At 41.6% G+C, this 57,671-nt stretch carries 51 protein-coding genes (2 of these 51 running past the window's edge); 23 read left to right on the forward strand and 28 right to left on the reverse strand.

Annotated features, from left to right (window positions below; all coding sequences use genetic code 11):
- The 4 genes from BUA16_RS00515 to recA form a co-directional block, all read right to left on the reverse strand.
- A protein-coding gene (locus tag BUA16_RS00515; protein ID WP_072762685.1) for a hypothetical protein crosses the window boundary here: on the reverse strand, positions 1–1,322 show its 5' portion. Its footprint begins 142 nt before the window's first position; 1,322 of the gene's 1,464 nt are visible here — the first part of the coding sequence; its start codon is at positions 1,320–1,322; the stop codon falls past the left edge of the window.
- Positions 1,323–1,386: 64 nt separating this feature from the next.
- The gene (locus tag BUA16_RS00520; protein WP_245795491.1) at positions 1,387–1,932 is read right to left on the reverse strand and encodes an RNA polymerase sigma factor; all 546 of its coding nucleotides are present in this window, start codon (positions 1,930–1,932) and stop codon (positions 1,387–1,389) included.
- A gap of 33 nt (positions 1,933–1,965) precedes the next feature.
- Entirely contained in the window at positions 1,966–2,391 is a 426-nt protein-coding gene (locus BUA16_RS00525; RefSeq protein WP_072762686.1) for a hypothetical protein, read from the reverse strand.
- Between the two features lie 241 nt (positions 2,392–2,632).
- Complete coding sequence (recA, locus tag BUA16_RS00530; protein WP_072762687.1) at positions 2,633–3,640, reverse strand: recombinase RecA; 1,008 nt, start codon at positions 3,638–3,640, stop codon at positions 2,633–2,635.
- Between the two features lie 1,076 nt (positions 3,641–4,716).
- On the opposite strand from recA, the gene trhO reads away from it, so the two are divergent.
- From trhO to BUA16_RS00565, 7 genes are all read left to right on the forward strand, one after another.
- Complete coding sequence (trhO, locus tag BUA16_RS00535; protein ID WP_072762688.1) at positions 4,717–5,748, forward strand: oxygen-dependent tRNA uridine(34) hydroxylase TrhO; 1,032 nt, start codon at positions 4,717–4,719, stop codon at positions 5,746–5,748.
- Positions 5,749–5,878: 130 nt separating this feature from the next.
- The gene (locus BUA16_RS00540) at positions 5,879–7,072 is read left to right on the forward strand and encodes a PSP1 domain-containing protein (RefSeq protein ID WP_072762689.1); all 1,194 of its coding nucleotides are present in this window, start codon (positions 5,879–5,881) and stop codon (positions 7,070–7,072) included.
- Positions 7,065–7,550 carry a gliding motility lipoprotein GldH gene (locus BUA16_RS00545; RefSeq protein ID WP_072762690.1) on the forward strand — a complete coding sequence of 162 codons (486 nt, stop codon included), beginning with the start codon at positions 7,065–7,067 and terminating at the stop codon, positions 7,548–7,550. The genes BUA16_RS00540 and BUA16_RS00545 overlap by 8 nt, the downstream gene beginning before the upstream one ends.
- A gap of 5 nt (positions 7,551–7,555) precedes the next feature.
- Positions 7,556–9,892 (forward strand): transglycosylase domain-containing protein, encoded by a 2,337-nt coding sequence (locus BUA16_RS00550; protein ID WP_072762691.1) that lies wholly within the window; start codon positions 7,556–7,558, stop codon positions 9,890–9,892.
- A 205-nt stretch (positions 9,893–10,097) separates the two neighbouring features.
- Positions 10,098–10,799 carry a CoA transferase subunit A gene (locus tag BUA16_RS00555; protein WP_072762692.1) on the forward strand — a complete coding sequence of 234 codons (702 nt, stop codon included), beginning with the start codon at positions 10,098–10,100 and terminating at the stop codon, positions 10,797–10,799.
- A gap of 25 nt (positions 10,800–10,824) precedes the next feature.
- Positions 10,825–11,178 (forward strand): four helix bundle protein, encoded by a 354-nt coding sequence (locus tag BUA16_RS00560; protein WP_072762693.1) that lies wholly within the window; start codon positions 10,825–10,827, stop codon positions 11,176–11,178.
- A gap of 211 nt (positions 11,179–11,389) precedes the next feature.
- Entirely contained in the window at positions 11,390–12,043 is a 654-nt protein-coding gene (locus tag BUA16_RS00565) for a 3-oxoacid CoA-transferase subunit B (protein ID WP_072762694.1), read from the forward strand.
- 464 nt (positions 12,044–12,507) lie between these two features.
- Here BUA16_RS00565 and BUA16_RS00570 read toward each other — a convergent pair whose 3' ends face one another.
- Both BUA16_RS00570 and BUA16_RS00575 read right to left on the reverse strand, forming a co-directional pair.
- Positions 12,508–13,665 carry a methionine aminotransferase gene (locus tag BUA16_RS00570; protein ID WP_072762695.1) on the reverse strand — a complete coding sequence of 386 codons (1,158 nt, stop codon included), beginning with the start codon at positions 13,663–13,665 and terminating at the stop codon, positions 12,508–12,510.
- Between the two features lie 64 nt (positions 13,666–13,729).
- Positions 13,730–14,218, reverse strand: a complete 489-nt coding sequence (locus BUA16_RS00575; RefSeq protein WP_072762696.1) for a very short patch repair endonuclease — start codon at positions 14,216–14,218, stop codon at positions 13,730–13,732.
- A gap of 149 nt (positions 14,219–14,367) precedes the next feature.
- Between BUA16_RS00575 and BUA16_RS00580 the strand changes: the two genes are divergently transcribed.
- Positions 14,368–17,112, forward strand: a complete 2,745-nt coding sequence (locus BUA16_RS00580) for an outer membrane beta-barrel protein (RefSeq protein WP_143150421.1) — start codon at positions 14,368–14,370, stop codon at positions 17,110–17,112.
- A 159-nt stretch (positions 17,113–17,271) separates the two neighbouring features.
- On the opposite strand, the gene BUA16_RS00585 is transcribed toward BUA16_RS00580, so the two are convergent.
- The 3 genes from BUA16_RS00585 to BUA16_RS00595 form a co-directional block, all read right to left on the reverse strand.
- A complete protein-coding gene (locus tag BUA16_RS00585) occupies positions 17,272–18,018 on the reverse strand; it encodes a succinate dehydrogenase/fumarate reductase iron-sulfur subunit (RefSeq protein WP_072762698.1) in 747 nt (248 codons plus the stop codon).
- 73 nt (positions 18,019–18,091) lie between these two features.
- Positions 18,092–20,107: a fumarate reductase/succinate dehydrogenase flavoprotein subunit gene (locus tag BUA16_RS00590; RefSeq protein WP_072762699.1), complete on the reverse strand. Its 2,016-nt coding sequence runs from the start codon at positions 20,105–20,107 to the stop codon at positions 18,092–18,094.
- Between the two features lie 15 nt (positions 20,108–20,122).
- Entirely contained in the window at positions 20,123–20,800 is a 678-nt protein-coding gene (locus tag BUA16_RS00595; protein WP_072762700.1) for a succinate dehydrogenase cytochrome b subunit, read from the reverse strand.
- A 182-nt stretch (positions 20,801–20,982) separates the two neighbouring features.
- On the opposite strand from BUA16_RS00595, the gene BUA16_RS00600 reads away from it, so the two are divergent.
- Positions 20,983–21,960, forward strand: coding sequence for a succinylglutamate desuccinylase/aspartoacylase family protein (locus BUA16_RS00600; RefSeq protein ID WP_072762701.1), 978 nt, complete (start codon positions 20,983–20,985; stop codon positions 21,958–21,960).
- Positions 21,961–22,326: 366 nt separating this feature from the next.
- Here the strand turns inward: BUA16_RS00600 and BUA16_RS00605 are convergent, their stop codons facing one another.
- The 5 genes from BUA16_RS00605 to BUA16_RS00625 all read right to left on the reverse strand — a co-directional run bounded on the left by BUA16_RS00605 (position 22,327) and on the right by BUA16_RS00625 (position 28,583).
- Entirely contained in the window at positions 22,327–23,292 is a 966-nt protein-coding gene (locus BUA16_RS00605; protein WP_072762832.1) for a YeiH family protein, read from the reverse strand.
- 84 nt (positions 23,293–23,376) lie between these two features.
- Positions 23,377–24,270, reverse strand: coding sequence for a LysR family transcriptional regulator (locus BUA16_RS00610; protein ID WP_072762702.1), 894 nt, complete (start codon positions 24,268–24,270; stop codon positions 23,377–23,379).
- Positions 24,271–24,374: 104 nt separating this feature from the next.
- Entirely contained in the window at positions 24,375–25,382 is a 1,008-nt protein-coding gene (locus BUA16_RS00615; RefSeq protein ID WP_072762703.1) for a hypothetical protein, read from the reverse strand.
- A 419-nt stretch (positions 25,383–25,801) separates the two neighbouring features.
- Entirely contained in the window at positions 25,802–26,581 is a 780-nt protein-coding gene (locus tag BUA16_RS00620) for a DUF3050 domain-containing protein (RefSeq protein WP_072762704.1), read from the reverse strand.
- Positions 26,582–26,855: 274 nt separating this feature from the next.
- A complete protein-coding gene (locus BUA16_RS00625) occupies positions 26,856–28,583 on the reverse strand; it encodes a M28 family peptidase (RefSeq protein WP_072762705.1) in 1,728 nt (575 codons plus the stop codon).
- 465 nt (positions 28,584–29,048) lie between these two features.
- Here BUA16_RS00625 and BUA16_RS00630 point away from each other — a divergent pair, with 465 nt between their 5' ends.
- Positions 29,049–30,341, forward strand: a complete 1,293-nt coding sequence (locus tag BUA16_RS00630; RefSeq protein ID WP_072762706.1) for an aminopeptidase P family protein — start codon at positions 29,049–29,051, stop codon at positions 30,339–30,341.
- Positions 30,342–30,414: 73 nt separating this feature from the next.
- Here BUA16_RS00630 and brnQ read toward each other — a convergent pair whose 3' ends face one another.
- A complete protein-coding gene (brnQ, locus tag BUA16_RS00635) occupies positions 30,415–31,704 on the reverse strand; it encodes a branched-chain amino acid transport system II carrier protein (RefSeq protein ID WP_072762707.1) in 1,290 nt (429 codons plus the stop codon).
- A gap of 266 nt (positions 31,705–31,970) precedes the next feature.
- Between brnQ and BUA16_RS00640 the strand changes: the two genes are divergently transcribed.
- A complete protein-coding gene (locus BUA16_RS00640; RefSeq protein ID WP_072762708.1) occupies positions 31,971–32,222 on the forward strand; it encodes a hypothetical protein in 252 nt (83 codons plus the stop codon).
- Positions 32,223–32,229: 7 nt separating this feature from the next.
- On the opposite strand, the gene thiL is transcribed toward BUA16_RS00640, so the two are convergent.
- Positions 32,230–33,273, reverse strand: coding sequence for a thiamine-phosphate kinase (gene thiL, locus BUA16_RS00645; protein WP_072762709.1), 1,044 nt, complete (start codon positions 33,271–33,273; stop codon positions 32,230–32,232).
- A gap of 228 nt (positions 33,274–33,501) precedes the next feature.
- Between thiL and BUA16_RS00650 the strand changes: the two genes are divergently transcribed.
- The 10 genes from BUA16_RS00650 to BUA16_RS00695 all read left to right on the forward strand — a co-directional run bounded on the left by BUA16_RS00650 (position 33,502) and on the right by BUA16_RS00695 (position 43,606).
- Positions 33,502–34,722: a choice-of-anchor B family protein gene (locus BUA16_RS00650; RefSeq protein WP_072762710.1), complete on the forward strand. Its 1,221-nt coding sequence runs from the start codon at positions 33,502–33,504 to the stop codon at positions 34,720–34,722.
- A 469-nt stretch (positions 34,723–35,191) separates the two neighbouring features.
- Entirely contained in the window at positions 35,192–35,521 is a 330-nt protein-coding gene (locus BUA16_RS00655; RefSeq protein ID WP_072762711.1) for a HesB/IscA family protein, read from the forward strand.
- Positions 35,522–35,668: 147 nt separating this feature from the next.
- Positions 35,669–37,114, forward strand: a complete 1,446-nt coding sequence (sufB, locus tag BUA16_RS00660; RefSeq protein ID WP_072762712.1) for a Fe-S cluster assembly protein SufB — start codon at positions 35,669–35,671, stop codon at positions 37,112–37,114.
- Between the two features lie 213 nt (positions 37,115–37,327).
- Positions 37,328–38,083, forward strand: a complete 756-nt coding sequence (gene sufC, locus BUA16_RS00665) for a Fe-S cluster assembly ATPase SufC (RefSeq protein ID WP_072762713.1) — start codon at positions 37,328–37,330, stop codon at positions 38,081–38,083.
- Positions 38,084–38,210: 127 nt separating this feature from the next.
- Entirely contained in the window at positions 38,211–39,527 is a 1,317-nt protein-coding gene (gene sufD / locus BUA16_RS00670; RefSeq protein ID WP_072762714.1) for a Fe-S cluster assembly protein SufD, read from the forward strand.
- 42 nt (positions 39,528–39,569) lie between these two features.
- Positions 39,570–40,796: an aminotransferase class V-fold PLP-dependent enzyme gene (locus BUA16_RS00675; RefSeq protein WP_072762715.1), complete on the forward strand. Its 1,227-nt coding sequence runs from the start codon at positions 39,570–39,572 to the stop codon at positions 40,794–40,796.
- A 301-nt stretch (positions 40,797–41,097) separates the two neighbouring features.
- Entirely contained in the window at positions 41,098–41,520 is a 423-nt protein-coding gene (locus BUA16_RS00680) for a SufE family protein (RefSeq protein WP_072762716.1), read from the forward strand.
- Between the two features lie 88 nt (positions 41,521–41,608).
- The gene (locus tag BUA16_RS00685) at positions 41,609–41,941 is read left to right on the forward strand and encodes an SUF system Fe-S cluster assembly protein (protein WP_072762833.1); all 333 of its coding nucleotides are present in this window, start codon (positions 41,609–41,611) and stop codon (positions 41,939–41,941) included.
- A 131-nt stretch (positions 41,942–42,072) separates the two neighbouring features.
- On the forward strand, positions 42,073–42,600 hold the full coding sequence (locus BUA16_RS00690) for a DUF2480 family protein (protein ID WP_072762717.1): 528 nt from the start codon (positions 42,073–42,075) through the stop codon (positions 42,598–42,600).
- A gap of 73 nt (positions 42,601–42,673) precedes the next feature.
- Positions 42,674–43,606 carry a DUF3078 domain-containing protein gene (locus BUA16_RS00695; RefSeq protein WP_072762718.1) on the forward strand — a complete coding sequence of 311 codons (933 nt, stop codon included), beginning with the start codon at positions 42,674–42,676 and terminating at the stop codon, positions 43,604–43,606.
- Between the two features lie 925 nt (positions 43,607–44,531).
- Here the strand turns inward: BUA16_RS00695 and hflX are convergent.
- Positions 44,532–45,743, reverse strand: coding sequence for a GTPase HflX (gene hflX, locus BUA16_RS00705; protein WP_072762720.1), 1,212 nt, complete (start codon positions 45,741–45,743; stop codon positions 44,532–44,534).
- A gap of 78 nt (positions 45,744–45,821) precedes the next feature.
- On the opposite strand from hflX, the gene BUA16_RS00710 reads away from it, so the two are divergent.
- Positions 45,822–46,793, forward strand: a complete 972-nt coding sequence (locus BUA16_RS00710) for an endonuclease/exonuclease/phosphatase family protein (RefSeq protein WP_072762721.1) — start codon at positions 45,822–45,824, stop codon at positions 46,791–46,793.
- 176 nt (positions 46,794–46,969) lie between these two features.
- Positions 46,970–49,213, forward strand: coding sequence for a S8 family serine peptidase (locus BUA16_RS00715; RefSeq protein ID WP_072762722.1), 2,244 nt, complete (start codon positions 46,970–46,972; stop codon positions 49,211–49,213).
- A gap of 56 nt (positions 49,214–49,269) precedes the next feature.
- Here the strand turns inward: BUA16_RS00715 and BUA16_RS00720 are convergent, their stop codons facing one another.
- From BUA16_RS00720 to BUA16_RS00770, 11 genes are all read right to left on the reverse strand, one after another.
- The gene (locus BUA16_RS00720; RefSeq protein WP_072762723.1) at positions 49,270–49,983 is read right to left on the reverse strand and encodes a 3'-5' exonuclease; all 714 of its coding nucleotides are present in this window, start codon (positions 49,981–49,983) and stop codon (positions 49,270–49,272) included.
- A gap of 275 nt (positions 49,984–50,258) precedes the next feature.
- On the reverse strand, positions 50,259–50,732 hold the full coding sequence (locus BUA16_RS00725; protein ID WP_072762724.1) for a methylated-DNA--[protein]-cysteine S-methyltransferase: 474 nt from the start codon (positions 50,730–50,732) through the stop codon (positions 50,259–50,261).
- A 17-nt stretch (positions 50,733–50,749) separates the two neighbouring features.
- On the reverse strand, positions 50,750–51,853 hold the full coding sequence (locus BUA16_RS00730) for a CNNM domain-containing protein (RefSeq protein ID WP_072762725.1): 1,104 nt from the start codon (positions 51,851–51,853) through the stop codon (positions 50,750–50,752).
- Between the two features lie 196 nt (positions 51,854–52,049).
- Entirely contained in the window at positions 52,050–52,559 is a 510-nt protein-coding gene (locus BUA16_RS00735; protein WP_072762726.1) for a DinB family protein, read from the reverse strand.
- A gap of 115 nt (positions 52,560–52,674) precedes the next feature.
- Complete coding sequence (gene hemB, locus BUA16_RS00740; RefSeq protein WP_072762727.1) at positions 52,675–53,649, reverse strand: porphobilinogen synthase; 975 nt, start codon at positions 53,647–53,649, stop codon at positions 52,675–52,677.
- A gap of 106 nt (positions 53,650–53,755) precedes the next feature.
- Positions 53,756–54,142 carry a YchJ family protein gene (locus BUA16_RS00745; protein ID WP_072762728.1) on the reverse strand — a complete coding sequence of 129 codons (387 nt, stop codon included), beginning with the start codon at positions 54,140–54,142 and terminating at the stop codon, positions 53,756–53,758.
- 44 nt (positions 54,143–54,186) lie between these two features.
- Positions 54,187–54,366: a hypothetical protein gene (locus BUA16_RS00750; protein WP_072762729.1), complete on the reverse strand. Its 180-nt coding sequence runs from the start codon at positions 54,364–54,366 to the stop codon at positions 54,187–54,189.
- A 9-nt stretch (positions 54,367–54,375) separates the two neighbouring features.
- Complete coding sequence (gene hemF, locus BUA16_RS00755) at positions 54,376–55,287, reverse strand: oxygen-dependent coproporphyrinogen oxidase (protein WP_072762730.1); 912 nt, start codon at positions 55,285–55,287, stop codon at positions 54,376–54,378.
- An 87-nt stretch (positions 55,288–55,374) separates the two neighbouring features.
- On the reverse strand, positions 55,375–56,136 hold the full coding sequence (locus BUA16_RS00760) for an EI24 domain-containing protein (RefSeq protein ID WP_072762834.1): 762 nt from the start codon (positions 56,134–56,136) through the stop codon (positions 55,375–55,377).
- A 144-nt stretch (positions 56,137–56,280) separates the two neighbouring features.
- On the reverse strand, positions 56,281–57,309 hold the full coding sequence (hemE, locus tag BUA16_RS00765) for a uroporphyrinogen decarboxylase (RefSeq protein ID WP_072762731.1): 1,029 nt from the start codon (positions 57,307–57,309) through the stop codon (positions 56,281–56,283).
- A gap of 37 nt (positions 57,310–57,346) precedes the next feature.
- On the reverse strand, positions 57,347–57,671 hold the final stretch of the coding sequence (locus BUA16_RS00770) for a uroporphyrinogen-III synthase (protein WP_178338826.1). Its footprint extends 353 nt past the window's final position; only the last 325 of its 678 coding nucleotides appear in the window; its start codon lies beyond the right edge, outside the window; its stop codon occupies positions 57,347–57,349.

The raw sequence follows: 57,671 nt of genomic DNA on the forward strand, positions 1-57,671 counted from the left end.
CCAAACCCAATATTGGTACTGAAATTTAAGTCGTTAATATTGTTCGCTTCTCCAATCTCAGTAGTCTGTCCGCTCGACTCCAATACCACGGAATTGTCCGTTAAGACTAAAGAACTTACCCCTCCAATAAGGTTGATGCCGAATTTTTGATCCAACAGTACATAGTTCAATTCTAGGGGTATTTCTACATAGCCTAGTTGTTGTCCCATGGTTCCCTTCCTAGTAACATTTTTACCGATAACATCCATGGCCATAATGCCCTGTGGTTTAGGGATTACATTGGTGTTGGGATCATTAAAAATGATCGATTTCGCCGAATTGCTATAATTGATGTTTTTTAATTGTGATTTGGCCGATGCAGCGTTAAAAGACGAGGTATAGGAAACATCATTGGTATTGTAACCAAAATCTACCTTGTGAATTCCCGAACGAACGCTTAGTTTTTTAGAGACCTTATAGGCTACGGTAACACCATAGCTCATGGTAAGCTTACCTGTCTTGCTATTAGCATCTAGCATGGTGTTTATAGGCGAACCAGTCCCCATTCCGTTGAAATATACAGGGGCAATACTAGGTCCGGCAGACCACTTTCCCTTTTGGCCTTCTTCTAGGGCTATGGCTTCTTCGGCAGCATTGTTAATCTCATCAAAGATAGATTTTTTAGAATCCTCGTTTTCGGCCAGTTCCGAAGCTCTGGGAGCAGGGGGTACTCCCAACTTATCCGTAGCCGATGGTTTTTTATCCTCCTCGGCAAGTTGTATATCACTATCCAAGGGGCTGTCTGGTTCTATCGTTTGTTTGTTTTGATCTGTAGTCGCCAAAGTGTTCTCCATGTTTTTTGGGAGACGCGGATGGGAATTGTTTGTAGGCGTTAATGGTTGATCTTTATGGGCATTACCCGAAGGTGAAACAGTGGTTTTGTCAGCAGCAACAATAGTAGTCTCCGTTTCTTTAGTGGTAAAATTGTTTTCTTTTAAAGTCCGTGCCGGGCTATGGTCATTGGTGGACTCGTTTTGGGAGTCTACCATCACCGGGGGTATCGCAGAAGGAGAAGTTTCTGGCTGCTTTGTAGCAGGCTCCTTATGTTCTATATCGGTAATGACAGGAACAAGGGAGTCCGAATTAAAAAGAGGGCCTATAGCGAAAAAAAGCAGTGCGAACAAGGCTGCGATACCGCCCAGTTTCCACCACAGCGGAATTACTTTTCGGGAGGGGGTCTTTTTGTCCAAGGAGGCTTCAATCGCCTGCCAAACCTTATCGTCCGGAAGGGCTTGAAAGTCGCCTAGTTTATCTTTAAATATTTTGTCTAAATCGTTACTCATATGATGTTTTCATCGGACAAATAGTAAGTATTGCCCTAGCTTATTCGTTTTATCGGTGTGTTGTTTATTTTTCCAAACCTATTTTGGGCCTATCGGCCTCTATTTTTTCCTTTAATATTGTTCTGGCCCTAGAGAGGTTAGACTTAGAGGTTCCCAAGGAAGTGCCGAGCATTTCAGCAATTTCTTTATGGCTATAGCCGTCTAGAACGTACAAATTAAAAGTTATTCTATACTTGTTTGGCAATTCTTGAATATAGCTCAAAAGGGTGTTTAAATCCAAAGAACCGTACGCCAAATCTTCCGTAGTTTCTTCCTCTTCGAGGTTTTCGGGAATATCGGCATGGAATTGTTCTTGGCGGTATTTTTGAAGGACGGTATTAATGGTAATGCGTTTCATCCATCCTTCAAAAGAGCCCTTTTCCTTGTACTGGTCAATTTTGCTAAAAATAGTCATAAAACTATCGTGCAGGCTGTCCTCGGCCTCCGTTTTATTGCGCGAGTACTTGAGACAAATCCCGAACAGTACACGGGAGTACTTCCGGTACAATTCTTCTTGGGCTTGTCTGTTGCCTTTTTTGCAATTATTGATTAGCGCAATTTGGTTGCTCAAAATTTAACCTAGCTTATGCTTCTTATAATCGAATTAGTCCGTTGATGGGTCGTTTACAGGAACCGTTATTTCTAAATAGGTAGGTTCGCCGTTCTCGTCTTTTCCTGTTCTATATCGGAATAGGTAGGGGTCTTGGTATAAAACCTCAAATTTAAAAGTCGCTACTTGCTCCGTGTTTAACGCAACGCATTCCTCCTCCTTATCGAAAACAGCGGCCACCGCTACAATGTTCCTAGTGGTAACTTCTTCTCTAACAACGTCAAAACCTTCAAAATAAGTGCAGTTATCAGGTCTAAGATAAGTAACTTTTATCGTATAAATATCACCGCGGTTAAAAGACTCGGGCATTTCTACAGATTTTATTTCCAATGCTTCGTAATGAAAATTGATATCATTATCCGTATCGCAAGAGCTTAATAAGGCAATAGCAGTGAACATTAAAAACAACATTTTTTTCATGGGGTCCTTTTTTAATTTTTGTTACAAATGACTTTTATACTATGGTAAAACAACATCTTCTAAACCGTACTTCTATTGTACAATTATCGGCCGGCATTTTATAACAGTTGCTTTTTCTTTTTAGATGAAACTTATGCTTAAAGGTTGCGTGTAGGCAAAAAAAAAATCCCGAACGTATCGGGATTCATTTTTTGCTAGGAGGGGGCATAAAAAAAATCCCGAGCGTATCGGGATTTTGTTGTTATGCTTTCAGGGCTTTGATGGCCTCTTTAATTTTTAGTTCCAGTTCTTCAAATAGTTCCGGATTGTCTAGCAATAGGTTTTTTACGGCATCTCTACCTTGTCCTAGTTTGGTATCGCCATAGCTAAACCAAGAACCGCTTTTCTTAATAATTTCAAACTCAACCCCAAGGTCAATGATCTCCCCTACTTTAGAAACGCCTTCTCCGTACATAATGTCGAATTCTGCGGTTCTAAATGGCGGCGCCACTTTGTTTTTAACCACTTTTACACGGGTTTTGTTTCCTTGTACGTCTCCATCGGTATCTTTTATCTGCGAAGACCTGCGGATATCTAAACGTACCGAGGCGTAAAACTTAAGCGCATTACCACCGGTGGTCGTTTCTGGGTTTCCGAACATCACACCAATTTTCTCACGCAATTGGTTAATGAATATTACGGTACATTTCGTTTTGCTAATAGAGCTGGTTAATTTTCGCAAGGCTTGAGACATTAACCTGGCGTGAAGTCCCATTTTAGAGTCGCCCATTTCACCTTCAATTTCACTCTTAGGTGTCAAAGCGGCAACAGAATCGACTACCACAATATCAATAGCGCCAGAACGGATAAGATTGTCTGCAATTTCCAATGCCTGCTCTCCGTTATCGGGCTGAGAAATGATAAGGTTGTCTATATCTACTCCTAGTTTTTGTGCATAAAAACGATCAAAAGCGTGCTCTGCATCGATAAAAGCTGCAATACCGCCCTTTTTTTGAGCCTCCGCCATGGCGTGAAGGGTTAGGGTAGTTTTTCCCGAAGATTCAGGACCGTAAATTTCTATGACCCTGCCACGAGGATAACCGCCCACTCCTAAAGCGACATCTAAACCCAAGGAACCCGAAGAAATTACTTCGATATCTTGAGCCACGGAATCTCCCATTTTCATGACGGCACCTTTACCGTAAGTTTTATCCAACTTATCAAGGGTAAGCTTTAACGCTTTTAATTTTGCATCTTTCTCAGAACTCATTTCATAATGTATTAGAGTTGCAAAATAACCAATTCTTTTTGCATAATCCCTTCTATTAGGACTAAATTATTAGAAGATATCAAGACCTTTTTTATTTTGTAAAATGTCCCCCTTAAAAACAGCTAAAGACGAAGTGGATTTTAAGGAGATCTTGTATTATAACCTTAAAACAATGGATTTCAACGGTTTTTTGGATTTTTTTTATCACTGCAACGCATCCTTTTTAAAAATATGGCATCCAACAAATAACTAACTCAAGTATGCTTGCTTATTGTTTTGGTAGACAATAAGGTGGTGGGTCAATATTTTATTTTAAGGGGTAAGACCCCTAAAATGATACAAGAAATATTGACCATAAAAGGGCTTTGGATTTTCCAGGGCCCTTTTTATTTGGGCTTCCCGGACCTGGCTAGGAAGTATCCTTCCCTCAATCGATTAGATCATTATTGGTGCAGTGTTTTGGGCGTTCCCCTAGCGGGGCGGGCACTTCGCTATATCCCTTGCGCTGCTGCGGGGATGCCGCTGCGGTCCCTAACGCGGAATAGGGAACAATTGGCAATGAATTAACGTACTGCGTCCGCACCGGTACCGCGCATTGCTGGCATTTCACTAGTTAAGGTAATCAATTTAATGTAAACTACGAATACACCTCTAAGGTTCGTTGATAAATAAATATATCAGGACTAAACTGCGTATATAATCTCTTAGCTATATATAAGTGGCACGGTCTAGCAGTTTGCAAAAGGTGCTGCTAGCGTAAGAAGATGCTTAAAGCCTAGGCCTACAATCTGTCAATGCTGATCAAGGACATACATAATTACATTGACAATTGGTTTCTGCTAATTGTTCACTAAAATCCGCGTTAGGGATTGCAGCGGCATCCTTTTTTAGGGGGCGCAGGCGGCTAAAAAAGATACAGCGGAAAGAGCGACCCGATAGGGGAACGCCCAAGCACCGAGGATGGACAGAAAGGAGGGCCTTTCTATAAAAAGTGACAATATCCTTTTTATGCCGAGGGATAAGTTTTATTTTTGCAGCTGTAAAATTATTCTTTAACTTAAAAATATTAGTATAGCATGCAACTGTACAATACGCTAAGTGCTAAGGAGAGAGCGGCTCTTATTGAAGAGGCCGGGCAAGAACGCCTAACGATTTCTTTCTACAAATACGCACAAATCGGAAATCCGACCTTATTTCGCAACCACTTATTCATTCGCTGGAACGAGCTTGATGTTTTGGGCAGAATATATGTGGCCCACGAGGGAATTAATGCACAGTTGTCTGTTCCTGCAGAGAATTTTGAAGCCTTTAAAGAGCATCTGGACAGTATTAGTTTCTTGGAAAATGTGCGCTTAAACATCGCCATAGAACAAGATAATATGTCCTTCCTGAAATTAAAGGTGAAGGTGCGCGAAAAGATTGTTGCCGATGGGCTGCAGGACAATGCTTTTGACGTGACCAACAAAGGGATACACGTAGATGCGGAGAAGTTTAACGAGCTTATTGAAGACCCGGATACTGTTTTGGTAGATATGCGGAACCATTACGAGAGTGAGATCGGAAGGTTTAAAAACGCCATTACCCCCGACGTGGATACCTTTAGGGATTCCTTGGATATTATTGAAAAGGATTTGGCCCAACACAAGGAAGACAAAAAATTGGTGATGTATTGCACCGGAGGTATCCGTTGCGAAAAAGCCAGTGCCTACTACAAGCACAAAGGGTTTAAAAATGTGTACCAACTAGAAGGGGGTATTATTGAGTACACCCGCCAGGTAACCAATAAAAATTTAGAGAACAAATTTCTAGGGAAAAATTTCGTATTCGATCATCGTAGGGGAGAACGGATTACCGAAGATGTTATTGCCAATTGCCACCAGTGCGGAAGCCCCTGTGATACGCATGTAAATTGCGCCAATGAGGCCTGTCATTTACTGTTTATTCAGTGCGAATCCTGCGCCGAGGCCATGGAAAACTGCTGTTCTGTAGACTGTAAGGACATACATGCCCTGCCGTACGAAGAACAGAAAAAGCTTAGAAAAGGAAAGACCGTCAGCAATAAAATCTTTAAAAAAGGACGTTCGGAAGTGTTAAAGTTTAAGAAGTAACCTTCCCCATGGGGCTTCTCCCGATATACTTTTCCAAACTGGCACAATTTATACTATCTTTACGTCTAATAAATTTATGAATCAAATTTAGGAAGTACTTTTTGGTGCTTCCTAAATCAACATACTAAATATGGGTTGTAGCAGTTGTTCAACCGCTAAGGACGGACAGCCACGTGGATGCAAGAACAATGGTACTTGCGGCACTGATGGCTGTAATAAATTGACGGTTTTTGATTGGCTTTCCAATATGACACTCCCAAATGGCGAAAAACCATTTGACTGTGTGGAAGTCCGTTTTAAAAATAGTAGAAAAGAGTTCTTTAGGAACTCTGAGAACCTATCGCTTTCTATCGGGGATGTAGTAGCCACTCAGGCGGCTAGCGGGCACGATGTAGGAATGGTAACCTTGACCGGGGAACTGGTACGGGTACAGATGAAAAAGAAAAAAGAGGATTATACCAATCCGGAACTCCCCGTGCTTTATAGAAAAGCCTCGCAAAAGGATATCGATATCTGGCAAAAATGTCGGGATAGGGAAGACGAAATAAAAAAACGCGCCAGGGAAATAGCCATTGTGCTTAAACTACAGATGAAAATCTCCGATGTAGAATTCCAAGGCGATGGTTCCAAAGCTACTTTTTACTATACCGCAGAAGACAGGGTCGATTTCCGTCAGCTGATCAAGGATATGGCCAAGGCTTTTGGGATCCGTATAGAAATGCGCCAAATAGGCTACCGCCAAGAAGCCCAGCGATTGGGAGGTATTGGTTCTTGTGGCCGCGAATTGTGCTGCTCTACCTGGTTGACAGATTTTAGGTCTGTAAGTACTTCGGCAGCACGGTATCAGCAACTTTCCCTTAACCCTCAGAAATTGGCAGGGCAATGTGGGAAACTTAAATGTTGCTTAAACTACGAGCTCGATGTGTACTTAGATGCCCTAAAGGACTTTCCAGGACAGGATACCAGGTTGTTTACCGAAAAGGGAATGGCCTTTTGTCAGAAAGTGGATATTTTTAAAGCGACCCTTTGGTTTTCTTATAAAGACGAGCCCGCGAATTGGCATATGTTGTCCAAAGACCACGTAAACGAAATCTTGGAAAAGAACAAGAAAAGAGAAAAGGTGGTTAGTTTGGAAGAATACGCCTTGGAAAATGTTCAGGAAGAAGCAGAAAAAGTATTCGAAAATGTTGTGGGACAAGACAGCCTTACCCGTTTCGATAAGCCTAAAAAACGCAGGAACAATAACAACAAGAATAACAACAAGAACAGGAACAAAAATAAGAAAAGAACCAATTATAGAAAAAAACCGGCAAATAATGCTTAGGATGTTTTGGGCACTCATAGGGGCGGTAGTATTGGTTTCTTGTGTAGAATCCCCGTTGCGATCAGCCTTTAAAGCTATTGATGACAAAGGGTGGCACAAGGACAGTATTATGCAGTTTACTTTCAAGGATCTGGATACCCTGCAGCAATACAATATGTTCCTTGTCGTTAGAAATGATAATACCTATGCCTATAGCAACCTTTTTTTAATAGCGACCCTAACAATGCCCGATGGGAATATGGTTAGGGATACCTTGGAATACGAAATGGCCAAGCCCAGCGGAGAATGGCTGGGGAATGGCTACGGAAGTCTAAAGGAAAACAAACTGTGGTATAAAGAAAACCTCCAATTACCGTCATCGGGAGCGTATACCTTAGAAGTAATGCATGCCATGCGAAAAAATGGCAGCGTAGACGGCCTTATAGAATTAGAAGGTATTACCGATGTGGGATACCAAATAGAAAAAAGTAATCGATAGGTTTTATGGCAACCGAATCAAAGAAAAAAAAGAATACCAGTTTTTTTAAATTCATCAAATGGTTTTGGATCTTGTTCCTAACCGGTGTTTTATCTGTAGTTTTAATCTTTTTCTTAGCCTCAGAGGGATTTTTTGGAGAGATGCCCACCTTTGAGAGTTTAGAAAACCCACAAACAAATTTAGCCTCGGAAATCATTTCTTCGGACGGGGAAACCCTTGGGAAATATTACCTGTCTGACAACCGTACTCCGGTAGATTTTGAGGATCTTCCGGAAAACATCATTCAGGCTTTGGTGGCTACCGAAGATGCCCGGTATTACCAACATTCCGGGATAGATGCCAAAGGAACCCTTAGGGCCGTAGTTTTTATGGGTTCTAGAGGTGGGGCCAGTACCATTTCACAGCAGTTGGCAAGACTACTGTTTGTGGGGGTGCGTTCTAAAAATACCTTTGAGACGATTATCCAAAAAATTAAAGAATGGGTGATTGCGATACGCTTGGAAAGACAGTATACCAAGGAAGAAATCATCGCCATGTACCTCAATACCTATGATTTTAACTATAGTGCAGACGGTATTAGATCGGCGGCCAAGATATATTTTGGCAAGGAGCCACAAAAGTTAAAAATAGAGGAGTCCGCCGTGTTGGTAGGGATGCTAAAGAATTCTTCGTACTACAATCCAAGACGTAGGGAAGCCCTAGTGTTTAACCGTAGGAATACGGTCTTGGCACAGATGGCCAAATACGGCTATATCACCCAAGCAGAAAAAGATTCGCTTCAGGCCTTAAAAATGGAGATCAATTTTAATCCGGAATCGCATAGCGAAGGATTGGCGACCTATTTTAGGATGGAACTTAAAAAATTCATGAAAGATTGGATTGATAAGAACCCCAAACCAGCCCTAGAAGGAGAGCGAAACCGCTATAATATCAATTTAGACGGACTAAAGATCTATACGACCATAGACTCTCGTATGCAGCGCAATGCAGAAGAGGCAGTGGTGGCGCATATGAAGAGGTTACAAGCCGAATTCTTTCATCAAAATACGCCCGATAGAAACAAAACGGCCCCTTTTATTGAAGAAAATCCTGGGGAAGCCGACCGTATTATGGAAAGAGCCATAAAGAATTCGCCCAGATGGAGGATTATGAAAAGAGAGGGGAAACCTGAAAAGGAAATCCGCGAATCTTTTTATCAGCCTACCCCCATGACGGTATTCGATTGGAACAGCGATAGCAGAGAAAAGGATACGGTCATGAAACCTATAGATTCTATTCGCTATTACAAGTCTTTCCTTAGAACAGCCATGATGTCCATGGAACCGCAAACAGGCCATATAAAAGCTTGGGTGGGGGGAGTAGACTATAAGCACTTTCAGTACGACAACGTAAAACAAGGGGCCAGACAGGTAGGTTCTACCTTTAAACCATTTGTATATGCAGCGGCTATAGATCAGTTGCGTTTGTCTCCCTGCGATGTGCTGCCAGATATTCATTATTGTGTGGAAGCCAATAAATACGGGAATCCGGAACCTTGGTGCCCTAAAAACTCCAATGGCAAGTATAGTGGTGAAATGCTGACCTTAAAGCAGGCGTTGGCAAATTCGGTAAATACCATTACGGCCCAATTAACGGACAAGGTAGGGCCCACTGCGGTAGCTGCGATGTCTAAAAACCTAGGGCTTACCGGAAACCTTCCGGAAGTAGCCTCTATTGGGTTGGGGACCGCAGACCTTACCGTGTACGAGATGGTGGGGGCCTATGGTACCTTTGCCAACCAAGGGGTGTATGTAAAACCAGTGATGGTGACCAGAATAGAAGATAAAAATGGGACCGTTCTATATGAATATGTTCCAGAAACTAGAGATGTACTCAGCAGCGATGTGGCCTATGCCATGGTAGACCTGATGTCTGGGGTAACCCAAGGAGGATCGGGAACACGATTAAGAACTACCGGTGCCGAAAAGTATAATAGGATGTACGACGAAATTATTACCGGCTACCCTTATGCCTTTACAAACCCTATTGCCGGAAAGACAGGGACCACTCAAAACCAAAGTGATGGCTGGTTTATGGGAATGGTGCCCAATTTGGTGACCGGCGTATGGGTTGGTGGCGAAGACAGAGCTACGCACTTTAGAACTATTACCTACGGACAAGGAGCCTCGATGGCCCTGCCTATTTGGGGGTTGTATATGAAAAAGAATTATGCCAATGAGGAAATTGGGGTGTCCAAGGAAGAATTTGAAAGACCAGAGGAACTCTCCCTAAACGTAGACTGTTCGGATACCGAATCGGAAAGCGATGACCTTATTGATACCGATGACGATTTAGATTTTTAAAAATTACATACCAATAAAAATATCCCGTCCCAGACGGGATATTTTTTTATTAAAACCTCAGTTTGGTTCCTTGGACAATCTTCGGAACCTCAGGAATGAAGCCCTTACTTTTATCTAAAAGTTAAGGGCTTTTTTTGTTAAAAAATCTGTATTTTAGAGCATCGGCATACTGCTATATGCATAGAACTTTTAACAACTGATAAGGATGATACGGAAAACTGTTGCAAACGTAGAAGAAGCATTAAAGGGAATAAAGGACGGAATGACCTTTATGGTAGGTGGGTTTGGATTGTGTGGTATTCCGGAAAATATAATTGCGGAATTGGTAAAGATAGGGGTAAAGGACATTACCTGTATTTCCAACAATGCCGGGGTAGACGATTTTGGCCTTGGGCTATTGTTGCACAAACATCAGATCCGGAAAATGGTTTCTTCCTATGTGGGGGAAAACGATGAGTTTGAACGACAGATGCTCAGTGGCGAATTGGAGGTAGAATTGACCCCGCAAGGTACCTTGGCAGAAAAATGTAGGGCCGCTCAGGCCGGTTTCCCTGCCTTTTATACTCCCGCAGGATACGGTACCGAGGTGGCCCAAGGGAAAGAAACCAGAGAGTTTAATGGTAAAATGTACGTCTTGGAAGAGGCCTTCAAGGCCGATTTTTCCTTTGTAAAGGCTTGGAAAGGCGATGAGGCCGGCAACCTGATTTTTAAGGGAACGGCACGGAACTTTAATCCGGCCATGTGCGGGGCGGCAACAATTACGGTGGCAGAAGTAGAGGAACTCTTGCCGGCGGGATCCTTGGACCCCAATGAAATTCACGTACCAGGAATATTTGTTCAACGTATTTTTCAAGGAAAAGACTATGAGAAAAGAATAGAACAGTTGACGGTGAGGACGTTAAAGTAATTTGAAAATTCCCTAATTTGAAAATATGAGGAATGACAAAGAAAATATAATCGTAAAAAGAACCTTCGATTTCTCCTTGGGAATTATTGAATACTGTGAAAAACTGAGATCTTTAAATAAGTATGAAATGGCTTCTCAATTGTTTAGAAGTGGAACATCTATAGGTGCAAATACCTGGGAAGCTCAAAATGGGGAGAGTAGGGCCGACTTTATACATAAATTTAAGACCGCATCTAAAGAGGCTGATGAAACTTTATATTGGATAGAACTTTGTAAAGCATCGAAACACTATCCAAGTTCACATGAAATCCTTTTTTCGGAATTAGATTCGATTAGTCGAATCATTTCTAAAATTATTGGGACTAGTAAACGTGGCTAATTTTCAAATTAAAAGATATGAGTAATCCTGAAGGCGATGAAATTCTTTATAGGATAGTACTTTGAAAAGCTTTAATATACTATCCAAGTCTCGAGGCATTCGTTTTTTAGAATCAGATTCAATTAGTCGTATCATTTCTATAATTATGTTGACTAGTAAACATGGCTAATTTTCAAATTAGCTAATTATCAAATTTTCAAATTGAAACATTATGTTAGATAAAAACGGAATCGCAAAGCGCATTGCAAAGGAAGTAAGAGACGGGTATTACGTCAACCTGGGGATAGGGATTCCTACCTTGGTGGCCAATTTTGTCCGTGATGATATTAGTGTAGAATTCCAAAGTGAAAATGGGGTGTTGGGAATGGGGCCCTTTCCTTTTGAAGGGGAAGAGGATGCCGACATTATCAATGCGGGAAAACAAACCATTACCACCTTGCCAGGGGCCTCTTTCTTCGATTCTGTGACCAGTTTTGGGATGATCCGTGGGCAACATGTAGACTTGACTATTTTAGGGGCTATGGAAGTTTCCGAGACCGGTGATATTGCCAATTGGAAAATTCCAGGAAAAATGGTGAAAGGAATGGGCGGGGCAATGGACTTAGTGGCCTCGGCAGAAAATATTATTGTCGCCATGATGCATACCAATAGGGCAGGGGAGTCTAAGTTGTTAAAAAAATGCTCCTTGCCATTGACTGGCGTGGGATGCGTAAAAAAAATAGTCACAAACCTTGCCGTCATAGAAGTGACTCCAAAGGGATTTAAACTCCTAGAACGGGCTCCGGGAATAAGTGTAGAAGAAATAGTCAAGGCTACCGAAGGGACCCTGATCGTTGAAGGCGAGATTCCCGAAATGGAACTGTAACAAGACTTTTTAACCGTTATTAGCGGCCAACATTTAGCAGGATGGAAGGGGTGAATTATTTTTTGGTTTCATTACAACAAATTTTAAAAAGAGGCGTTATTTTTTAAATTCACCACCAAATGGTGGATCCCAAATCTAATAACGATAAAAAAATAATGTATGGAAGTCCAGCTTAACCACTCCCCTAAACAAGAAGAGATTCAAGTGTATCCGAACGATTTTTTTCGAGGGATCATCAATCTGATTAAAAAGTTATTTATGTTGTAACGCTCTAGCCGTTATTTAAAATCCGACCAGCGTATGCTATGACATATGAAGGGTTTAAAAAGAGCGATACCTGCGGGCATCGCTCTTTTTAGTTTGTCTGCTTTTGCATAGTGTTCCGCTAAAACCCAATTTCTATACACCTATCCGGTTCTTTTACAGTAAACCTTCAACTAAAAAAAAGCTTTATTGGTAATCCTTTAAATAGTTCTCAGAACTGCGGTGGCCTTCTCTAGGGTTTCGGTGGTTTTAGCAAAACAAAATCGCACTAATTTTTGGGTTTTGTCTTCGGTATTAAAGCCAGAAAGGGGAATACTGGCAATTTTGTGCTCCTTTACCAAGCGCTCTGCAAACTCCATGTCGTTTTCCTCGCTTATGGCCGAATAGTCTAACAATTGAAAATAACTGCCGCTACACGGTCTAACGGTAAACCTAGAACCACTAAGGCCAGATACAAACAGATTGCGTTTCTGCTCGTAGAATTTGGGCAGGTCTAAATAGTGTTGAGGTGTCTTTAAATAATCGGCCATCGCTTTTTGTGCCGCATGGTCGACACTAAAAACGTTAAACTGGTGCGTTTTTCTAAACTCCCTCATTAATTCGGCGGGGGCCACACAATAGCCTAATTTCCATCCCGTAATATGAAAGGTCTTTCCAAAGGAGGAACAAACAAAAGTCCGTTGCGCCAAGTCGTGATAGCGAGAGGCGCTTTCATGTTGCTGGCCATCAAAAATTATATGTTCGTACACTTCATCGCTAATGACTATAATTCCGGTGTCCTTTAAGGACTCTTGTAGCTGTATCATATCGGCCTTTGATAGTATGGTGCCACTAGGATTGTGTGGGGTGTTAATGATCACCATTTTTGTTCTTGGTGTAATCTTGGCGCGGAATTCGTCCCAATCTACGGTACAATCGTCCTTCTTTAGTTGTACCCCAACCAGAATACCGCCATTAAGCCTTATGGCAGGCTCATAGCAATCGTAGGCGGGCTTAAAGAGTATTACTTCATCCATTGGGGAAATAAAGGCCGTAATGATCGTAAAAATGGCCTGAGTTGCGCCAACGGTTACCGTTATCTCGGTTTCAGGATCGTAGGATTGGCCATGTAAGGCCTCTATTTTTTTGGCTATTATTTCGCGAAGGGCAAGTAGCCCGGCCATAGGAGCGTATTGGTTATAGCCCTGGTTCATGGCCTTGGTGACCAAGGCAATCAATTCAGGGTCGGGTTCAAAATTGGGAAATCCCTGAGAAAGATTAATCGCTTGGTGCTTTTGGGCTAATTGCCCCATCCTTGTAAAAATGGTGGTCTTTACAAGAGGCAGTTTAGAGGCGATTGCAGATCTAAAAGTTGGCATGATTTTTAAAAGTTGACGTTAGTGCTGCTTATAAAGGTATACAAATGGAGGAATAGTCTTGTTGCTAAGTGGCACCATTATAGGAACTGTGCCCTTCCAAATGCAGTACGACCTTTTGCAAACAGCCCTCCAAATCTTTTTTGATTTCCTGTGCCCAAAATCGGAATACGGTATATCCCAGGTTTTTTAAGGCCATGGAAACCTCTAGGTCACGCTGCATATTTCGTTCTATTTTTGGGATCCAAAACGCTGCATTGGTTTTTATACTTGCTTTCCGATCGGCCCAATTATATCCGTGCCAATATTCGCCGTCAATGAATATTGCCGTCTTGTATTTTTTAAGGACTATATCTGGTTTGCCTATCAGTTTTTTGTAATCGATACGATAGCGGTACCCCAATTTCCACAGTGCTTTTCTAAAGGCTAATTCGGGCTTGGTATTCTTGCCTCTTATTTTAGCCATCATTTTGGAGCGTTCGGGAGTGGTGTAAAATCCGGAAGCCTCGTTAAAACGAGGGACGATGATTCTATCTATGGAGTACTTCTTGGCCACTCTTAAAGATACTTCATTTTTAAGTTTCCTTTTGGATATGGGCTAGGGCTGTTAAGATTTTAACATTTTAGCAACTGTTCTTTAAACCTTTATTCTTTAAGAGAGTCAAAGTGTTAATCTGGCGTTCCTTAGCCAAAAAAACATATAGTTTGAAAACACTGGTATCTTTTGTATTTATTTTGGCGTCCTTTAGTGCGATGAGCCAAAAATTCGCCCTAGAGGGCTTGGTAATCGATAAGGAGGCAACTAGCTTGGAAGGGGCTACCGTTTATGTACAAAGTATAAAAGACTCCACTACCATGGCCTATGCCATTACCGATAAAAAAGGGGAATTTTCTATTCGCGTCAATGCCGAAAGCGAGTCTAAACTCCTTTTTAAAGTAGCTTATTTGGGATACAAAACCTATAGCCGAGATATAAAGGTGCCCCAGGAAGACAGATTGCACCTAGGGGATATAACAATAGAGGAGCAGTTAGAAGAGCTAACAGAAGTGTTCCTAGTAGGGAAAGCGCCCCCGGTGTTGATGAAGAAGGATACCGTAGAGTACAATGCCGATAGTTTTAAGACCCTTCCCAATGATAAGGTAGAAGATTTGCTGAAAAAACTTCCGGGGATCGAAATAGATCTGGACGGGATGATTACTCATAACGGAGTAGAAGTAGAGGCCGTGAATGTAGACGGGATGCGTTTTTTTGGGGAAAAGAACGGGAATATCGCCATTAAAAATTTACCGAGTGTGGTGATCGATAAGGTTCAAGTAACCGATTTTAAGACGGACCTGCAAAAGTTTACCGGGGAAGCGTCGGATTCTGGGACTAAGGAGCTGAACCTAAAAATTAAAAAAGGAAAAAATAAGGGCTATTTTGGGGATGTTGCCGGTGGCTATGGTACGGACGATAAATACCAGGCCAATGCCAACCTTTTTCAATTGATAGAAGGAAAACAATTGGGGGTGATTTCCGGGACCAACAACATTAACATGTCCAAGGGCTTTAATAGTTTGCCCGATACGGATACCAGTAATGGGTATTTGGAATCTAGTTTTGTGGGGAGTAATTTTTCTAAGGGAAAATGGAATGAAACACGGATTAATGGCAATTATAGGTACAGTACTCAAAATAGGGAAACCGAACAAAAAACAAGGCGGGAAAACTTTTTGCCGGATCTAAATTATATCACTAATTCAAAGAAAAACAGCAGTGGGGATTCTGATAGCCATACGGCCAATCTAGATCTAAAGTTTTTAGTGGAGCCCAAAAATAAATCGGCCAACAATAGCGTTCAAATTGCCAATAGAACCGATTTTAAAATGTCAAATTCGGACTCTTTTAATCAAGAAACCACACAATCTACGGAAACGAACGGTGATTTGGTCAGCGATTATAATGCTAGAAATCAAGGGGTGTCAGACTCCTATAATTTTAGCAATAATTTTAGTGTAACCCCTAGGTTGGGGGGAAGGCGCGACTATTTTCATATCGGATTGTCTACCAACATCAGCAAGGACCAGTCTAGTGGTAAAAGATATTCTGAAAATATACTGTACAAAAAGAATACTACCAAAATTCAGGATCAAATTAACGAATCTGAAAACCTAAGTTCTAACATATCGCTCAACGCCAGTTGGAACAAGGAATTGTTTACAGATTTCAGGATCATTCCAAGATATTGGGTTCAAGTCGGCAATAGTACCAATGAAAAGTATGTGTTCGATTATAATACTGAGGAAGGGAGTTATGACGGATTTAACCAAAGGCTGAGTACCGAAAACAACTATTTGACCACTACGGTACGACCAGCCTTAGGGTTTCGGTACGACTATAAAGAATTTCGATTTGAAGCCTCGGGGAACTACACCAGTACCTTTAGAAAATACGAAGATGAAATTAATGTAGCTCGTAATTTTAAGACTGATTTTGAATATTTGACCTATTCGGGAAGAATTCAGTATAGGGATGCCAACGGTTATAAGAACATCAACCTACATTACGATCAAAATGTAGATGTGCCTTCTATCGGTCAGTTACAACCGGTGCCCGATGTCAACAACCAATTGCATATACGTACGGGGAACCCATTTTTGGAGCCTGCGGTGAACCATGACCTGCGTTTTCAATACCAGAATAATCTGGCCTTTCACAATATTAATATCACCGGAGATGCAGCGGCCGGATTTGTACAAGACAAGATTATCAATACTACTATAACCGACGAGGATCTTATAAAATACACTACCTATACCAATATACAGGGCGATTATTCTTTAAGAGGCAATACGGCGATCACCAAAACCTACTTTAGTCAGCATGCGAATATGAATTTCAACCTAAGGCTTCATGGAAGTTTTAGGAACAACCTCTCTATACAGAACGGTGTAAAGTTTACGGCCGAATCCTCTGTGATTAGACCTTCCATATCGTTTAGGTACGCTTATGACAAAAAATTAGATTTTAATGCCTCCTACAGCTACGCGCTAAACAAGACTATTTACGATACCGATATTTATGATGACAATGCCTATTTCGTTCAAAACCTACAGTTGAATTCTTCTATTTATTTCTTTAAAGATGCCTTTTTGACCAATAAGGTTTCGTATCGCTATAACAGTAGGGTGGGAGATGCTTTTGATGGGGACGCTGTTTTTTGGAATGCTGGCCTAGGGGTGCAGTTATGGGAAGGAAAAGGAACACTGACATTGGTTGGGTATGATATCCTTGGCAAGAACAATGGGTATGTAAGGACGATTTCAGAGGACTTTATCCAAGACTCCCAAAGCACGATATTGGAGCAGTATTTCATGCTTACTTTCAGCTATAAATTTGGACGGTTTGCGGGGCAAAATATGAATATAAATAGTCGCCCTGGGTCTGGGATGCGGCGCATACGATCGTAAGGAAGGGAAAGTGATAGTACGGCTAAGAGTATTTTGTGCTTTATCTAGGTTTTAGAACCCTTGGACATTCGCCACAATAATGTCTGGGAGTAAGGCATTAAAAAACCCCAAACCGACAGGTTTGGGGTTTTTGTATTTAAATTTAAACAGTTGTCAGAACTAGCCTTTTATATTCGCGCTTAAAAATTCTCTGTTCATACGCGCGATGTTTTCCAGAGAAATACCTTTTGGACATTCTACTTCACAAGCCCCGGTATTGGTACAGTTTCCAAAACCTTCCAGGTCCATTTGAGCGACCATGTTTTTTACACGATCTACGGCTTCTACCTGTCCTTGTGGCAACAAGGCGTACTGTGATACCTTGGCCCCAACGAACAACATTGCAGAAGAGTTTTTACAGCTGGCCACACAAGCGCCACAACCAATACAGGTAGCGGCATCCATAGCCGTATCGGCATCGTGCTTGTCTATCAGGATGGCATTGGCGTCTTGAGTATTTCCAGAGGTGTTCACAGATATAAATCCGCCCGCATGCTGTATACGGTCAAAAGAACTTCTATCGACTACCAAATCTTTTATTACAGGAAATGCCTTGGCTCTAAAAGGTTCTATGGTAATCGTATCCCCATCCTTAAACATACGCATATGTAATTGGCAGGTAGTTACCCCTCTGTCCGGACCATGGGCTTCTCCATTGATGTACATAGAGCACATTCCGCAGATTCCCTCACGACAGTCATGGTCAAAGGCTACAGGTTCTTCGCCTTTGTTTATAAGCTGCTCGTTCAAAACATCCATCATTTCTAAAAAAGACATATGTTCCGAAATATCGCTCACCTTATAATCGACCATTTTACCTTTGTCCTGTGGTCCTTGTTGTCTCCAAATTTTTAATGTCAGGTTCATATCTTATGTATTGAGTAATGAGTGCTAAGTAGTGTATACTCTCAAGGCACACCACCTATAGCTCATGACAATATTATTTGTAACTTCTTTGTTTTAGCTCTATATCCTTAAATTCCAATTGCTCTTTGTGCAAGACGGCATCAGCGGGCTCCCCTTTGTATTCCCAGGCAGCTACGTAGGCAAAATCGTCATCATTACGTTTCGCTTCTCCTTTTTGTTCGCCATCTAGTTCTACAGATTCTTCCCTGAAGTGTCCTCCACAAGATTCTTCTCTCATAAGGGCATCCTTGGCGAATAATTCCCCAAGCTCCAAGAAATCGGCCACACGACCTGCTTTCTCTAATTCTGGGTTCATTTCATTGGCAGCACCAGGAACATTTACCTCTTTATAGAATTCTTCGCGAACAGCTTTAATTTCGGCCATGGCCTCTTTTAAATCTGCTGCATTTCTGGACATACCACATTTGTCCCACATGATCTTTCCAAGTTTTTTATGGAAATAGTCTACGGAGTGCGAACCTTTGTTATTGATAAAGAAGTTGATCTTTTCGGTAACTTCCTTTTCTGCTTCTTCAAATTCCGGACTGTCCGTTGGGATTTTGCCGGTACGGATTTCTTTGGACAAGTAATCGCCAATAGTGTATGGCAATACAAAATATCCGTCGGCCAATCCTTGCATTAGGGCCGAAGCTCCCAATCTGTTGGCACCGTGGTCAGAGAAGTTTGCTTCTCCAATACAATACAAGCCTTCTACGGTCGTCATAAGGTTATAGTCTACCCAAACACCTCCCATGGTATAATGGGTCGCTGGGTAAATCATCATAGGGGTTTTATACGGGTCCTGATCTACGATTTTCTCGTACATCTGGAAAAGGTTTCCGTATTTGGCCTTAACGATAGCCGCTCCCAATTCAGTGATCTTTTCTTTGCTAGGGTTGTTTAAACCCTGTAGTTTGGCCTGCTCGTTTCCGTAACGTTCTATAGCCGATTTAAAGTCGAGGTAAACGGCTTCCCCAGTAGCGTTGACACCGTAGCCGGCATCACATCTTTCTTTGGCCGCCCTAGAAGCAACATCTCTAGGAACTAAATTTCCAAAAGCAGGATATCTTCTTTCCAAATAGTAGTCCCTGTCTTCTTCTTTTATTTGTGTAGGTTGTAATTTGCCTTCTCTAATAGCCAAAACATCCTCCATTTTCTTAGGAACCCAGATACGCCCATCATTACGCAGGGATTCTGACATCAATGTCAATTTAGACTGATAGTCTCCTGAACGTGGGATACAGGTAGGGTGAATTTGGGTATAGCAAGGGTTGGCAAAAAACGCCCCTTTTTTATGTATTTTCCAAGCTGCAGTAGCATTAGATCCCATGGCATTGGTAGAAAGGAAATAAACGTTTCCGTATCCTCCAGAAGCTATAACTACGGCATGGGCAGAATGGCGCTCTATTTCTCCAGTAACCAAGTTACGTGCGATGATACCACGTGCTTTTCCGTCAACCTTTACCACGTCTAACATTTCGTGGCGGTTAAACATCTCTATCTTACCACGGGCAATTTGCCTGTTCATGGCAGAATAAGCCCCTAGTAACAATTGCTGACCAGTTTGCCCCTTGGCATAAAAGGTACGGGAAACCAACACCCCACCAAAAGAACGGTTGTCCAATTGTCCACCGTAATCACGGGCAAAAGGAACCCCTTGGGCCACACATTGGTCAATGATATTGGCCGATACCTCTGCCAAACGATATACGTTGGCTTCTCTGGAACGGTAATCTCCTCCTTTAATGGTATCATAAAACAAACGATAGGTAGAATCCCCATCGCCTTGGTAATTTTTTGCAGCGTTAATTCCCCCTTGGGCAGCAATAGAGTGCGCTCTACGAGGAGAATCCTGGTAACAGAATGCTTTTACGTTATATCCTAGTTCGGCTAAAGTAGCCGCTGCTGATCCCCCAGCCAAACCAGTACCAACGATGATAACATCTATATTACGTTTGTTGGCAGGGTTTACTAAATCGATATGATTTTTATAGTCGGTCCATTTATCCTTTAACGGACCTTTAGGTACTTTAGAATCTAATACAGACATAAGTAAATAGTATTATTAATGGTTAAAATGGTGAAAAAGCGCAATAAAGATAAATCCTAACGGAATTAAAATGGCATATGCCTTTCCAAATCCTTTTAACCCTTTTATGTATTTGTTGTTGGCTCCTACAGACTGAAAGGCCGAATTAAAGCCATGGAGTAAGTGTAATGAAAGAAATACAAAGCCTATACAATATAGGGCAACCCTCCAAACAGGAACAAACTTATGGGTCAGTTCCTCGTAGTAACGGTAACCTTCTCCATCGGCCAGAAGACCAGACATGTCTCCCTGAATGAATTTGGTGTTGATTTCTGGAAACCAAAAGTCGATAAAGTGGATCACAAGGAATACCAGGATAAACCCTCCACTCCAAATCATGTTTCTACTCATCCAAGTAGAATTTGCAGCACCGTTGTTTTTGTAATACTTTACGGTACGGGCATTTCTGTTCTTTATCTCTAGGATGAACCCCATTACAAAATGGTAGATTACTCCAAATAGCAAGACCGGTTGTAATGCAAACTGTACCAATGGGTTTGTACCCATAAAGTGCGAGATTTCATTAAAGCTGTCCGGACTAAAAACGGATAAAATGTTGATGGCGAAATGTTGTAAGATAAATAACATTAAGAAAAGGGCTGAAAGGGCCATGGTAAACTTTCTGCCGATCGAAGAGTTTAAAAATCCACTCATTGGTTATTATTTTTAAGGACAAATCTACAGTTCTGGCGACTTATTCACAAACTTTGTTTAAATTATGTATGGTATTTAGAACCAATTTAAAGAAATTGCCGCTGCTGTCATTTGTAGAAGCCTCAATGAGTTGGGGAAAAATGGTATAAATCGAGGGTAAAACAGTAAATAGTAGGTGATTTATGGAAAGTTTTTTGGAAAATAAGGACATCGTTATCGGCGGTGACAAGGTAGCTCCGGGGCAAGAAAAATGGCTTCATATTAATATAGACCGTTTGCCAACGGGGACCATCATAGATATCCCTATTTATGTGGTAAATGCCGCGGAACCGGGGCCGGTTATTTTAATCCAGGCTGGTTTGCACGGCGATGAGATCAATGGGATAGAAATTGTGCGCCGTATGTTGCAAAAAAAGAAATTTAAAATTCAGCGAGGCGCCGTTATTGTTGTGCCGTTGCTGAATGTATTTGGGTTTTTGCACTTTTCTAGGGACGTCCCCGACGGAAAGGATGTCAATCGCAGCTTTCCGGGCTCTAAAAGCGGCTCCTTGGCCAGCAGAATAGCCTATTATTATACCACCCAAATATTTCCCTTGATAAATTTTGGGATCGATTTGCATACCGGAGGTGCACGCTTGGCCAATTACCCGCAAACAAGGTTCACTAAAGATGACAAGGACAGCAAGCTATTGGCAGAAATCTTTAATGCTCCATTTAACTTTCCTTCTGGGCTCATAGCCAATTCTTTTAGAAAAGTAGCCTATACCAAAGGCATTGCAACCATTGTTTACGAGGCAGGCGAAAGCATGCGTTTTGACCATTCTGCCATAGTAGAGGGAATCCAAGGGATACAAAATATCCTTGCATATTTTAAAATGGCACCTCAAAGCAGTTCCGGAAAAGATAAAAGACCCCCGTCGATTCATTTAACCCAAAGAAGATGGCTTAGGGCACCCACGGCCGGCATGTTCGTGCCCAAGGTTATAAACGGGACCCCCATTAAAAAAAATCAGGTACTGGGAATTGTGTCCGATACCTTTGCCAAGTACGTCAAAGAAATAAAAGCGCCCTATGATGGCTATGTGTTTTGTATAAACCATCAAGGGGTGGTAAACCAGGGGGATGCTTTGTTGCACGTGGGCACAGAAGATTTGGCTTAATATCTCGGAGCATGGGGTAGGTAGTCCTGGTTTTTCCTTTTATGGAGTTCATCGACTAATATACCAAGCGGTTGGTTTATAGGTGGAAATTTGGGCTTCCTATATTTTAAAGAGGTATTTCAACGATCGTTTAAGCTACTAGAAGAGAAAACAAGACGTTATGACCTGTTAAACACCACGTTGCCAACTGACTAGTCTGGTTGTCGACAAAAAAAACATACTACAAAAAAGAACCACAACATGTTTTTTTGCTGTTTTTATGGTTAGATTCATGGGGTTCAGTTTTCCTAAGCCAAGGTTTTTTTCACTCTTGGAAAAGCAAGGTCGACTTAAATTTATAGGATGTTATATTAAGGGGTGGTGGTGCTATGTGCTAAAACTCATGATGGCCCAAAGGGCGCCGGCTGCAATGAGCACCCATAGGACTATTCCTTGTAAAAGCGGTTTATAGCCAACAGCGCTAAGGACATTTCTATTTAAACCGCAGCCAATAAGGAATAGGGTAAGGGTTAAACCGGCCTTGGCAATACTGGTGAGGTAGTGGCTGTATTCCTGAACAAAAGGGATATAGGTATTGGCCATCATAGCCAAAACAAACAAGCCAATAAAGTAAGGGATTTTAATGTTGCCACCTTTATTTTTAAACACATAGGTAGATAAGAAGGCTAAGGGAATAATCCACAAGGCTCTGGCTAATTTTACGGTAGTGGCAATCTCCAGGGCCTTGTCCCCGTATTTACTGGCTGCACCAACTACGGAGCTGGTGTCGTGTATAGCGATGGCACACCACATTCCAAATTGGGTCTGGGATAGATCTAAGGCCGAACCGATGGCAGGAAAAGCAAACAAGGCCACGGAATTAAGGATGAAAATTGTTCCAATGGCTATGGAGATTTGGTTTTCCTTGGCTTTTATTACTGGAGAGATAGCGGCAATGGCACTGCCCCCACAGATGGCTGTCCCCACAGAGATTAAATAAGAAGTTTTTTTGTCTAGTTTTAAGACCTTGCCCATAAAAAAACCAATTACTAATATACTGACAATGGAAACTATGGTGAAAAGAACACCTTCTTTTCCAGCCTTTAGTGCGCTGTTCATATTCATGCCAAATCCTAAGCCCACTACAGATACTTGTAGCAATAAATGAGTAGCCTTATGGTTGAGGTGTAAATAGGGGTGTCCTATCCATTGGGCAACAATTAAACCCAATAAAAGGGCCATTGGAGGCGATATAAAAGGTGTTAAGCACAAGACCACCATGATTAAAAACAGCAGTTCTCTTGTAGTAATGCTTTTCTGAAGCCAATTGCCCAAAACTATTTTCTTATGCATTTCCATTTTCAAAGTTGGTATAAACTATAGGACAAAGGTCTTCTATAATACCTCCTTATGGAAATCACCATCTGTAATGCACCATTACTTAAAGTTATAATGAAGGGCAAATTTTTTAAATAATTCTGATAAGGGGTCTGTCTGTCCTTGGGGTTGTATAAAATAAAAGTGGCGGCCGATGTTCAGTTCCGCTACATCTAGGATGCTAAAGTCGTTGTTTTTGAGTTCTTTAAAAATGGAATGGATGGATAGGAAAGCGACAGAATTGCTGTGGTATAGATAATTTTTAATACTTTCCGTGCTGCCCAATTCCATTTCTAGGGATAGGTCAGAGGTTTTTAATGTTGTCTTTTTAAGGTGGTGATCTATGACCTCTAAGGTACCGGAGCCTTGCTCTCGTAATAGTACGGGTACCGTTTTCAGCGTCTCAAGGGATATAGGCTGCTTTTTTACCAAGGGATGCTGACTATTGGCTACCAAAACAATTTCGTCTTTTATGAATTCCTCATATTTGAAATTGGATTTCTTGGTCCTGCCTTCTATAATGCCGAGGTCTATGGTATTGGCCTGTAGTTCTGCCTCTATTTTTTCCGTATTTCCACTGATTAAGGAAACTTTAATATGACCGAATTTTTGATGGAAACCAGCTAGCAATTGTGGCAATATGTATTGGGCAATGGTGGTACTAGCCCCAATTCTAAGCCTACCGTTATAATTCTTGGTTATAGTATTCAGTTCAAATTCTAATTCTCGGTATAAGGAAAACAAGGCTTCGGTATGTTCCAATAAAATTTTTCCGGCAGGGGTTAACACAATTTGAGACCTCTTTCTTTCAAAAACTTTAATGTTGAGGTAGTTTTCTATCTCCTTGATATGTTTGGTAACTGCCGGTTGGGTGATAAATAGTTCCTTAGAAGCTTTTGTGAAACTGAGTCGTTTGGCAACGGTATGGAAAACTTTTAGACGAAAATCGAACATAATAAAAGTGGTCTATGGGGAGGATCCCTTATTTTGATTAAAAAATTGAAGATAGGGAATCCTGCAAAAAGGACAAGACTATTAAAGAATAAGGTGCAACCTAATTATTTTTGAGGAAAGGGGGTGTTTTTAGCTTCTTGAGTCGGTTCTGGGACTGTAAAAACATGAAACATTTTTTTGCTTCGTGCATTAGGGACTTCTGCAATAAAGGCGTAATGCCCTGGTGCTAAGTTGGCGTTAAAATAACCCGTTTTTCCCTTAGGTAGATCGTTGACCCCTCCTAAAAAGGTAACTCCTTCTGGAGCCGGGTTCATCAATCCCTCGGGAGCTGCCCAATTCATCCATTTTTCTAGGTGATTGACGTCAGCATTTTTATCTAAACGAACCAAATTTACATCGTGGCCAACGAAATTTTCATGGGAGATTTGATCTTTAAAAAACACGGAAAAAACTTGATGCCCGTTCTGAATGGGGGTGTTGTATGAAATGCCCTCGGTACTCGAAATGGTCAACTTTACATCGGGGACTAAAGGTTTGCCGTTCGAAAGTTCTTGGGTTACTATGAGTTCTTTGGTCATTCCCATAGTAGAATGAAACATTCCGTTAGACATTTTTACATAGCATTCCATCACGTAATATCCGGGTTCCAAAAATAGGGTGGTTACACTTTGTTCTCCGGGAGACACCAAGGCGGAACCTCCAGAAAATACGACCTTAAAAAACCAATTTGGTAAGCTGTTCAGTGTAGCAAAACCTTCGGCTGGTTTTCCCTCATTGATCAGATCCATGCCTTGTTGAAAAATAGGCATTACTTCTCTTTCTGCATCCTTAATGGTTTTGTCCTCGGGGTATTTGTCCAATAAAAAGAAATGAGGTTCTTTAGATTTGTTGGTATACCGGAACGTATGCCAGCCCGATGGAATAGTATCTACCGCCTGGAAATCCATATTCTGGGTAACCACTTCTATAATATCTTTGTTATGAAGCCTCATTTGGGCGTTGCTTACTTGATTCTTGTTTTTTTTACAAGCAGATAAGGAATAAAACAGAATGGGAAGGAGGATTAAAGAAAGGATAGGGCGTATACGAAGGGAGAATGAATGAGGACTCATAAGTTATATATTAGTTAAGAAGCAATATGTTTTGATTAGGGCGATAAGGTAGCCATCCTAGTTAGACAAAATTTACATTTTGTAGATGCCGTAAGCTTGCTTTCTATTTGGGGAGTGCTAAAGCGCCAACTTTTAAAGAATTCAGGTGCTTTGTAAGAAGCTGGTATGCTTGCGGTTAGGTGTTTTAAGGTACTGAAATAATTTTAAATGCACAAGCGAAAGAATGGCAACGGGATAGGAGGGTAGCAGGGCGAATTAATGTTCTTGTTTTTCTAGCAACTATAGTTTTGGGTACTGATTACAGCCAATAGAGGTAAGCAGAAAATAGCCTTGGGAAGTAGTCCTATGGTTTTTATCCCAGCAAGGATTGCAACTGCTGGGATAAAAACGACTAGGAAGCTATTTTATGGAGGTAGCGGCTATAGTAAAACGTTCTTCTTTTCAATACAATCGGCTATGGCATCCCATAGGTAGATCCTTTGACGCAGCGATTCTTTGGCTACTTCTAGGGTTTCTTCCCATTTTTTAGGGTCTGTGCCGCATAGTTCAGAAATCATTTTAAGGGATAAAGGACCGTGTTCGTCCCCGTCTAATTCAATATGACGGTCTAAGTAATACTTTAATTTGTTGTAGCGCTTGTTTTCGGCATCGGTCTGTTTTAGAATTTCCATAAACATATCCGGAATTACATCTTCTCTTCCAAAAGTAAAGGCCGCCGCTATTAAATGGGCCTTTTCGGTAGCGATAATCGCAAAGGTATAGCGAACAAAATCCTTCACAGCCGGGGCTATGGCAATTTGATCTAAACTCTGCCTTGGCTCGTTTCCAGATTCTATCAATGCTATTAAAGAAGTAGCTTCTTTTGTAGAGGCGCCAATTTGTTCCATGGCTTCCAGGTACATTTCGTAATGACTTTTTGGGACACCCAGTTCGTTAATATCACTTTCTTCCCCGTGAACAATTTCATTGATAAACCTAGCCAAGGTGGGGTTTTTTGGGGGCGTCCATGGAATAGAAACATTGGTAAGTTGTATTTGTAAGGCTTTTAAAAGCGACATAAAATCCCATACCGCAAAAACATGGTTTTCCATAAAAACCTGAATGTCTTCTATAGTCGATAACTGGGTGTATACTCTATGGCTCTTTAGGGCTTGACGTATTTCTTTAAGCTCGTTTTCTATATGTTGAAGGTGCTGCATTTGAAATGATTGTATGTTTTCTATTGAATATGGTTTGCCGATATATAAATAGCCGGGCAAAATTAATCTATTCAGAGATGTTTTGCCATCTTTAGCCAAAAGAGTGCCTTGTTTTTTTTGATCTTTCCGGGCTATGAATACGACTTTAACCGGAAGGTTTCTTGTCTATAAAATGATGCGTTAGGGACCGCGGCGGCATCCCCGCAGCAGCGCAAGGGATATAGCCAAGGGCCCGCCCGACGAAGGAGGGAACGCCCAAAAGACACTGTTTTGGCTACTTCTTCTTTTCCAGTTCGGATTTAAAAAGCTTGGCCTGCATTTCTATAACGGACTGCGCCATTAGTATAGATTTCTCTACATAGGCCGTGTTTTCTGGGGACGCCATATCCATGGTAGCGGCAATGGCTTTAAGGTACCAGTCTTCCCAAGCTTCTAAAATTTCAATTTCATTTTTGGGGCTATTGCCTGCTTTAATGGCCTTTTCACTACTAATAAATTCATTTGACAAACGGTCTAGTGCTGCTTTTTTGACCATCTCAATGATATCGACAGCGGTATAGGTGTCGCCATGTAACAAGGTATAGGCACTGGCCAGGGCGGCCGTTCCCACATTTTTTAGCGTTTCTTGCGACACCTTGTCCATACGGTCGTTATCGGTATGGTAAAATTGATCGGTAAAATGCCAAAGCAATAATCCAGGAATGTCGGCTTGTAAAAATGGGGTGTGGTCACTACCGCCTTCATAAGGGTTTGTGTTCACTACCCATTGGGCGAATCTTGCTTGCTCCTTAAAATTATACAGTATAAAATCGTTGAGGTAGTGTGGTTTCATATCCTCTAGGGCGAGTTTCTTTCCGCCCCATTCCGAGTGTTTGTCATTGCCTCTGGTCCAAATGGCCGAGGGATCGGGCATTTTTTCTATCAAGAAAGTACCGCCGGTCAATGCTGTATTTTCTCCTACCATATCTAAACTGATGCCCCATTTAATACCGGCAGCCCTATTTGGGTCTTCTTGAATGTATCTCCTGGTCGATATAATTTCATCGCCCCAAAGGAAAGTAAGGGTCCGTTGCGGGTCTATAGCTTCCTTGGCCATTAATTTGGCGGTGATGGCTGCCATTTCTAATTGTGCTCCTACCCCGGAAGCATTGTCATTGGCACCGGGCTCTTGTACATGTGCACTAAAAACAAGGCGTTGGCCGGGGTATTCTGCACCCAACACTTCGGCGATAACCGTTAGCTCCTGGGAAGGATAAATTTTAGTGTCTATAGCCACCGTGGCGCTAACAGGACCATTGGCCAACTTTGCTTTTAATTGTTCTTTGGCCTTATAAGAAAGGGCAATTCCCCAACTGTTTTTAGGGTGATGGGGGAGAGATCTAAATTGTATGGAGGTGCTGTTCTTTTCGGGTTGCAGGTAAGAGGGGTTGTCATAACTTAATATTCCGACGGCCCCTTTATGGAGCACCCCTTCCAGATAAATATCCCTAGCTTGTTGTTCCGTAAAGATTATTTTTCCCTTAACATTTGCAGTTTGTAGGTCTTCCTTGTCCTTTATATATACTACCTCGGCAGTGATCCCTGTTTTTGGGGTGGATACGGAGTTGATATAAACCATATTGCGGTTGCTGTTAAAAGAAAGTAGCGGGGCATCGTCGCCGAGAAGGCGAAGGGTTGCAGCTATAGGTTCCCAAGTTGACCTTTGTAGAGCTCTTTTTTCTATGCGGTACCGCAACCGATCATTTTTATCGGCCTTATCTTCCAAAACATACCCCGCAGCTTCTAGTTCTGCCGCTATTTTATAGATGCTCTTATTAAAACCCTCGTTGCCTACCACTCGCCAATATTGCGATACATAGGCGGTAGTTTCTAAAGCCTTTTCTCCGGTATAGTGGTCGCGGACAAGGGCAAAATAATCATCGACCTTTCCCCTAGCTTCTTTTTGTTGGGCACATCCCAGGGTTGTAGTAGCAAGTAAAAGGAGCAGAATATAATGACGCATGGTTTACAGTTTTGAAAGAGTGTGACTAATGCTTGAAATTTTCTTCAAAGATAGCATTCAAAATGCACCTTCGGGAAGTATTTGGTGGCTCTTTTTATAGATTGAGGGTTTATGGGTTCGAGCAGTTTCTAGGACAGGGTTTTTAGGTTTTATGAAATGAACATGGTCGTAAATACGAATTCAGCTATGCGAATTATATATGACCATTAAAAAACAATAAATAAGGTGGTTGGTAGAGCGTTGTTTGAACCTTAGGAAAGAAGGGGTAAAATACTTAAGGGGGAAATCTTAGCAAATGATTATGAGTTAAAATGTGTGAAGCACTTTTGATTTCTTAAATTTGCTAGGACAAAAATAAAAGCTGCAATTGGCTCAGTAGGTATTCTTTATGAGAATTGCTGCGGGCGACTGCGAAAAGGCAGCATGCAGTCTCTTTTTAATCTTAAAAACAACTAAAATATAGCTATGAAGTACGAGCAAATAGATCAGAATTTGTTTATAAAAAATCGCAAAAAGTTTATGGCCCGGATGAAGCCGAACAGTATTGCGGTCTTTAATTCTAACGATATTTATCCTATCGGGGCAGATAGTACCATGCCTTTTGAACAGAACAGGGATCTTTTTTACTTATCAGGAGCCGATCAGGAAGAAACTATTCTGTTGTTGTTCCCGGATGCCCATGATAAAAAGCACCGCGAAGTTCTTTTCGTGCGCGAAACAAACGCCCATATCGCTGTTTGGGAAGGAGCTAAATTAACCAAGGAGAAAGCCACCGAAGTATCGGGGATCGCTTCTATTTACTGGTTGACCGATTTTGATAAGATCTTTTTTGATCTTATGACCGAGGCCGAGACGGTATACTTTAATACCAATGAGCACTACCGTCAGGCGGTAGAGACCCAAACAAGGGAAGACCGCTTTATTATAAAGTGTAAGCAAGATTATCCTGCCCACAAATGGGAGAAGAGCAGCCCGATCTTACAAGATATCAGAGGGGTAAAAGAGCCTGAAGAAATTGCCTTGATGCAAACTGCCTGTAACATTACGGAAAAAGGGTTTAGACGTTTACTGAGCTTTGTAAAACCAGGGGTATGGGAGCATGAAATTGAGGCGGAATTGTTGCATGAGTTTATCCGTAACAGGTCTAAAGGGTTTGCTTATACGCCAATCATAGCATCAGGAAACAACGCCAATGTGTTACATTATATAGAGAACAACCGCGAGTGTAAGGATGGGGATATGTTATTGATGGATGTTGCGGCAGAATACGCCAACTACTCTAGTGATTTAACCCGTACCATTCCTGTAAACGGTAGGTTTACCCCTCGTCAAAAAGAGGTGTACAATGCTGTTCTTAGGGTAAAGGACGAGGCTACTAAAATGTTGGTTCCGGGAACCATGTGGGCAGCCTATCACGAGGAAGTAGGTAAATTAATGACCTCTGAGCTTTTAGGACTGGGATTGTTGGACAAGGCCGATGTGCAGAACGAAGATAAAAACTGGCCAGCGTATAAAAAATACTTTATGCACGGTACCAGTCACCATATAGGATTGAATACCCACGATTACGGCGCCTTAAAAACGCCAATGAAGGCCAATATGGTCTTTACCGTAGAACCGGGAATCTATATTCCTGAGGAGAATATGGGAATCCGTTTAGAAGATGATGTAGTGATTCAGGAAAATGGAGAGCCCTTTAACCTAATGGGAAGTATTCCTATTACCGTAGAGGAAATTGAAGCATTGATGAACGCCTAGGTATTCTTGCCTTACGGCAGCAACATATATTAAAAGAGCTGGTCTGTACCAGCTCTTTTTTTGTGATTGTTTTTTAATGAGTATTCGTTCTGCGGCTGTGAAAATAGTTCGCTGCCACAAAACTTATAAGGGCCGGTAATACCCAGCCTAAGCTGTATTCGCTAAATGGAATCAGGCTAAGAACAGCATTGCCTTCTGTCGCCATCGGAACTCCGATGCTTGCCAAAAAGTCGGGAATACTAAAAAGGATGCAGACTAAGACTACCGTCCTAAAAACAAGGGAAGAACCATATTTTTCGGGAACTACATTCAGTAGGATAAGCACTATGGTAATGGGGTAAATAAACATTAAAGCGGGTAGGGCAATCCTTATAATATACGCCACATTAAATTGTCCTATGACTATCCCTAAAAGACAGCCTGCCATTGCGGTGATGATATAAGCTTTTTGGGAATTTTGAAACCTGTCCTTGATAAAGTCCGACGTCCCCGTGACAATACCTACTGCGGTAGTAAAACAGGCAAGGCTTACCAAAAGACTGAGTAAGAGGTTGGCAGTACTGCCTAGGCTTATCTGGCTAATGCCTTTCAATAGTTCGGTTCTGGTGGCATCATCATCAAAGTGGTGGTGCAATACCGATCCGGAAAAAATGAGTCCAGTATAGATTAAAAACAAAGCTAAACCAGCCAACCAGCCTGCCGTAGCAATGAGTTTTTTCTTGTCGTGATAACTGGCATGGTTGTTTTTTTGATTGATGGAAATGATGATTACACCACCAACCACAATAGCAGCTATGGCGTCAAAGGTTTGGTACCCTTCTAAAATACCGGCACTGAGCGGACTGGGGAATGAGGCGTTGCCAAAGCTAAAATCGAGTCCAAATAAGGTGATGCCGATGATTAATAGTAAAATGATAATGATGGCCGGAGTCAGAATCTTGCCTAGGATATCCAAGATTTTGGACCTGTTGATGGCAAAGAGAAAGACTAGGGAAAAATATAAGATACTGGTGAGTAGGGAAGAGGTGGTAAAATATGGCTGTATGGCTATTTCATGGGTTACCGAGGCTGTCCTTGGCGAGGGAAGGGCTATGGCAATACCATATATAAGTAAGGAATACACTAAGCTAAAACCAGGAGATACCTTCTTTCCAAAGTCATAGATAGTACCTTGCAATTTGGCATGGGCCAATATCCCTAAAATGGGCACCAATACAGCAGAAAGACAAAAACCAATGGCTACCAACCACCAAGTATGGCCAGATTGGAATCCTAAAAAAGGGGGTAATATTAAGTTTCCTGCCCCAAAAAACAGGGAAAATAGGGCAAAGGTGGTGACCAGGGTTTCTTTCGATTTTAGCATGTATATTGCTTTTTGGGCCTAAGACTGCCTATAAAACACCGCAAAGAATTTATGCTTGTTGACGTTAAAATTAGTTTTTTTATCGAAAAAACCGATTTTTAACATTAAAAATCCCATAAAAAACAGTTGGTGTTCAATAAATGACGCTCGTAGGCGTTAGAGTATTGAAAGTATTAATGAATTAATGCTTTTTAGTTTTTAATTTTAAAGTTAATTTTTGCATATTAGAGACCCAAACTAATTTTTGTATTTATAAATCTTGACCTATGAAAAATCTATTGTCAAATTTCGGATCAAAATTCAATGCGCTCTGCTGCGGTATTCTAGGACACCATTTTGCTGTTTCTAAGAGAGTAACCGATCATATTAAAGAATATCAATGTGTGCATTGCAAAAAGCAAGTTACCACCGATGTCAGTGGTAACCTATCTGCCCTAACTCCAGAAAAGCAGGATATCAATAACACCTTGGAAGATCTTTATCAAAGAAGGCATAAGGAATCCCAGCAAGTAGCCTAACGGATTCTTAGGAAAAGGAATTCCACCCCTGTGCTGTGATCGGGATTTTAGAATTGTTACGGGCCACTAAATGTGCTCCTTCATTCTTATCGGTCATATGTCCTATCACGGTCAAATTTGGATTGCCTTTAATTTTTAAGAAATCTTTTTGATCTATGGTGAAGAGCAGCTCGTAATCTTCTCCCCCGCTTAGTGCCACCAAGGTGCTGTCTATATTAAACTCCTCACAAGCAGCTATCACGGTAGGATCTAAGGGTATTTTATCCTCGTACAAATTACAGCCCACCTGACTTTCTTCGCATAGGTGTAAAATTTCCGAAGAAAGCCCGTCGCTAATATCGATCATAGAAGTAGGTTGTACCTCCAAGGATTTCAACAGCTCTTTAATATCCCTTCTCGCTTCCGGTTTTAATTGTCGTTCTACCACATAGGTGTATTCCGATAAATCTGGTTGACTGTTTGGGTTGACTTTAAAAACTTCCTTTTCTCTTTCTAAGACTTGCAGGCCGCAATAAGCAGCGCCCAAATCGCCGGTTACTACCAATAGGTCGTTTGGCTTGGCACCGTTTCTGTAGGCGAGCTCCTCGTCTTTGGCCTCGCCAATGGCGGTAATGCTAATGAGCATGCCTTTGGTAGAGGTGGTGGTGTCTCCGCCAACCAAATCTACTTTGTATATTTCTGCTGCCAAGGCCACCCCGCTATAAAACTCCTCTATGGCCTCGAGCGGAAACCTATTGGAAACGGCTATGGAGACCGTTATTTGGGTAGCCGTAGCATTCATCGCATAAATATCCGATAAATTTACCATAACGGCTTTGTAGCCTAAGTGCTTTAGCGGCATGTAGCTGAGGTCAAAATGTACCCCTTCTATCAATAGATCCGTAGAAACTACTGCCTTGTTATCTTTAAAATCTAGTACTGCAGCATCATCACCGATACCTTTGATAGTGGATTTTTGTTGTAGGGCGAAATCTTTGGTAAGATGTTTTATCAATCCAAATTCTCCCAACTGCTCCAGCTTTGTCTTTTGTGGGTTTTTATCTTCTAACATGCGGCAAATTTAAGTAGGATATTTTTATGTTGTATCTTTATAAACCGTTAAACCTTAAATTGTCGACTGACATTTTCTTGTTTTTTTAAAATTCCCCTCCTAATCCCTGGATGTTATCCAGCTATTAAACATTTAACCTGCCAGTAAACCAAGGTCAAGGCATGCTTCAATTTTAAGATTCATGAATCTTGTCTTTAATGTGTTTGTTTCATTTTAAATAAGTAGGTTATGAAAAAGCTATGGAGTGTTACAATTTTAATGCTTTTGGCATTGGGGTGTTCGAAGGATTCGGGTACCGATTCCCTGATAGCCAATCCGCAGCCAGAAAATGTTGTTCCATGTCAAAATGGGATGGCGGATATTTATCCATGCAAGGGCTATGATTTGTTGGGCAAATTGTCTTTGAGGGAAATGGACGCTACTTCGGCGAACGATATTTGGGGGTGGACCGATAGTGAGCGCAATAGAGAGTATGCGCTGGTTGGGTTAAACAACGGGGTGGCCTTTGTAGATATTACCCAGGCCGATAAGTTAGTGTATTTAGGGAAATTACCCGCTGCCACAGGAGCCAGTTCGGCCCGCGATATCAAGGTCTATAAAAATCATGCTTTTGTAGTGGCCGAAACCTCGGACCATGGGATGCAGGTTTTTGACCTGACGCAATTGGGCAAGCTTGGTACTGCACCGCAGGTTTTTTCGGCCGTTGCACGGTATACGGGCTTTGGAAACAGTCACAATTTACACATAAACGAAACTACAGGCTATGCCTATGCCGTAGGAACAGCCAGGGACGATGCCTTTAATGGCGGAGTACATTTTATAAACATCCAAGATCCTAAAAACCCTGTCGGCCTTGGCGGGTATGGGGAAGGGGGCTATTGTCACGACGCGCAAGTGGTCATATACAATGGTCCCGATACGGATTATAGCGGCAGGGAAATATTGTTTGGGGCAAATGAAGATAAGGTGGTGATAGTAGATGTAACCGACAAAGGAAATCCGCTTGGTATAGCTTCGTTCACTTATGCAGATTTGGGGTACACTCACCAAGGGTGGTTAAGCGAGGATCACCGTTATTTTTTATTGGGTGATGAAGCAGACGAGTCAAGATTTGGATATAACACCCGAAGCTTGATCTTTGATTTTTCGGATCTCGATGCCCCCGTGCTACACCATGCCTACTTGGGAAAAACTAGGGCGGTAGACCATAACGGGTATGTCTTGGGGAACGAGTTTTTTTTGGCCAATTATGCAGCCGGCATGCGAGTGCTGAACATCGCAGGAATAGGGCAGAAAGAAATCATCGAACAAGGGTATTTTGACACCTATGCGGCAGACAATTCACCGGGAGGTAAGGGGGCATGGACCGTATATCCATATTTTAAAAGTAAGAAGATCATTGTCAACGATATTAATTCTGGCCTCTTTATCGTTAAAAAATCGGAATAGATCCGTTAGGGAACCGCGGGCTCAACACCTTTTTTGTTACAAAAAAGTGCGTCTTAGGTTGTTGTATTATCCCATTACATTGCTTTTTAGTTACTTAAGGAGGTCGTCCTTGCGTTTTTGTGAAAAAAATAAACCCTTGAAACATAGACGGGAGGAAGGATGTTTTGAAAGGAAAAAATATAGAGGGAGAGGCGGTAAAGACTGATTTGATCAAATGGGGAGGTAGTAGGAAAAGGCAGCGGACAAGGAGTGTTGGGAGTGGCTGAACGGACTTTTAAAAGGCCGTTTCCCTTTGAGGGAAACCGATAAAAAAACGGCTGAAAATTGGCCCTGGAAAAGCGGTCCTTCCCTTTTATTTTTGTGATAGAAAAGCCTGATAGTGCTATGCGTTAGAATAATGTTAGGAAGTATGGTAAAACCCTATATAAGTACTATCTTTGTAATCTATTTAGATTAAATCCAATTAAGTATGATTAAAGTATCTGATATAGCCAAGCAAAAGGTCATATCTCTTATGGCAGAGGGAGGCTTCGATGCTAGCAAGGATTATGTGCGAGTAGGGGTAAAAAGCGGCGGTTGTAGCGGCTTGTCCTATGAGCTCGATTTTGACAACAAAGCATTGGAGACCGATAAAATATTTGAAGATAATGCGGTACGGATCGTAGTCGATAAAAAGAGCTTTCTGTATTTAGTAGGTACTGTCTTGGAGTATTCTGGCGGACTTAATGGCAAGGGGTTTGTGTTTAACAACCCAAATGCACAGAGAACCTGCGGCTGTGGGGAAAGTTTTTCATTATAGGCCAAACTGCCTTTTTTAGAAAGGAGCAAGGTTTGTAAAGAATAAGATCCCAAGGGGTCTACGAGTAAAGTAAGAAAAAGAGTAAAATAAACATATCTCCTTACCCTAAAACAGTAAAGGGGACAGGAGTTAAAAGGGGGCTGATTTATGGCATACACAGAGGAAGAATTAAAGAAAGAACTAGAGACCAAAGAGTATGAGTATGGTTTTTATACTGATATTGAGTCGGATACGTTTCCCAATGGTTTGAACGAAGAGATTGTGGTTGCAATTTCTAAAAAGAAAGAAGAACCAGAATGGATGACGGAATGGCGTTTGGAAGCTTTTCGTATATGGAAAGAAATGGAAGAGCCGGAATGGGCAAATGTAACTTACGACAAACCCGATTTTCAGGCTATCTCCTACTATTCCGCACCGAACAAAAAACCAAAATACGATAGTCTTGACGAGGTAGATCCGGAATTGTTGGACACCTTTAAAAGGCTGGGGATTTCCTTGGACGAACAAAAGAAGTTGGCCGGTGTGGCCGTAGATATCGTAATGGATTCTGTGTCCGTAGCCACCACTTTTAAAAAGACCTTGGGAGAAAAAGGAATTATTTTCTGCTCTATCTCCGAAGCGATCAGAGAATATCCGGAATTGGTAAGGAAACACCTAGGGACCGTAGTGCCACAGAAAGATAACTTTTATGCGGCCTTGAACTCTGCGGTATTCTCCGACGGGTCGTTCTGTTATATCCCAAAAGGAGTACGTTGCCCTATGGAGCTGTCTACTTATTTTAGGATTAACCAAGCAGGAACCGGACAGTTCGAAAGAACCCTTGTCGTTGCCGATGAAGGTAGTTATGTGAGTTACTTGGAAGGTTGTACCGCGCCCTCTAGAGATGAAAATCAATTGCATGCCGCAGTAGTAGAATTGATCGCCTTGGATGATGCTGAAATAAAATACTCTACCGTTCAAAACTGGTTCCCAGGGAATAAAGAAGGTAAAGGTGGGGTGTTTAATTTTGTGACCAAAAGAGGAATTTGTGAGAAGAACGCAAAAATTTCTTGGACACAAGTAGAGACCGGTTCAGCAGTGACATGGAAGTACCCTTCTTGTATCTTGAAAGGAGACAATTCTATTGGAGAGTTTTATTCTATCGCCGTAACAAATAACTTTCAACAAGCAGATACGGGCACTAAAATGATCCACCTAGGGAAGAATACAAGAAGTACCATTATTTCTAAAGGTATTTCTGCAGGAAAATCCCAAAACAGTTATAGAGGTTTGGTGCAGGTAGGGAGTAGGGCAACGAATGCCAGAAACTTTTCACAGTGCGATTCCCTTTTAATGGGGAACGAATGCGGAGCACATACTTTTCCATACATCGAAGCAAAGAACAGTACGGCACAAATAGAACACGAGGCCACTACCAGTAAGATTGGAGAAGACCAGATTTTCTATTGTAACCAAAGAGGAATCGATACCGAAAAGGCTATTGCGTTAATTGTAAACGGTTTTAGCAAGGAAGTATTGAACAAATTGCCAATGGAATTTGCCGTAGAAGCGCAAAAATTATTGGAGATCAGTTTGGAAGGTTCCGTTGGATAATATAAAGTAATGATCGGGGACATTCCTCGATAAAAACACTTGGCCAATACAGCCGTTGTTTTTAATTACCATGTAGTGAAGACTTGTCCCAAAGGAAAACCCAAAAGGTTATGTCTGGGGAATGAAACAAAGAGTTCTTCGCTACACCAGAAAGAAGATTTTAAAAAATTGCCGAAGGCACCCAATTATTAGAATAAACAGAATTTAGAAAAGATGCTGAAAATTAACAACTTACACGCAAGGGTAGAAGATAAGGAAATTTTAAAGGGTATAAACCTAACGGTAAATGCAGGAGAGGTACATGCTATAATGGGGCCAAACGGTTCAGGAAAAAGTACTTTAGCTTCTGTAATTGCTGGTAAAGAAGATTTTGAGGTTACAGAAGGAGAAGTGATATTGGACAAGGAGAACCTAGAAGATGTTTCTCCTGAAGATAGAGCTCATAAAGGTGTTTTCCTTTCCTTTCAATACCCAGTAGAGATTCCTGGAGTATCGGTGACCAATTTTATGAAAACCGCTATCAACGAATCTAGAAAAGCTAAGGGATTGGAAGATATGCCGGCAAAAGATATGTTGAAATTGATCCGTGAAAAATCGGAATTGCTAGAAATCGATAGAAAATTCTTGTCCCGTTCTTTAAATGAAGGGTTTTCAGGAGGAGAGAAAAAACGTAACGAGATATTCCAAATGGCTATGTTAGAGCCTAAATTGGCTATTTTGGACGAAACCGATTCTGGTTTGGATATCGATGCCTTGCGCGTAGTAGCCAACGGGGTCAACAAACTAAAAACAAAGGATAATGCGGTAATCGTAATTACCCACTACCAACGTTTGTTGGAATATATCGTTCCAGATTTTATCCACGTATTGCACGATGGGAAAATCGTAAAGTCAGGCACCAAGGAATTGGCTCTGGAATTGGAAGAAAAAGGATATGATTGGTTAAAAAATGAGGCCGTAGTTAAGTAAGTAACAAGCCGTCTTGTGTTGTGCTAAATTTTCAAAATTTTGTCATGGCGCAGGAATCATTTAGGAACAATTATATTCAAAATAAATAAGGTTCCCAATTTAGTAAGGGGACGACAATAAGTGAACAATGGATTTAAAAGAAAAATTAGTTTCCTCTTTCTTGGCTTTTGAGAATAATGTCGATGTAGACAATCCGGTACATGACATTAGAACAGCAGCTATAAAGAATTTTGAAGCAAAAGGGTTCCCTTCTAAAAAAGAGGAGGCCTGGAAATATACGTCCTTAAACAGCCTTCAAAAAATAGATTTTAGCATTTTCCCGAAAATGGAAAGCAACCTTGAATTTAAGGATGTTAAAAAATATTTCTTGAATGAAATAGATACCTACAAAATTGTGTTTGTAGATGGGGTTTACAGCTCTTTTCTTTCAGAGACAACCCATGAAGGTGTCGATGTATGTCTAATGAGTTCGGCATTGAACAAGCCTACCTACAAGGCGGTAATAGATGTGTACTTTAATAAGATTGCTTGTAAGGACGACTCTTTAACCTCGCTAAATACTGCTTTTAGCAAGGAAGGGGCATATATCTATATTCCCAAGAACAAGATACCCAAGAAGCCTATAGAGATCATACATTTTGCAACGGGTAGTGAGGCCGCGGCGCTATTGCAGCCAAGGAACCTGATCATCGCCGAGGAAAATGCCGAGTTACAAATTATAGAACGCCACCAAAGTTTAACTACCAATGAGGTGTTGACCAATGCTGTAACAGAAATATACGCGGCTAAAAATGCCATCGTTGATTATTACAAGATCCAAAACGATGCCCATTCTTCTTCTTTGATCGATAATACCTACATCGACCAAAAAGATGCAAGTCATGTAAAAGTACACACCTTCTCCTTTGGAGGGAAATTGACGCGTAACAACCTTAATTTCTATCAAAATGGCGAACGCATAGAATCGACCATGAAAGGGGTGACTATTATTGAAGGAAAACAATTGGTAGACCACCATACTTTGGTGCACCATATTGAGCCTAATTGCGAAAGTCACCAGGATTATAAGGGGATTTACGATGAAAATGCTACCGGCGTATTCAACGGTAAGATTATTGTCGAAAAATTGGCCCAAAAGACCAATGCTTTTCAGCAAAACAACAACATTTTGGTGAGCGATAAGGCTAGCATCAATACCAAGCCGCAGTTAGAGATCTTTGCAGACGACGTAAAATGTTCGCATGGTTGTACCATTGGACAGTTAGACAAGGACGCCTTGTTCTACCTACAGTCTAGAGGGATTCCTAAGAAAGAAGCTCGGGCTTTATTAATGTATGCCTTTGCCAATAATGTATTGGAAAGCGTAAGGATCCCAGAACTAAAAACAAGGATCAATAAAATAATTGCCAACAAATTAGGAGTGAACTTAGGCTTCGATTTGTAATACTATACCATCCCTGTTTCGGCAGGGATTATTTTTTCCACTATGATACAAACCGTTTTAGATATCGTCGCGATTCGCAAGGACTTCCCCATTTTAAACAGGAAGGTCAATGGCAAGCCATTGGTGTATTTAGATAATGCGGCTACTTCCCAGACCCCACAACAGGTTATCGATGCTATTGTGGACTATTACAGCAACTACAACGCCAATATTCACAGAGGGGTGCATACGCTTTCCCAGGAGGCTACAGATGCCTATGAGCAGGCCAGAATCAAGGTTCAAAAGCATTTCAATGCGGAGAAGGCACACGAAATTATATTGACCGCAGGAACTACCCATGGTATTAATATAGTAGCAAACGGATTTGCCGCTATCTTACAACCGGGAGATGAAATAATGGTATCGGCCTTGGAACACCACTCCAATATTGTGCCGTGGCAAATGTTATGCGAGCGTACAGGGGCCATTTTAAAGGTGATTCCCATGAATCTAGAAGGGGAGTTGGTGATGGCCGAATTCCATAAATTACTTTCGGACCGTACCAAGTTGGTGTTTTGTAACCATGTTTCCAATGCCCTTGGAACGGTGAATCCTATTGAAGAAATTATAGATAGTGCCCATAAAAAAGGTGCGGCAGTGCTTATCGATGGCGCCCAGGCAGCCCCACATATCAAGGCCGATGTTCAGCAACTAGACGTCGATTTTTATGTGGTCTCCGGACATAAAATGTGTGGCCCTACAGGGGTGGGCATGTTATATGGCAAGGAAGCCTGGTTGCAAAAATTACCGCCCTACCAAGGTGGGGGCGAAATGATCGCAGAGGTGACCTTTGAGAAAACTACCTACGCCGACCTGCCGCATAAATTCGAGGCCGGAACACCCAATATTTGTGGGGGAATTGCCTTTGGAGCAGCACTAGACTATATGAATGCCATAGGGTTTCCGGCCATTGCCGCCTATGAAGACGAACTTTTACAGTATGCTACAGAAAAACTCTTGGCTATCGAAGGTCTAAAGATCTACGGGACAGCCAAAGAAAAAACAGCTGTGGTATCTTTTAATATAGAAGGAATACACCCCTATGATATAGGGAGTATTTTGGATAAATTAGGGGTGGCCGTCAGAACCGGACACCATTGTGCACAACCGATTATGGAATTCTTTAAAATTCCCGGGACCGTAAGAGCTAGCTTTAGCTTTTACAATACCAAGGAAGAGGTAGATGTGCTCGTCGCTGCCGTAGAAAAGGCCAGAGCCATGTTGCTGTAAGGTAAACAAGGTCCTAGGAATAGATGGGACTACCAATATAAATAAGCAAGGGGATAAAATGTGATGGTTTTATCCCCTTCTCTTTGTCGGCAAACTATAAAGGAACCAGCGTGTTAACGGTGGTTAGTGGGGCAGGATAGGAGTGCAATAAAAATCTCGGGAAATCCGTTGGCGATAAAGCAAGCTGTAAAACCATATCACTTTCATTGTTCACCATTTAGATAGGATGCAATTTTGTTAAGCTTAACCTATTGTGTTGATTAGAAACGAGACTTATTGTACCTTTGGACAAAATTTAGCTATGAGCATTAAAGAAATTCAGGAAGAAATTATAGATGAGTTTTCCATGTTTGAAGATTGGATGCAGCGCTATGAATATATGATAGAGCTAGGGAAATCTTTGCCCATGATAGAGCCTCAATACAAAACCGACGATAATATTATTAAAGGATGTCAGAGCAAGGTGTGGGTACATGCCGAATTGGAGGGAGATAAGTTGGTTTTTACTGCCGATAGCGACGCTATTATTACCAAAGGGATCATCGCTATTCTGGTGAGGGCTTTTAGCAACCATACACCAATGGAAATTATAGAGGCCGATACCGACTTTATCGATGAAATAGGGTTGAAAGAACATTTGTCTGCAACAAGGGCCAATGGCTTGGTGAGCATGATAAAACAATTAAAATTGTATGCCGTGGCATACCAGACACAATTAAATTAATACATACCTAGCCCCAACGCCCTATTTGGCCGTAAAATTAGCGCTGGCAACAGTGCCTTACAACCAAAAGGCTATAAATTATAAAAGAATGAGCGAAGAAGTAACAAATATAGATACCCAAGCATTGGGCGAGAAAATAGTAAGAGTTATTAAAACGATATACGATCCGGAAATTCCTGTAGATATCTATGAGTTAGGATTGATATACGACGTTCTTGTCAATGAAGATACCGAGGTAAAAATTTTAATGACCTTAACATCTCCCAATTGTCCGGTTGCAGAATCCTTGCCGATGGAAGTAGAGGAAAAGGTGAAATCTATCGATGAAATTAAAGATGTTGAGGTAGAGATTACCTTCGATCCGCCATGGACCAAAGATTTAATGAGTGAGGAAGCAAAGCTAGAACTAGGCATGCTGTAGGGGTCACTAGCGAACCGATAGTACTCAACACTCCATAAGAGATCTTCTCTTTTATAAGCTTAAAACAACTTTTCCTGCCCTTAGGTGCCTTGCATCTAAGGCAGTAGGATAGGTATAAAATGTAACACCATATGGCACCTAAGGACCTAGAAAATAATTCCGGAATCGTAAATAGAGTAGCTCAGAGCAAGCTGCTTAGCTTTAATTTGGAAGAATATTACCCTAAAGGAAACCGGGTTCTTTTAGATATAAAGGATTGGTTGTACGAGGGCTTTATATTGCGGGAAAAGGAATTTAGGGCGCAGTTAGAAACACACGACTGGACTCAGTACCAGGACGCCTATGTGGCCTTAAACTGTTCTACGGAGGCTATCGTGCCAGGATGGTCCTATATGTTAATAGCATCTAAGTTACAGCCTTATGCCAAAAAAGTAGTGGTGGGTACCTTAGAGCATTTGGAGACCTCCCTGTATCAAACAGTTTTGGAAAACCTCGATGTCTCGGAATACCAAGACAAGATGGTGATCATTAAAGGGTGTTCTAACAAACCTGTGCCTCCCAATGCATATTTGTGGATAATGCTTAAAATCCAAGCAGTTGCCAAAAGTGTAATGTATGGTGAAGCCTGTTCGTCCGTACCCCTGTTCAAAGCAAAATAAGGGATTCAAGCTTTTTTTGGCATTCCCTTTTTTCGTAACTTTCTATTCTACGAACACTAAAACTATTAGCAACATGAAAAAATTAGCCATGGCAATACTGCTATTGTTAGCAGTCAATATTAGTTTTGCCCAAACACTAGAGGAGTTAAAAGCTCAGAAAAAACAGAAAAAGGACTCCATTGCTGCCATCCAATCCAATCTAAATGCGGTACAGTCCAAAATAGATGCATTGCCCGGATGGAAAAAAGGTGCCTTTGGTACTATTGGTGCCAGCCTATCTGGGTTCAGTAGTTGGTATTCCAAGGCTACTCCCAACTCCAACGCAGGAAACATTGGGATTTCTGTCAACGGATTTGCCAATCTTACCGAGGACACTTTCTTTTGGCGAAATGCTGCCAACGTAAATTTAAGTTGGGTAAGAATAGACGATAGGGATATCGATACGGACGATAATAGCTTTCAGGCCGCCACAGATGTTTTTAATATTTCGTCCCTATACGGTCAAAAACTCAGTAGTACCTTCGCCATTTCTGCCCTGGCAGAATATAGGACCACCATTATAGATAATTTTAACGACCCCGGCTATTTGGATACCGGTATGGGGGCCACTTGGACCCCCATTACAGATTTGGTGGTAGTAATTCATCCGTTAAACTACAACTTCGTATTTAGTAGCGGGGAAACTGTTTTCGAATCTTCCCTGGGAGCTAAAATAGTGGCAGACTATAGCAGAAAACTTGGGAATGTAAACTTTAAAACCAATCTGTCCATGTTCCAGAGCTATAAAAGCTCGGATTTCTCCAACTGGACGTGGACCAATAATTTTGGGTATACCCTGTGGAAAGTCATTGGGGTAGGCTTCGATTTTGGTTTAAGGAAAAATAAACAGGAAGCCTTAAGTTATGCTATCTCTAAGGCAGGAGCTACGGACCCGGCGCCTACTTTTGATACCGTAGACAATAAGTTGCAATCCTATTGGTTACTTGGGCTTAGCTATTCCTTATAATTTAAAATCTGGTTATACTATATAAAAAAGGCACTCGATAAGAGTGCCTTTTTAGCATGTAGGATTTGTTAATTTGGATCTATAGGTTGCCGATGAAGATTTTTAATTCCCTTCAAATCGATGTCAATTTTTTTTTATCGCAGCTAGGTCGCCACTGATGTATCCTAAATATAAGGCTAAGATATAAGGGCTGCAGGTTTATGTTGTGAAAGCGTCGAAAACTGTTGTGAAGGCCCTTAAAGAGGTGTGTCAAAGCTTGTAGGGCAGCTTCTGGCATGGTGATTTGGGCGTTCCCTCCTTCGTCGGGCGGGCACTTCACTATATCCCTTGCCCTGCTGCGGGGATGCCGCTACGGTCCCTAACGCGGGAATCAATTAACAATTAGCAGTAAACAATGAAAAAAGTAATCAGTAGCTCCCCCGCATGTTGCGGGACTACTGGTCAATATGACTTTTGGTAAATATCGAACAAATACATTTTTAGTCATATGATAGTGAACGGTGAACAGTATAGTAGAACAATCGATCAAGGGACTTAATGGCAAGAATGATGAGTGGCTAGAAGGCTGTTTGGCCCTGGCGATGGCAGACTCCCTCATAACGCAAACATGGTTACAAACAATATATAAAAAGAAATGCCCACTTTGCAGTGGGCGTTTTCTTTAGATAAGCAGGTCTTTTAGTAAGACTTGGTGTTCACACGACGAACATTTTTTTGCTAAGTGTCGATTTGGGGAACCGTAGCACTTTGTGATTTTCGTGATCGTCAGATTTTGGGGGAAACCTATCGTTTCATTACATGGTAAAGATAGGCAACTCCCTAAACTCAAGATTTTTTTTGTTGTGAACCCTGCTATTTTTGTGGTGAAAAAAATCAATGGTACATTTTTTCCGATCAATGGGAATGTACAGCATTGGTCTTATTTCTAATACTCGTCCAAATTTTCAGGATAAAGGAAATTGTTATATGGGAAGCGCGTCACATGAATGTCCCTTACCTCATCGTATATCCTTTTTCTAAACTCGTCCAAATTCTCTTTGTTCAAGGCCGATATAAAAATCGAATTATCGCCGACCCTTTGCATCCAAGTATTTTTCCACTCGTCTATGGTAAAATGTTTCGATGTCTTTTCCGTAATCAGGTCGTCCTCGTCAATGGTATCATGGGAAAATTGGTCAATTTTATTGAAAACCATGATCGTTCTTTTATCGTTACTTTTTATTTCCGATAAAATTTTGTTTACAGAATCTATATGGTCCTCAAAATTCGGGTGCGATATATCTACTACATGTAGCAATAGGTCGGCCTCCCTAACCTCGTCCAAGGTACTTTTAAAACTTTCTACCAATTGGGTAGGCAACTTTCTTATAAAACCTACGGTGTCGGTCAACAAAAAGGGCAAATTCCCCACCACCACTTTTCTTACCGTGGTATCTAGGGTGGCAAAGAGTTTATTTTCGGCAAATACCTCACTTTTGCTGATCACGTTCATCAGGGTCGATTTTCCTACGTTGGTATATCCTACCAAAGCAACCCTTACCAAAGCGCCACGGTTACCGCGTTGGGTCTCCATTTGCTTGTCTACTTTTAAAAGTTTCTTCTTTAAAAGGGAAATTCTGTCACGGACAATACGTCTATCGGTTTCTATTTCAGTCTCCCCGGGACCACGCATTCCAATACCCCCCTTTTGACGCTCTAAGTGCGTCCATAATCCGGTCAGTCTAGGAAGCAAATATTCGTATTGGGCCAATTCTACCTGGGTACGGGCGTAACTGGTTTGTGCCCTTTGGGCAAAAATGTCCAAAATTAAACTCGTACGGTCCAGTATCTTACACTTTAATTGCCGCTCTATATTTCGTTGTTGCCCTGGAGTAAGCTCATCATCAAAAATTACGGTGCCAATGTTGTTCTCTACAACATACGCTTCCACCTCGAGCATTTTACCGCTACCGATATAAGTCTTAGGGTTGGGAAGGTCTATACGTTGAACAAAACGCTTGCTTACTTCACCACCGGCCGTATAGGTCAGGAATTCCAATTCATCCAGATATTCCGTAACTTTTTCTTCGTTCTGTGTCCTGTTCATGACACCGATTAGTACAGCCTTCTCGTATTCTATGGTTTTCTTTTCTAGCATATATCAATTTAAAGTACAAATCTAATCAATAGTTGGCAAGGGATTTTTTGTATTTTCGCAATCCGATCACAAATTTGAATGAATTTTTCATTTTTTAAGAGAAAAAAGGCCATTACCCTCCATACCATAGCCTTTTATAACGTAGAAAACCTTTTCGATCCCCTTGAAAATGAAGGTACCTTGGACGCAGATTTTACCCCCAAGGGAGTGAAAAGATGGACGACCCATAGGTATAAACGAAAACTTCAGCAATTAGCCGCTACTATTAGTGAAATTGGACTATCGGCTTCCGGATGCCCTCCGGACCTGGTGGGTGTTGCCGAGGTAGAAAATAAGTTGGTCCTGCAAGAGCTTCTGGCAACCGGGCCCCTGAAAAAAGTGCCCTATGACTTTGTACATTACGACAGTGCTGATGAAAGAGGGATAGATACTGCACTGTTGTACAATAAAGAGATTTTTAAAGTTGTTTCCTCACAAGCAATTCCCTTGGTCCTAGACGGTAGCAACGGTCTGCCAGAGAGTACTAGGGATATATTATATGTGTCGGGAAAACTCAAAGGTGAACCGATGCATCTCTTTGTAAATCATTGGCCCTCTAAAAGGGATGGTACCCTAGCGACCGAATACAAACGAATTATCGCGGCCAACACCATCACTGGATTTATGAGGGGCATCCAAAAAGAGTATCCTAACGCCAATTACGTGGTGATGGGCGATTTTAATGACGATCCCTCTTCTTTGAGCATTCAAACCTTAAAACGTTCCCACAGTCTGTACAATCCTATAGAAAAATTACAAACGCCTACAAGAGGAAGCGTCAATTATCAGAAATCATGGTGTCTTTTCGATCAGATATTGCTGTCTCCTAACTTCCTGACAGATACTAAGGGAACCCTTACATTGGCTGGGGCCGATATTTTCGATGAAGGACATTTAAAGGAGTCTAAAGGAAAGTATAAAGGTAGTCCGTTTAGGACGTATGTAGGAAGTAGATACCTGGGTGGAATTAGCGATCATTTTCCCGTTTACATACAATTAGAATTAAAATAATGCTTGAACATTGTAAGATAAAGAATTGAAAAAGTAAAAATATAAGAGCTTCATAATTAGGTAATTTACTTATTTTAAAAAATTCCAGTGCTATTCATCGAATAATTATATGCTTTAAACGATTATCTTTGGATGTGAGATTACATTTGTAACCCCAATCTTAATGTAATTGAAAAATGACGTACGCAAAACCTATATTGACGGCGCTTAGAATTTATATCTTTTTGGCGATTCTATGTCTTGCTTCTTTCAAATCAGTTTCCCAAACACCAAAGCAGATCCAAGGAATAAAGCAGGAGTATCGTACTGCCAAATTGGGGGTGTTTACCGATAAGCTTAAACAAGAATTTACCCACGAAAAGAATACCTTATTAGCAACGGCCAACGCAAAGGGCTGGAAACTAAGTGAAAGGCTTTCCGATGGAAATTATAGGGCCCTTACTTCCATAGGGGCAGACGGTACCCCAATTTACTACAGTACTTATAGTACTTTTTTAAATAATGCCAACCGAGCAAATATGCTTCAAGACAAAGAGTTTCTAGGTTTAGAGCTCAATGGAGAAGACATGTTGGTCGGGGTGTGGGATGCGGGAGCGGCCTTGGTAACTCATCAGGAATTTGATTCGAGAGTGACGGTCAGGGATGATAGTGAGGTAGTGAATTCCCATGCTACTAAGATTATGGGCGTTTTGGTAGCTTCAGGAAAAGACAATAAATCCAAAGGGGTAGCCTATAAAGCAAAAGCGATTTCAAACGATTGGGGAAGGGACAAAATAGAGGTAGCCGAAATGGCCGCCAATGGCCTTCTTTTATCGAACCATTCTTATGGGATCAGTAGTAGTCAGGTACCGGACTGGTATTTTGGTTCTTATATAGATATCTCTAGGGATTGGGACAATATTATGGTCAACGCCCCTTATTATTTAATGGTAACAGCAGCCGGAAATGCGCAAAAGAGCGGCGACAATGAGTCTCCTATTTCTGGGACAAGAGAGGAAGGGTACGATATGCTTTTAGGGTTCGCCACTTCCAAAAATGGTGTTACGGTGGCCGCAGCCAATATTTCTACAGATGGCCACGGAATGCTGTTAGAGGCTTCCATAGCTGGGTATAGCAGCTTTGGCCCTATAGACGACGGCCGTATAAAACCCGATATTGCCGCTTATGGATCCAACGTATATACCACGGGGATCAATAGCCGTGATGAGTATGTAAAGGCTTCTGGTACTTCATTGGCTACCCCAGGGGTTACCGGTGCCATGTTATTATTGCAAGAATACCATCAGAAAATAGAAGGCCGTTTTATGAAAGCCGCTACCCTAAAGGGCTTGGTGCTTCACAGCGCCGATGACGTTGGTGCTCCTGGTCCGGACTATACTATGGGCTGGGGAGTTATAAACTCCAGATCGGCCGCGGATATTATTACCAATAACGGCTATACTTCCCTGATAAAAGAAGAGACGCTTAAGGAAGGAGAAACAAAGACCTATACGCTAAAAGCGAATGGGAAACATCCTTTATCGGCTTCTGTTTCATGGACCGATCCTGTCAGCGGAAAAGTCAATACAGGTACTTTGAACGATATGAGCGCTGCCTTGGTAAACGATTTGGATATCCGTATACAACAAGGTGATGGGACCTATTTTCCTTGGAAATTAAATGCGAGCCGGGCAAAAAGTCCAGCTCTCCAAGGAGATAACAAGGTAGATCCATTTGAAAACATCACCATAGAGAAGGCCGAAGGAGAATATACCTTGGTAGTTGCCCATAAGGGAAAATTGACAAACGGATCCCAAAACTTTTCCCTTATTGTATCCGGAATTGCATTCAACGATTGTGTTTTGGAAGTGCCTCAAGAGATAACACTGACCAAAAAGGAAGCTACCGAGGCTACTTTTACCTGGAAGGCCAATACCGATGCTCTCTTTCAAATTCAGTATAAGGAAAAAGAGGCTCAGGAGTGGACCACCACCACTACATTTGATGACTTTTATACCCTGACAAATTTAGTGGCAGGAAAAGAGTATACCTTTAAGGTACAAACCTTTTGTTCGGATAGGGCGAGTTCCAAGTACAGTCAGGATTATACATTTCACTTTCAAGGAAAAGATGCGGACATAGAAGGGGGTATGGATAAGGGGCCTGTAATAGGTCAGGACCCTGTGGTAGATCAGGATCCTATAGAAGACAACAAACCGGGTATTGTTATTTATCCCAATCCAGTACAAGAATATATCCACTTTCAAGGGGAGGTAGCGCCAGGGCTCCACTACAGCATTATTTCTCCTGCAGGCAATACCATAAAAAAGGGCCATTCTGTAGATAAGACAATTTATATCGCTGATATGCAGCCTGGACTCTACATTTTAACCCTGGTAGATTTAGAAGGGACTAAGTCATTTAAGTTTTATAAAACATAAATAATATGAAAGCCTGCCCAATGGTATTATAACCGCTGACGGACTTATGGACAGGCTTATATTCTTTTAATTTCTTCGGGTTCCAACAAGGCTTGGTTGCAAAGGCGTAAATATACTTGGGCTGTGGTAATCACATCCAATTCGCAATATTTTACAATGCGGTCCAGGTCCTTTTCCTGGTAATAAACGGTGTTCACCATACTGCCATCTATATCTTCTTTTGGGGAGGGAATACCGAGAACATTGGCCATTAATTTTAAAGAAGTATAGTGCTTGTAATCTCCAAATTTCCAAAGCTCCATGGTGTCTATATGTGCTATTTCCCATGGTTTTTTACCAAATAGATTTAGCTTTTCCGGTAAATTGATCCCGTTGATAATCATCCTTCGGGCGATATAGGGAAAATCGAATTCTTTACCATTATGTCCACATAAGAGGTGGTTGGGGTGATTGAAATGGGTATCTAAAAGGTTCTTAAAGTTTTTTAGCAGATCGGACTCATCCCCGTAAAAAGAAGTAACCCTAAAAGTCCGGTTGTTTCCTTTAAAATGAAAGTATCCAACAGAGATGGTCACTATTTTTCCAAATTCGGCCCAAATACCAGCCCGGTCATAAAACTCTTCCGCGGTAAATTCCTCTTTTCTTTGGTATTTGGATTTATGCTCCCACAACTCTTGTTTTTCCGCATCCAAGAGCTTATAGTTTTCCTGTTCCGGAACCGTTTCAATGTCCAAAAACAGAATATTGTCTAATTTTATTTTATGTAACATTTAGAGGGGTATTTTATTAAAAAGAAAGCTAAAACCGCTTACAATATACAAAATAAGGACATTTTTAAAAGTCGATTTTTAGGGGTAGCCCTAGCATTTTTACACAGGGATAATTCTGCCGATGAAATGATCAAACCAACTCTAAGGTCGGTTAGAGGTTTTTGGTTTTTACGATCTACGGGGAACCAATTGGGCAAGATGTATAAAATGGTCGTTGAAAAGCTTTTTATGGAACAGGGAAAAGGGGGGGGTATTGGCAGTAAGAACCATTCAGTCTAAAACAAGGACTGTTGTTTTAGGGGCTGCTCGTGTTCTAACAGCCATTTTTTGCGTGGTAGACCACCGGCATATCCAGTAAGGGAGCCATCGCTGCCAATAATTCTGTGGCATGGGATAACGATCCACAAGGGGTTTTTTCCATTGGCGGCCGCCACGGCCCTTATCGCCTTTACATCCCCTACTAGTTTTGAGAGTTCCATATAAGAGGCGGTCTTCCCATATGGAATGCGTTTTAAAGCCTCCCAAACCCTTTTTTGGAAATCGGTACCAATAGGGTTTAGTGTTAGACTAAACTCTTGTCGCTCGCCCTTAAAATACTCCTGCAGCTGGTACACGGCATCTTCAAGGACTTCGGGAATGATCTCCGTGATTTTTTCCTCTCCCTCAAGGATGCTAATTTTAGATAGACCGTTTTCATCACCTTCTATATTGGCAATTCCTAAAGGGGTTTGAATAAAGGCATTTTCCATAATTAGTTTCTTTTAAGCTACTCGGTTTGGCCCATGCGCTTCGTTCTTTCCTTCCAATTATTACGGGCCAAGTGCTGTAGGTTTTCCACGCTATCACTTTCATCCATAATTTCCAAGCCCAATAGGGTTTCTAAAATATCTTCCATGCTCACGACCCCGCTTACCGATCCGTATTCGTCTACCACTAGGGCTATGTGTTCTTTTTTTGCGATAAAGGTTTGGAACAGCTCGGGGATGGGGGTATTTCGGTTACTGATTAAGATATCCCTTTTTATCGAAGACAGTGGCGCTTCGCCATCTGTGCGTATCATTTCTTCCAAAACCATGTCCTTGAGTACAAAGCCGGAGATATTGTCGACCCTTTTGCTAAACACGGGAATTCTGGAATAAGGCATTTTAGGATTGGCATCGAAAAATTCCTTGATGGTGGCCTCTTCCGAAGCTATTTTTACGACGGCTCTGGGCGTCATGATATCCTTGACCAAAATTTCATCAAAGTATAACAGGTTTCTGATAATGGTAGATTCCGATTCCTGAAAAACCCCTTCCTCGTGGGCAATATCGGTCATGGCGCTAAAGTCTTCTCGGCTCAGTACGCTTTCGTGTTCTCCGCGTTTTCCAATAAGCTTGGTAAAAATTTGTAAAAGCCATAGTATCCCTGTCCACTTAAGGCCCCATACCAATACATTCAACGTTTTTGTCGTAATGTTCGACAATTGTTTCCAATAGGTAGCCCCTATGGTTTTTGGGATGATTTCCGAAGCTATTAAGACTAAAATTGTCATGATGGTCGACACCCATCCTACCATGGCACCTTCGGTAAACTGCATTCCTAAAAAGGAAGTCTCTGTGTCAGTGTAGAGTTCGTTATAGGCTACTTTGGCTTGTACTCCCACTAAAATGGCCCCAACAGTATGTGCGATGGTGTTTAAAGTGAGGATGGCTATTAAGGGTTTGTCCACATCCTTTTTTAAAACCTCTAACCCCAGGGCGTATGATTTTCCCTCTTTTTTCTTTAGGTTGATATAGGTTTGTGGAACACTTAGTAAAACCGCTTCCAAGATGGAACATATAAAGGAAATTAAAATAGCTAAAAACGCGTAAAATAGTAGTAAACCCATAAAATATTTTGAAAATTATGTATTTCACACTAAGGTAGTGATTAATTAAATATTCAGATTTTATTTAAAAATTCTTTAGCAATTGTACGGTATCGCCTGGGTGTTTAAGATTTGGTGCCATGTTCGCATTGGTTTTTTCCTATAAAGCTATAGCTCAAAAGACCATTATAATGTTATCTTCTTTCAATATAGGGAATTACCATCCTATATATTTGGGCGGGATTATTTGGTTGAGGTTTAAGTATACGATCAGCTGGCCCCGATGATGGGTCACATGGTCTTGTAAGAGGTTTAAAATTTGGAGTTTGGTTTTCTCTCCGGCGAAGAAATCAACTTTTGTGGTTAATTCCGAAGCAGGGATTTTGCTAAGGGCGGTGGAAAGCGCATCAAAGGCATTGGAAAGCTCTGCTATCAGTTGTTCTTTTTCATTTTCTAGAGATGAGTTTTTTTCTATTTGTTCGTCCTGTTGTAGATAGCTGCTACGGAGCCAGTCCATATTTTGCTGAATATGTTGCAACTGTTCCCTAAAACTCATTTCGCGTGGTGTAGGTTTATAATCGTATTGCTCTGACGGCATGGCTTGGGCAATCTTTAATAAATAGGTTTTGGAATTCTCCCATTTTTCCAAAAACGTTGGTATCACTTGGTCTTGGGCCTTAAGGGAAAGGGATAGGGAAAAAATAAAAAGGGAAAGGAGGAGCTTCATGCCTGTTGGTTTTATTTTGAAAAAATAGCCTAGACAAGCCTTGTTGTTCTTAATCACAAGGCTTGTTTAAGCTACCCGATGCACTATTTATGAGTGCTGTTCTTATGGTTGGATCTTAACCCAATAATTTTGCGGCATCTTTAGCAAAATAGCTGGCGATAATATTGGCGCCGGCTCTTTTCATAGCGATCAATTGTTCCATCATTACCGCATCGTGGTCTAACCATCCTTTTTCTGCTGCGGCCTTAACCATGGCGTATTCACCAGAAACCTGGTATACAGCTACCGGTACATCTACTTCATTTTTTATCTCCCTGACGATATCCAAATAACAAAGTCCTGGTTTTACCATTACAATATCGGCACCTTCATCGATATCCATCTCTGTTTCTTTAATGGCCTCAAAGCGGTTCGCATAATCCATCTGATAGGTCTTTTTATCACCAAATCCAGGAGCAGAATCCAGGGCATCTCGGAAAGGACCGTAGAATGCAGAGGCGTATTTTGCGCTGTAGCTCATAATACCCATATTTACAAAGCCTTCGTCTTCAAAGGCTTCACGGATACTGAGGATTCTACCGTCCATCATATCGCTTGGGGCTACAAAATCGGCTCCGGCTTCGGCATGGCTGATACTCATAGCGGTCAAAACCTCTACCGAATCGTCATTGATGATCTCACCGTCTTCTACAATGCCGTCATGACCATAGGAAGAATAAGGATCCAAGGCTACATCGGTCATCACCAACATTTCTGGGCATGCATTTTTTACCGTTTGTATGGCGCGCTGCATAAGGCCTTTGGGATTAACCGCTTCTGTACCCTTATTGTCTTTTAAATTATCGGGAACTTTTACAAACAACAGTACCGATTTTAACCCTAGGGACCATAGTTCTTTAACCTCTTTTTCTAATAGGTCTAGACTGTAGCGGAAATAATTAGGCATGGATGCAATTTCTTCTTTAACGCCTTTGCCTTCCACTACAAAAAGGGGAACTAAAAAATCGTTGGGGCTTATGATGGTTTCGCGCACCAAAGACCTAATGGCTTCATTGGTACGGAGTCTTCTGTTTCTTTTTAAAGGGTACATAGTCTGAGTTTTAGTGCTTCAAAGATAAGGGAACTAAGCGTACATGGAACTTAGCACCTAGGGTTGAAAGGTTAAAAATGTTTTAAAATAAGAGGGGATTGGATTTTTATTTTGCCAACCCCAGATAGGACCAATGGCCATTTTCTTTTACAAAGGCCGATTTTTCTCGGATGACGTCTACCTCGCCATTTTCAAAAAACAGGGCGTTAAATGATACGGTGCCTTCCGTATCGGTAGGGCCACCTTTGGTCGTTTCTAAAACCTCTAGTCGAATCCAACTGACCGATTTAGCCCAGCTTACAATGGCTTCTTTTTCCGAAGTAGGGCGGGTGCTGCTATGGTGGCTATCCATAAGATAATCGCCATTGGCCATGACAAAGGCGGTGTACCTAGAGCGCATTAACTGTTCGGCAGTGGTAACCGACGAAATGTTTTTGTGCGCTGGTTCACAGCATTCGGAATACGTTTTTTGGGTTCCACAAGGACAGGACATAAGATATGTTTTAGGTAGCCATACCTCAAGGAGAGGCAATGGAGTTATTTAGGTTCGTTTTCTTTTTCTTGGGCTTTTTGCTGTTCCAGATGTTTGGTGACAATTTCCTTTAGGCGCTCCTTACGGGTTTCCAGTTCCTTTTTGAGCTTGTTTTTCTTTCGGTTCATCAACTTGGCGTGCTTGGCCTTGTTGAGCGTGTTTTTTTCTTTTCCCTTCTTCCCCATAATTTGTTTTTAGGAGGTTTTGGCCCATTCCTTAGGTTGTGCCAGTACTTTTAGCAGGCGTTCTTCTTCGCTGTTTTTTTCCGGATGGTGGTCGTATACCCATTGTACATGTGGGGGTAGACTCATCAGAATACTTTCAATTCGTCCATTGGTTTTTAGTCCAAACAAGGTGCCTTTATCGTGTACCAGGTTAAATTCTACATAACGGCCACGGCGTATTTCTTGCCAATTGCGTTGTTCCGCAGTATAAGGTAGGTCTTTTCTCTTTTCCACAATGGGAACATAGGCTTCTAAAAAGCTATTCCCTACTTCGGTCTCAAAAGCATACCAATCTTCCATAGACATGGTGTCTGTAGCCTTGCAATAGTCATAAAAAAGTCCGCCTACTCCACGGGCTTCATTTCTATGGGTATTCCAAAAATAGGCATCGCATTTTTCTTTGTAGGTAGCATAAAAGCTTGGATTGTGCTTATCGCAGGCATTTTTACAAACTTCGTGAAAATGTTTGGCATCTTCATCGAAGAGGTAGTAGGGGGTAAGGTCTTGTCCGCCGCCAAACCATTGGTCTACTAATTTCCCCTCCTTGTCGTACATTTCAAAATACCGCCAATTGGCATGTACGGTTGGCACCATAGGATTTTTTGGATGGATGACCAAGCTTAGGCCACAGGCAAAAAAATCGGCATCTTGGACCCCGAAATAATTCTGCATGCTTTCTGGCAGTGCCCCGTGCACTGCTGAAATATTGACTCCTCCTTTTTCAAAAACAGCCCCGTTCTCTATCACCCTAGAGCGACCGCCTCCACCTTCGGGACGTTCCCATAGGTCTTCTTTAAAAGTTGCCTTCCCGTCTACAGCTTCTAACTTGGCCGTAATGGTATCTTGTAATTTTAGAATGTATTCGTAAAATTTATCTTTCATAGTATATTTTTCTTGGACCGCTCGTATTACAGACGCTCCTTTTGTTTTTTTTCTTGGATGTGATGGTCTTTAATTGCTCCATCGATATTAATTGGGGTCTGTTGCGATCTTATTTTCCATTTGTAAAAGCGCTACCGTTTTTACGGCTGCTGCCGTTACCGAAAGGGGCAACACCAAAATAACGCCTAGGACGGGGATAAACAGAAACAGCATAAAAACGATACCGTTGCCAATGGCTACTCCTTTGTTTTTTCTAACAAAGAGCAGGCTGTCCTTATATTTTAAATGACGTTCTAAGGTATAATCCATATTTCCAAAGCCGGCATAATACGCTTGCACTAAAAATAAAAGTACGGTAGCTACTATTCCTATAACGGGAATAAGTCCCAATAACAAAATAGGAAGGGTCAGTAAAAGTTCCATACCCAGGTTCCGAAGGTTGATTCGGATACCGCGCCAAAGCTGTTCCATAAAGGACGTTTTTCTATGGTTATGGCTGCTTTTTCCAAGAAGATGTTCCTCTATTTTTTCGGATACCGGGCTCATAAATGGAGCCGATAGGGCCATGACGATATGTTTGTATAGGATAAACCCAAGTAGTAAGATGAGTAGGCCTCCTAAAATTTCGCTGATGACCGTGAAGGTTTCCTTCCCCCTTTCCCAGATCCAGGCTTGGGAAATAAAAAGCCCTATTGCATCTGATAGGGAATAGGCAGCTGTGATGATGAGTGCTGCTGTGAGTAGGCTAATGATAATGGGAATCCAAAAATACTTCCAGAGTCTTAGGGTAGCAATGAGACGAAAAGTACCCGAATAAGCTTTTATACCTCCTAATATATGTTGTAGCATATTAGCCATTTTGCGTAAGCGATTGAAGAGACATCCTTTTATTTTTATCTTGCCCTAAGGCAAGTAAAAGATAAAAATAAAAGATAAAACGGAAAGCGCGACCCTTTTGCCGCCGAAAAGCGGCAAAAGGGTGACGCCCAAATATTACTGTTTATATTCTTTTACCGCATCTATAAAGGCCTTGGCGTGGTCTAGAGGGACATGGGGCAAAATGCCGTGTCCTAGGTTGACCACATACTTGTCCTTGCCAAACTCGTTGATCATTTGGGTAACCATTTTCTTGATTTCTGCCGGCGGCGACAACAATCTTACCGGATCAAAATTCCCTTGTAGGGTAATATTACCACCAGAGAGGTACCTGGCATTTCTGGCCGAGCAGGTCCAGTCTACCCCAAGGGCAGCGGCACCAGATTTGGCCATATCGCCCAAGGCAAACCAGCATCCTTTTCCAAATACGATTACCGGAGCCTCGTCTTTAAGGGCATCAACGATTTGTTGGATGTACTGAAAGGAAAATTCCTGATAATCTGTTGGGGAAAGCATGCCGCCCCAAGAATCGAACACCTGAACGGCATTGACTCCGGCTTTTACCTTCGCTTTAAGATAGGCAATGGTGGTATCGGTGATTTTTTGCAATAATTGGTGAGCGGCAATTGGGTTGGTGAAGCAAAACTCCTTGGCTTTATCGAAGGTTTTACTGCCTTGCCCCTGCACTACATAACAAAGGATGGTCCATGGCGAACCTGCAAAACCGATTAATGGAATGTCGTCGTTTAGGAGTTCCTTGGTGGCCTTAATGGCTTGCATCACATAGTCGAGTTCTACGGTAACATCGGGAACGATAACCTCGTCCACACCCTTTTGATCGCGTACCGGATTAGGCAAATAAGGTCCAAAATTGGGCTTCATTTGCACTTCTATATTCATGGCTTGCGGAATGACTAGAATATCGCTGAAGAGAATGGCCGCATCCATGCCGTAACGGCGAATAGGTTGTACGGTAATTTCACTGGCCAATTCCGGAGTTCTACAACGGGTGAAGAAATCGTATTTATCGCGAATAGCCATAAATTCGGGCAAATAACGCCCCGCTTGGCGCATCATCCATACTGGTGGGCGCTCTACTGTTTCTCCTTTTAAGGCTCTTAAAAATAAGTCGTTTTTTATACTCATACTAAAGTGCTGTAAGTCCTGCCGTAGCAGGAATCCATTAATTAATTCTTTTGGCTGTTAGGGTTTCAATGGCCTTTTCCAAAACACTTTCCAGGGTGGGTTTGGCGGCAATAACGATGTGTTTGCTGTGCTTTTGTGCTTCTTCTGCGGTGGTAGTCCCTATGCAAATAGCAATGCTTTCTTTGATGGCATTGGCGGCGGTATAACTCTGTACCCCGCTTGGACTAAAAAATAACACGGCCTTAAAATTGTCCTTAAACGCTACCGGATTTGGGGTGTTGTTATAGAGTTGTACTTCTTTAAAAGCGATATGGTGCTGGGCCAAAGCATTGGGGATCTCGTGCCTTCGTTTGTTGCCACAT

It is taken from the genome of Arenibacter nanhaiticus (genome assembly GCF_900141935.1).
Taxonomy (GTDB): domain Bacteria; phylum Bacteroidota; class Bacteroidia; order Flavobacteriales; family Flavobacteriaceae; genus Arenibacter; species Arenibacter nanhaiticus.

What these genes read in the sequence shown, in the direction of transcription:
- BUA16_RS00525 (WP_072762686.1), bottom strand. Translation starts at nt 2,391, where the DNA reads ATGAAAAAAATGTTGTTTTTAATGTTCACTGCTATTGCCTTATTAAGC.
- recA (WP_072762687.1), bottom strand. Translation starts at nt 3,640, where the DNA reads ATGAGTTCTGAGAAAGATGCAAAATTAAAAGCGTTAAAGCTTACCCTT.
- trhO (WP_072762688.1), top strand. Translation starts at nt 4,717, where the DNA reads ATGCAACTGTACAATACGCTAAGTGCTAAGGAGAGAGCGGCTCTTATT.
- BUA16_RS00540 (WP_072762689.1), top strand. Translation starts at nt 5,879, where the DNA reads ATGGGTTGTAGCAGTTGTTCAACCGCTAAGGACGGACAGCCACGTGGA.
- BUA16_RS00545 (WP_072762690.1), top strand. Translation starts at nt 7,065, where the DNA reads ATGCTTAGGATGTTTTGGGCACTCATAGGGGCGGTAGTATTGGTTTCT.
- BUA16_RS00550 (WP_072762691.1), top strand. Translation starts at nt 7,556, where the DNA reads ATGGCAACCGAATCAAAGAAAAAAAAGAATACCAGTTTTTTTAAATTC.
- BUA16_RS00555 (WP_072762692.1), top strand. Translation starts at nt 10,098, where the DNA reads ATGATACGGAAAACTGTTGCAAACGTAGAAGAAGCATTAAAGGGAATA.
- BUA16_RS00560 (WP_072762693.1), top strand. Translation starts at nt 10,825, where the DNA reads ATGAGGAATGACAAAGAAAATATAATCGTAAAAAGAACCTTCGATTTC.
- BUA16_RS00565 (WP_072762694.1), top strand. Translation starts at nt 11,390, where the DNA reads ATGTTAGATAAAAACGGAATCGCAAAGCGCATTGCAAAGGAAGTAAGA.
- BUA16_RS00570 (WP_072762695.1), bottom strand. Translation starts at nt 13,665, where the DNA reads ATGCCAACTTTTAGATCTGCAATCGCCTCTAAACTGCCTCTTGTAAAG.
- BUA16_RS00585 (WP_072762698.1), bottom strand. Translation starts at nt 18,018, where the DNA reads ATGAACCTGACATTAAAAATTTGGAGACAACAAGGACCACAGGACAAA.
- BUA16_RS00590 (WP_072762699.1), bottom strand. Translation starts at nt 20,107, where the DNA reads ATGTCTGTATTAGATTCTAAAGTACCTAAAGGTCCGTTAAAGGATAAA.
- BUA16_RS00595 (WP_072762700.1), bottom strand. Translation starts at nt 20,800, where the DNA reads ATGAGTGGATTTTTAAACTCTTCGATCGGCAGAAAGTTTACCATGGCC.
- BUA16_RS00600 (WP_072762701.1), top strand. Translation starts at nt 20,983, where the DNA reads ATGGAAAGTTTTTTGGAAAATAAGGACATCGTTATCGGCGGTGACAAG.
- BUA16_RS00605 (WP_072762832.1), bottom strand. Translation starts at nt 23,292, where the DNA reads ATGCATAAGAAAATAGTTTTGGGCAATTGGCTTCAGAAAAGCATTACT.
- BUA16_RS00610 (WP_072762702.1), bottom strand. Translation starts at nt 24,270, where the DNA reads ATGTTCGATTTTCGTCTAAAAGTTTTCCATACCGTTGCCAAACGACTC.
- BUA16_RS00615 (WP_072762703.1), bottom strand. Translation starts at nt 25,382, where the DNA reads ATGAGTCCTCATTCATTCTCCCTTCGTATACGCCCTATCCTTTCTTTA.
- BUA16_RS00620 (WP_072762704.1), bottom strand. Translation starts at nt 26,581, where the DNA reads ATGCAGCACCTTCAACATATAGAAAACGAGCTTAAAGAAATACGTCAA.
- BUA16_RS00625 (WP_072762705.1), bottom strand. Translation starts at nt 28,583, where the DNA reads ATGCGTCATTATATTCTGCTCCTTTTACTTGCTACTACAACCCTGGGA.
- BUA16_RS00630 (WP_072762706.1), top strand. Translation starts at nt 29,049, where the DNA reads ATGAAGTACGAGCAAATAGATCAGAATTTGTTTATAAAAAATCGCAAA.
- brnQ (WP_072762707.1), bottom strand. Translation starts at nt 31,704, where the DNA reads ATGCTAAAATCGAAAGAAACCCTGGTCACCACCTTTGCCCTATTTTCC.
- BUA16_RS00640 (WP_072762708.1), top strand. Translation starts at nt 31,971, where the DNA reads ATGAAAAATCTATTGTCAAATTTCGGATCAAAATTCAATGCGCTCTGC.
- thiL (WP_072762709.1), bottom strand. Translation starts at nt 33,273, where the DNA reads ATGTTAGAAGATAAAAACCCACAAAAGACAAAGCTGGAGCAGTTGGGA.
- BUA16_RS00650 (WP_072762710.1), top strand. Translation starts at nt 33,502, where the DNA reads ATGAAAAAGCTATGGAGTGTTACAATTTTAATGCTTTTGGCATTGGGG.
- BUA16_RS00655 (WP_072762711.1), top strand. Translation starts at nt 35,192, where the DNA reads ATGATTAAAGTATCTGATATAGCCAAGCAAAAGGTCATATCTCTTATG.
- sufB (WP_072762712.1), top strand. Translation starts at nt 35,669, where the DNA reads ATGGCATACACAGAGGAAGAATTAAAGAAAGAACTAGAGACCAAAGAG.
- sufC (WP_072762713.1), top strand. Translation starts at nt 37,328, where the DNA reads ATGCTGAAAATTAACAACTTACACGCAAGGGTAGAAGATAAGGAAATT.
- sufD (WP_072762714.1), top strand. Translation starts at nt 38,211, where the DNA reads ATGGATTTAAAAGAAAAATTAGTTTCCTCTTTCTTGGCTTTTGAGAAT.
- BUA16_RS00675 (WP_072762715.1), top strand. Translation starts at nt 39,570, where the DNA reads ATGATACAAACCGTTTTAGATATCGTCGCGATTCGCAAGGACTTCCCC.
- BUA16_RS00680 (WP_072762716.1), top strand. Translation starts at nt 41,098, where the DNA reads ATGAGCATTAAAGAAATTCAGGAAGAAATTATAGATGAGTTTTCCATG.
- BUA16_RS00685 (WP_072762833.1), top strand. Translation starts at nt 41,609, where the DNA reads ATGAGCGAAGAAGTAACAAATATAGATACCCAAGCATTGGGCGAGAAA.
- BUA16_RS00690 (WP_072762717.1), top strand. Translation starts at nt 42,073, where the DNA reads ATGGCACCTAAGGACCTAGAAAATAATTCCGGAATCGTAAATAGAGTA.
- BUA16_RS00695 (WP_072762718.1), top strand. Translation starts at nt 42,674, where the DNA reads ATGAAAAAATTAGCCATGGCAATACTGCTATTGTTAGCAGTCAATATT.
- hflX (WP_072762720.1), bottom strand. Translation starts at nt 45,743, where the DNA reads ATGCTAGAAAAGAAAACCATAGAATACGAGAAGGCTGTACTAATCGGT.
- BUA16_RS00710 (WP_072762721.1), top strand. Translation starts at nt 45,822, where the DNA reads ATGAATTTTTCATTTTTTAAGAGAAAAAAGGCCATTACCCTCCATACC.
- BUA16_RS00715 (WP_072762722.1), top strand. Translation starts at nt 46,970, where the DNA reads ATGACGTACGCAAAACCTATATTGACGGCGCTTAGAATTTATATCTTT.
- BUA16_RS00720 (WP_072762723.1), bottom strand. Translation starts at nt 49,983, where the DNA reads ATGTTACATAAAATAAAATTAGACAATATTCTGTTTTTGGACATTGAA.
- BUA16_RS00725 (WP_072762724.1), bottom strand. Translation starts at nt 50,732, where the DNA reads ATGGAAAATGCCTTTATTCAAACCCCTTTAGGAATTGCCAATATAGAA.
- BUA16_RS00730 (WP_072762725.1), bottom strand. Translation starts at nt 51,853, where the DNA reads ATGGGTTTACTACTATTTTACGCGTTTTTAGCTATTTTAATTTCCTTT.
- BUA16_RS00735 (WP_072762726.1), bottom strand. Translation starts at nt 52,559, where the DNA reads ATGAAGCTCCTCCTTTCCCTTTTTATTTTTTCCCTATCCCTTTCCCTT.
- hemB (WP_072762727.1), bottom strand. Translation starts at nt 53,649, where the DNA reads ATGTACCCTTTAAAAAGAAACAGAAGACTCCGTACCAATGAAGCCATT.
- BUA16_RS00745 (WP_072762728.1), bottom strand. Translation starts at nt 54,142, where the DNA reads ATGTCCTGTCCTTGTGGAACCCAAAAAACGTATTCCGAATGCTGTGAA.
- BUA16_RS00750 (WP_072762729.1), bottom strand. Translation starts at nt 54,366, where the DNA reads ATGGGGAAGAAGGGAAAAGAAAAAAACACGCTCAACAAGGCCAAGCAC.
- hemF (WP_072762730.1), bottom strand. Translation starts at nt 55,287, where the DNA reads ATGAAAGATAAATTTTACGAATACATTCTAAAATTACAAGATACCATT.
- BUA16_RS00760 (WP_072762834.1), bottom strand. Translation starts at nt 56,136, where the DNA reads ATGCTACAACATATATTAGGAGGTATAAAAGCTTATTCGGGTACTTTT.
- hemE (WP_072762731.1), bottom strand. Translation starts at nt 57,309, where the DNA reads ATGAGTATAAAAAACGACTTATTTTTAAGAGCCTTAAAAGGAGAAACA.